Below are 57,671 nucleotides of genomic sequence, written 5' to 3'. Positions count from 1 at the left end.
TGTGGTGCTGGATAAAGACGGCGTGGTTAAATTCGCCAAAGACGGACAGCTGTCACCGCAGGAAGTAAAGCAGGTGATTACGCTGGTGGATCAGCTGGTCAAAGAGTAGTGGCATAAAAATCCCGGCTTCAACGCCGGGATTGACATTTCTCAGGCAGGATTCAGAACAACGAAACCCGGAATCCCGGATTGAGGAAGGATTCACGCGGCGTATACAGCAGCGTTTGCCCTGTCCAGTCATTTACTTTCGCACCGGCAGCAATGGCTACCGCATGTCCGGCACCGGTATCCCAGATATTGGTCGGCCCGAAGCGCGGATACAGCTGCGCAGCCCCTTCCGCCACCAGGCAGAATTTCAGCGAAGAGCCGACGGACACCGTCTGATGCTCGCCCAGCTGCGCCAGATAATCTTTCAGTTCCTGATCGTTGTCGTAATGCGAACGGCTCACCACCACCAGCGGCGGATGCGCTTCGCTGACCTGAATCTGTTTGCGCTCGCCCTGCTCTTCTTTCCAGGCTTTGCCTTCCGCCGCGCTGTACATCACTTTGGTCACCGGCACATACACCACACCCAGCACCGGCACGCCATCTTCGATCAGCGCAATATTCACCGTGAATTCGCCATTGCGCTTGAGGAACTCTTTGGTGCCATCCAGCGGATCGACCAGCCAGTAGCGCGTCCACCCCTGACGCTCGCTCCAGCTTTGCGGATCTTCTTCCGACAGCATCGGTGTCTGTGGATCCAGTTTTTGCAGACCGGCTTTGATCACGTCATGCGCGGCAATATCTGCCGCGGTCACCGGTGAATCATCTTTTTTCTGACGGGCGTCGAGCGGCTGTTCGCCGTCGTACACCGCCATAATGGCATCGCCCGCATCACGCGCCAGCTGACAAATTTGCTCTAACATTTTCACCCTCGATGCATTCACTCTCATTGCTCAAGCCTAGTTTTTTTTGCCCGGAATAGCCATCCCGGAATGTTATCAGCCTGTCACTTACGCCGCGTCACGGCGCCATAAAGGTGTTACATCTCACATTTATTTATGACAACTGATTACATTCTCAGCGAATTTTGAGATACATATCCGGTTTTTCTATTCCGGGCATCGCCCTTTCTCTGGAGGCAAGGCAATGAATAAGCGTCATCTGACGTTATCCCTGTTGGCAACGCTGGTCGCATTACCGGCGTACGCGTCACAGGTGGATCTGCGCATCATGGAAACTACGGATCTGCACAGCAACATGATGGACTTCGACTATTACAAAGATAAACCGACCGAGAAGTTTGGACTGGTGCGCACTGCCAGTCTGATCCACGCGGCGCGTAACGAAGTGACTAACTCCGTGCTGGTCGATAATGGCGATATCATTCAGGGCAGTCCGCTTGGCGATTATATGGCGGCGAAAGGACTGAAAAAGGGCGACGTACATCCGGTGTATCTGGCGATGAATACGCTCGATTATGCAGTCGGTAACCTGGGCAACCACGAATTCAACTACGGGCTGGATTATCTGAAGAAAGCACTGGCAGGGGCGAAATTCCCTTATGTGAATGCCAACGTCATTGACGATAAAACCGGTAAACCGTTGTTCACGCCGTTCCTCATCACCGATAACGCCGTAAAAGACCGCGAGGGTAAAACCCATAATCTGCGCATCGGCTATATCGGCTTCGTACCGCCGCAAATCATGGTCTGGGACAAGGCCAATCTGCAAGGCAAAGTGACCGTTGCGGACATCACCGAGACCGCCAAAAAGTGGATCCCGGAAATGCGCAAACAGGGCGCAGACATCATTGTCGCCATTCCGCACTCCGGCCTGTCCGGTGATCCCTATAAAACCATGGCGGAAAACTCAGTCTATTACCTGAGCGAAGTCAAAGGTATCGACGCCATCATGTTCGGCCATGCCCATGCGGTCTTCCCGAGCGAAGAATTTGCCGGCATCAAAGGTGCGGACATCAAACAGGGCACGCTGAACGGCATTCCTGCCGTGATGCCGGGCATGTGGGGCGATCATCTGGGCGAGGTCGATATGGTGCTGAACAATGACAACGGCAGTTGGAAAGTTGAAACGGCCAAAGCCGAAGCGCGGCCTATTTACGACAAAGAACAGAAGAAATCGCTGGCACCGGAAGACCAGGATCTGGTGAAAGTACTCGCGCCGTCCCATGACGCCACGCGCGAATTCGTCAGTAAACCGATCGGAAAATCGACCGATAACATGTACAGCTATCTGGCGCTGGTGCAGGACGATCCTACGGTGCAGATCGTTAACAATGCGCAGAAAGCCTATACCGAACACTTCATACAGGGCGATCCGGATCTCGCGGGTCTGCCGGTGTTGTCGGCCGCGGCACCCTTTAAGGTCGGCGGACGTAAAAACGATCCGGCCAGTTTTGTCGAAGTGGAAAAAGGCGATCTGACGTTCCGTAACGCGGCGGATTTATATCTTTATCCGAACACGCTGGTGGTAATGAAGGTCACCGGTCAGGAAGTGAAGGACTGGCTGGAATGCTCTGCAGGTCAGTTCAATCAGATCGATGTAAACAGCACCAAACCACAGTCGCTGATCAACTGGGATGGTTTCCGCACCTATAACTTCGATGTGATCGACGGCGTGAATTATCAGATTGATGTCAGCCAGCCGGCGAAGTACGACGGGGAATGTACGCTCATCAACAAAGATGCCGAACGTATTAAAAACCTGACCTACAACGGTAAGCCGATTGATCTGAAAGCCACCTTCCTGGTCGCAACCAATAACTACCGCGCGTACGGTGGGAAGTTCGCTGGTACCGGCGACAAGCACATTGCGTTTGCGTCGCCGGATGAAAACCGCTCCGTGGTCGCGGCGTATATCAGCGCCGAAACTAAAAAGCACGGCGCAGTGACGCCAACCGCCGATAATAACTGGAAGCTTGCGCCTGTTAAGGCTTCGCAACCGCTGGATATTCGCTTCGAAACTTCACCGGGTGACAAAGCGGCGACCTTTATTAAATCTCACGCTCAGTATCCGCTAACGGCTAAAGGAACGGATGCCATCGGCTTTGAAATTTATCAGGTCGATTTGCAGAAATAAGCCCCTTCTCCACGCCCCGTCCGGGGCGTTTTTTTCTCCTGTACTTCCTTTGAGCTATAGCGCCGCCTTAAACATGTATTTATAATGCATGTTATAAGGTTTCTTCATTTAACGAGGCTTCATCATGGACTATCGCGACCAACCCCTTGGTGCTCTGGCTGTTGCCATTCCCCGCGCCACCCGTTTATTCCGTCAATACGATCTGGATTTCTGCTGCGGTGGCAAACAAACCTTGCTGCGCGCCGTTACCAAAAAGGATCTGGATATCGATCTTATCGAGCAACAACTGGCGGAAATCGCTCAGCAACCAGATACCTCAGTCGACTGGAAAGCGGCACCGCTGGCTCAAATCATCGATTTCATCATCCCGCGTTATCACGACAGGCACCGTCAGGATCTGCCTGAACTGGTTCTGATGGCAGAAAAAGTCGAACGCGTTCACGGCGACAAAACGCCCTGTCCGCATGGTCTGGCGCTCCAGTTGCAAATGATCCTCGACGAACTGACCAGCCATATGATGAAAGAAGAGCAGATCCTCTTCCCGATGATCCGTGGTGGTATGGGACGTCAGGCGGCCGGTCCGATATCTGTCATGGAGCGTGAGCACGATGATGCGGGGGAGATCCTCGAAGAGATCAAGCGTTTGACCGATAACGTGACACCACCGGAAGGTGCCTGTGTGACGTGGCGTGCGTTGTATGCCGGGATCAACGAATTCATCACCGACCTGATGGAGCATATCCATCTTGAAAATAACCTGCTATTCCCGCGAGCTTTGCGCGGCGAATAACAGGCATTGCCATAAATTCCGGACGTAAAAAAGGGCGCATCAGCGCCCTTTTCATTTCTGTGTTCCGTAGGGAATTACAGAATTTCCAGCAGCTCAACTTCGAAGATCAGCGCGCTGTAAGGAGGAATGGACGCACCCGCGCCACGCTCGCCATAAGCGAGGTTATGAGGGATGTACAGCTCCCACTTGGAACCGACCGGCATCAGGGTCAGGGCTTCGATCCAGCCTGCGATCACGCCGTTGACCGGGAATTCAGCCGGTTCGCCGCGCTGCACGGAGCTGTCGAACACGGTACCGTCGATCAGTTTACCGGTGTAATGAACGCGTACGCGGTCCTGACGGCCTGGGATGGTGCCTTCGCCCTGAGTAATCACAGAGAATTGCAGACCGGACTCGGTGCTGCTCACGCCTTCGCGCTGTGCGTTCTGAGCCAGGAATTCCTGCCCCTGAACGGCCAGTGCTTCCTGACGTTCACGACGGACAGAGTCAGCACGTTCGTGGACTTCGCGCAGAGCACGGTGAACCACGTCTACAGGAACGGCTGGCGTGTTCCCTTCCAGCGCGTCACGTAAGCCTGCCAGCAGTGCGTCAGGCTCTAAGCCCTGCAAACCTGATTCCTGCAACTGTTGACCGACCTGCAGGCCGATACCGTAACTTGCCTGCGCTTCTACGCTGTCAAATGAAGGGGTAGTCATGAATTTTCCTTAGCTCTTAAAAATGTCGAACGCGCAGCATAGCAGCGCAGAGCTTTTGGGTAAAATCCTCTCTGAGGCAACATGACGGCGGACGCAGTTCATTCCACTTTTCGATAAATTTTTCGCATTTGTCGCCATTGACGCCATCGTTTGAATGATATTTATGCTTTGTCCCTTTCCGCATCAAGCAGTTAAACGGCTATACTAGGCAGCAACAGACAGTCGAAAATGCGACAGTTAACAAGAGAGGTCGTCATGGGCAGAATCCCGCCCAGGAGAAGGAAAGCCATCCGTATTTATCAACCCATGTTGAGATCCTGGATTGCCATTATGAAAAGGCCAATGCGAGACACGACAGCGCAGAGTGAAAGCGAAAGCGAAGAAACAATCGGGCAACCCGAGACAAATCCTTCTGCTGCCTCCAAAAGCAAAACGCTGTTCAGCAAAATCTGGCACCTGAGCGACGGCTTCCACTGGATGTCGCCCCTGCCTTACGCCCATCGTCGCGGCATTATCTTCAGCGTGCTGGTGATCCTTATTGCCCTGCTGTGGCCGTATACGCCGGAAAATACTTACGCCCCTTCGCAACCGCAACAGCCGACCAGTATTCCGATGCAGGCCGATTTGCGTAACGATCAGGGCCGTACCACACAGATGGCACAGCCTGAACCTGTTCAGCCACAGACGAACGACAACAGCGCCACATGGCGCAGTTATCAGGTGCAGTCAGGTCAGACGCTGGCGCAGCTTTTCCGCGATAACAACATGGCCGTTAACGATGTGTTTTCGATGGCGCGGGTAGAAGGCGCGGAGAAACCGCTGAGTACGTTGAAAACCGGACAGGAAGTGAAGATTCAGCGCGATGCGCAAGGTGTGGTGAAAGCGTTACAGGTCACGACCGAACAGAACGTTACCGTAACGTTTGTCCGTCAGTCCGACGGTAGCTTCCAGCGCGAAAACTGAGACGCCTGACAAAACCCACTCTTCAATAAAACATTTTACCTGACGCAGAAATGCAAAACGCCGGCACAAGGCCGGCGTTTCAGGGTTACCTTCAGCGTTATTACGCTTCTGGAACCACAACGACATTCAGTTTAGCGAATACGTCGCTGTGTACCTGGAACTCAACTTCGTGTTCACCAGTGGTACGCAGAACGCCATTCGGCAAACGAACTTCGCTTTTAGCAACTTCAACGCCAGCTGCAGTCACTGCGTCAGCAATATCGCGAGTACCGATAGAGCCGAACAGTTTGCCTTCGTCGCCTGATTTAGACGCGATGGTGACTGAACCCAGTTCGTTGATTTTAGTTGCACGAGCTTCAGCAGCGTTCAGAACGTCAGCCAGTTTGGCTTCCAGTTCTGCACGACGTGCTTCGAAGAACTCAACGTTTTTCTTGGTAGCAGGAACAGCTTTGCCCTGTGGTACCAGGAAGTTACGAGCGTAGCCCGCTTTAACGTTAACTTGATCACCCAGGCTGCCCAGGTTTGCTACTTTATCAAGCAGAATAACTTGCATTACCTTAACCTCTCAAAGTCGTTTATGGACAGTGGCCTATTACTGATGACGATCAGTATATGGCAACAAAGAAAGGTAGCGAGCGCGCTTGATACAACGAGCGAGCTGACGCTGGTATTTTGCACGAGTACCGGTAATACGGCTCGGGACAATTTTACCGCTTTCGGTAACGTAGTTTTTCAGCGTAGCGATATCTTTGTAATCAATCTCTACAACGCCTTCCGCGGTGAAACGGCAGAACTTGCGACGACGGAAATAACGTGCCATTAGGCTAGTCTCCAGAATCTATCAATTCAATCTGCTCGGCATGTAACACCACTTTGTTCAGTCCATTGCGCCCTTGATGGCAACTAATGAAACCAGAAACAGTGAGTTGCGTGCCGACCGTTATACTGTGAGTTAATGCTTGTGACGCTTGTCCACTGACAACCACAGGCATTCTGCACCATGTTTGTCGGTTAAATCCGGCCTCCTGCTGCTGCGAGCGATGCTCTAGCACGAACTGACAGTGAGGAATGCCCGAAGGACTGACTTTACGAATGGGGGTCTTGCACACTGTGCCGGACAACACCAGACGATTCGCCGTCACGGCAATTACTCTTCAGAATCCCCAGCTTCAGCATCATCATTAGCTTCGGCGAAATCTTCACGACGATCACGACGTTCGTCTTTCGCTTTAACCATTGGAGATGCTTCAGTTACCGCGTGTTTAGTACGCATAACCATGCTACGGATAACGGCGTCGTTGAAGCGGAAGTTTGTTTCCAGCTCATCGATCGCTTCCTGCGGGGCTTCAACGTTCAGCAGAACGTAGTGAGCTTTGTGCAGTTTGTTGATCGGGTAAGCCAGTTGACGGCGGCCCCAGTCTTCCAGACGGTGAATCTGACCAGCAGCGTTAGTGATTACTGCACTGTAACGCTCGATCATGCCCGGAACCTGTTCGCTTTGGTCAGGGTGTACCATAAATACGATTTCGTAATGACGCATAGAATTGCTCCTTACGGATTATTCAGCCTCCTGTCAGGGTCAACCGCGGCCCATGGAAGCAAGGAACGTGTTATGTGTGCGGTCGAAAAAATGACGGGGAATTATATGTACAGCCCCGGCGAAACTCAAGAAGAAAGACAGATTAATTTCTCTACAGCTTTTGCGCGAAGAAGGCGGTGGCTTCTGTAAGCGCATGCACCGTCACTTTATGCTTCGCTTCGGACTCAGAAATAAAGGTCAGATGGCTGTCAGTGCCACTGCCCGCCAGTTCCTGTTGCAACCGCAGGCTTTCGCCAAACGGCACCACGTCATCCTGCTCGCCGTGCCAGACAAACAGCGGCTTGCCGGCGATTAACGCGGTTTTTCCGGTGACATCAAGACTAAGTAAAGACGCGAATTCACGTTCAAAAACCTCGCGCTGTGCGCTGTCACCGGCGGTGAAGGCCGGGAAAAGATGATGTGATAAACGCGAGAAGTATCCCGAGCCCATCAGATTCGCCGCGATTTTTATCCACGGGAATTTCACCAGCGCAGCCATGGTTGTCATACCCCCCATCGATACGCCGCCGACGCCCAGACGTTCCGGATCCGCCAGACCGCGCCCGACAAACACGTCCTTAAGTACCGCAAGCTCTTCCACGTTGTTTTGCAGAATGCCCCAGAAATGCGCGACACATTTTGCCTCGTCACTTTCAGCGCGGGCACCGTGCATGAGCGCATCCGGCAGGATCACACGAAAACCGGCCTTCGCCAGCGTATAGCCAAAATAGGAGTACATCTCTTTTGAGGATAAAAAGCCGTGGTAGAAAAAAATCGTCGGGAGCTGCTGCTGATATTGTCCGGCAGGCACCGAATGGATGACCTGGATCCCTTCAATATTTTCTTCGTACATCTCAACCATCTGATACCCCTTTTGCGCATGCTGGAAAAGAAAGTCACCTGAGTCTGTTTGTCATTCTACTGGCAGGAAATCGGGCGACCAGACCTTTTTCGTATGATTTATAACCCGTTATACCAACAAGCTGAGTCATACGATTTCCACCTTAATTCAAATTCATAGTTTCATTATTATTTCATTGATTCAGATCAATTTTTATTGAAATGAATGGTTACATTTGATCATTAATCCTTTCCGATTTTACGCCGTTAGTGCGCTATCAGAAGCTAACGGAAAAACCCATGAAAACGGCATCAAAACGCTCATTTCGCCGATGGAGCATAGGCGCAAAACTCGCCAGTATCGCCTCCCTGTTGGTCGGTACCTTATTTATTATTTTTACGTTGTCACTGACCCATTCCGCCGGAAGGCAGGTGAATGAACTAGCCGTCAACGCCATTTCCGAACAGGTAACCGGCGTGGTCGATATGATTGAAATGTACAACGCCAGCCTGAATGCCGAAGTCGACAGTTACACGCGGTTGTTCAGCCATTTCCTGCCAGAAAATTTTGAGCTCGATACTGCCAGTCCGGTCATGGTCGGCGAACAATCTGCGCCGGTCATCAAGGCCGGCGGTAATCCGCTAAATCTTGACAGCAAAATTCCCGATGATTTTCTGGCACGGACCGGCGCGATTTCCACCGTATTCGCCCGGCGTGGCGACGATTTCATCCGCGTCACCACCTCACTTAAGAAACAGGATGGCACCCGCGCCATCGGCACGTTGCTCGACAACACCAGCCCGGCGTATGCCAAAATCATGGCCGGTGACTCTTTCAGTGGGCTGGCCACGCTGTTCGGCAAAAAATACATTACCAAATATCAGCCGGTGCGCGACGCGCAGGGCAGCGTGATCGGCATTCTGTTTGTCGGTGTCGATATCACTGCAGAATACGCCGATATGCGGGCAAAAATCCTCTCGAAGCGTATCGGTGAGCAGGGATATTTCTTCGTGCTCAACAGCTCACCGGGCAAGGAGCTGGGAAAATATCTGGTTCACGCCACTGATGAAGGTAAAACGCCTGCATGGCCGGAAGGCGTGCTGGAACAGGTGATGTCGCAGTCGCGCGGCGAACGTGAATACACCGATGCCACCAGCCAGCATCAGCAATTTATTGTGTATGCCAATGTGCCCGCCTGGCATTGGGTGGTGGTGGGCAGCACGGACAAAAACAGCCTGATGGAACAGGTGACCCACACGCGCAATCAGTTCCTGATAATAAGCCTGCTGGCGCTGGCGTGCTTTGCGGCACTGTTTATCTGGTTGACGCGCAGATTGGTCAGCCGCCCGCTCAGCGACGTAGTTCATATCGCCCAGCAGTATGCCAGCGGCGATTTGCGCGCACGTGCCGAAACGCAGCGGGTTGATGAGATTGGCGCACTGATGCACGCCATTGACGGTATCGGTCACGGGCTGGAGAAAATTGTCGGCGAAGTGCGGCTGGTCTCTTCTGAAATCATGCACAACACGCAGGCGCTCTCCTCAGACAGCGATCGGATCAATCAGCAGATTGGCACGCAGGCCAGCAGTCTGGAAGAAACGTCGGCCAGCATGGAGCAGATCACTGCCACGGTCCAGAACACGGCGGATAACGCCACGCAGGCCACACAGCTGGTGCAGCAGACGGACACGGCGGCAACGATCGGCTCCGATGCGGTCGATCAATCCGTTGAAAGCATGGAAGCCATCAAACACGCCTCAACGCGCATTGCGGACATCACGACGGTTATCGAGGGCATCGCCTTCCAGACCAATATCCTGGCGCTCAACGCTGCCGTAGAGGCTGCCCGCGCCGGTGAGCATGGCCGTGGCTTCGCCGTGGTCGCCGCTGAAGTTCGCGCACTGGCGCAGCGCAGTTCGAATGCCGTGAAAGAGATCGAAAACCTGGTGGCAGATTCCCTGAGCAAAGTGGAAGACGGCCATAAAAGCGCCGCCAAAACACAGGCGAACATGACCAATATTCTCCAGGGGATCCGTCAGGTGAAAGTGCTGATGAGCGATATTGATATCGCCTCGCATGAGCAGTCAGCGGGTATTTCGCAGGTGAACATCGCCATTATGCAGATCGGTAAAGCGACGCAGGAGAATGCCACGCTGGTGGAAAACTCACAGCAAACGGCAGCCGCGCTGAGCGAACAGGGGCGCCATCTTTCGCAACTGGTCAGCGTGTTTAAGATTTCCGAACGTTAAGACGTGAGTCGCGCGGCAATAAATGCCGCGCAGACTCGCCAGCACGCCGGGGAAAGGGCTACACTCTGTGTATTGCTCTCTACCGGATATCACGATGAAATCCCTCCGAATCCCTGTTGCGCTGCTGCTACTGGCGGCACTGAGCGGTTGCAGTAATCTGATGCAAACCACCCCCGTTGCGCCGCCCGCGCCGACGGCCAAAGCGCAGGAAATCACCCGCGCTCAGACCTCTACGCTGACCAAAATCGGCAGCATCACTGCGGATGTGATTGGCAGCCCGATGGACGTCGAAGCGGAAATCCAGCGCAAAGCCGATGTGGCCGGTGCGCGGTATTACGTAATCATGTTTAACAGCGAAACCATTGTGCCAGGGCGATGGTATTCACAGGCGACCCTGTACCGCTAAACATTACTCTGCGCCGATGGCGCGGTTGATCAGCAGCTGACACAACCGTTCGGGCAGCTGCGTTTCACCCCGCGGGTCGAGCACCATCCGGCACCATGCATCCGCCATCGGCGGCGAGGCGAACTCCAGCATTTGCGTCGCCGCCAGCAAATTAAACAATTGCCCGGTCAGCCAGCGCCCCTGTGCTTCTTCCGGCGTACGCAGGCGTTGCAGAAACTGACGGGCGGCGCGATCAAACACCCGGTTCTGGCCGCGCGCCTGATGCAGTGCCTGCTGTAAGAGCTCTCCGCTGGCTGGCAGCTTCCTGAGCGTTCGCAGCACATCGAGACACATAATATTGCCTGAACCCTCCCAGATACTGTTGACGGGCATTTCACGGTACAAACGCGGCAGCTCGCTGTCTTCGCAATAACCAACCCCGCCCAGCACTTCCATCGCCTCCGCCACAAACGGCATACCCTGACGGCACACTTCAAACTTGGCAGCAGGCGTCAGCAACCGGCACAGCAGCTGCTCCGTCGGGTTAGCCTGCGCACCCGATGCTGCCGCGAGATGCATCAACAGCATCGTCTGCCCTTCCAGATGCAGTGCCATTCGGCTCAGCGTCTGACGCATCAGTGGTTGTTCAATCAACGGCTTGCCAAATACCTGACGCTGAAACGCGTGGTACAACGCCACCGAGAGCGCGCGGCGCATCATCGCGTGGCTGCCCAGCGCACAGTCAAAACGCGTATGTCCGCCCATCTTCAGGATATGGCGGATGCCCTCGCCTTCTTCACCCAGCAACCACCCGGTGGCGTTCTGGAATTCCACTTCGCTGCTGGCGTTGGATCGGTTTCCCAGCTTGTCTTTAAGCCGTTCGATGCGGACGGCATTACGTTCGCCGTCTGGCAATACTCGCGGCAGAAAGAAGCACGACAGCCCGCCCTCAGCCTGCGCCAGTACCAGATGTGCGTCACTTTGTGGCACCGAGAAAAACCATTTATGGCCGACCAGATGATAGGGTTTGCCGCTGCCGTGCCCTTCCAGCGCGGTCGCCCGCGTGGTGTTGCTCAGCACATCCGAACCGCCCTGCTTCTCGGTCATCCCCATGCCAATCAGCACGCCTTTTTTCTGATCGCCTGACTGTAGGTGAGGGTCATAGCGGTCGGACATCAGCGGTTTCAGCCAGCCGCTGAACTCTGCGGGAAGGTATTTTTGCAGCAGCGGGATTGCACCGAAGGTCATGGTCACCGGACATAGCGTCCCGGCTTCTACCTGCGCGTGGAGAATAAACCGCACGGCGCGCGCGACTGCCGATCCGATACGGGCATCTTCCTGCCACGGCAGATTATGTACACGGTTGGCGATCAGTCCCTGCATCAGCAGATGCCACGCAGGATGAAAACGCACGTCGTCGAGGCGCTCTCCCGTACTGTCATAACGCAGAAGGTCTGGAGGATTCGCGTTGGCCAGTCGGCCAAGCTCAAGAGACTCGGCGGAACCTAACTGCTGCCCCAGCGAGGCCAGCACGTCGGCGTCCCATCCGGCCTGGTGCCGCGACAATGCCTCGCGCAGCGGGGTATCAGAGAGGAATAAATTGCTGTTACTCAGCGGTTTGGGTTGATTGAAAACCCGATGTGTTTCCCAGTTCATCGCCAGCTCCCTTAGAAAAGGACATGGCATCAGTATGGTAAAAATGGGGGAATTAACAGGCGGACAGATCACAAAGACAGGAATGCAAACGGGAGCCCTGAGGCTCCCGTTTTAGACAATGGTGAAGCAAACTGAAATCAGCTCTTCTTCAGACCGCGCTGGCGTACGGCTTCGAAAAGGCAAACGCCGGTCGCGACGGAGACGTTCAGTGAAGACACGCTGCCGGCCATCGGAATGCTGATCAGTTCGTCGCAATGCTCACGGGTCAGACGGCGCATACCTTCGCCTTCCGCGCCCATCACCAACGCCATCGGGCCGGTCATTTTGCTCTGATAAAGATTGTGATCGGCTTCGCCCGCCGTCCCGACGATCCAGACATTGTGCTCCTGCAACACACGTAACGTGCGCGCCAGATTGGTGACGTTGATCAACGGCACGTTTTCCGCTGCGCCGCTGGCGACTTTTTTGGCGGTCGCGTTCAGTTTGGCAGAGCGGTCACGCGGAACAATCACCGCATGCACACCGGCCGCATCGGCAGTACGCAGGCAGGCACCCAGGTTATGCGGGTCAGTCACGCCGTCAAGCACCAGCAGGAACGGGGACTCGAGGCTTTCCAGCAGCGCAGGCAAATCGTTCTCCTGATACTGACGGCCTTCGCGCACACGGGCAATGATGCCCTGATGCACGGCACCTTCGGATTTCTCATCCAGCCACTGGCGGTTGGCCACCTGGATCACAATGCCGCTGGCTTCCAGCTCGTCGATCAACGGCTTCAGACGTTTGTCGTCACGGCCTTTCAGAATAAAGACTTCCAGAAAGCGCTGCGGATCGTTGTCGAGTAAGGCTTTAACGGAATGAATACCGTAGATAATTTCGCTCATGATGCTCTTTAAAATAGACTTGCGGACAGCATGCTGTCCGCAATTTAACGAAGGATTGCGGGCGATTCTATCATAGAAGAATCGCCCGTCAGGCTTAGCTTTCTACTGACTTTTTCTTAGCGCGTTTGGATCGGGTCGCCGCAGCAATTTTCGCCGTTTTATCGGAAGGCTTTTTGGCTTTCTTCGGCTTACCGTCTTTACCCACTGCGCTCACCGCTTTTTCTTTCTTCGGCCTGGCAGGCTTTGCGTCGTCTTTGCGGAATGCGCTGTCCGGTTCGAAGTTAGCGCCTTTTTTGCCGGTACGGCGACGTCCTGCATTCGCAGGCGCGGTGGAACGCATAGTGCGCTCACCGCCTTTCTTCTCGCGATCGCGCGCTGTTTTGCCTTCACCGCGTGCTTTACGGGTGCTGGAAACCAGAGCGAAGTCGATTTTACGCTCGTCCATGTGAACGGCTTCAACGCTGATTTCCACCGTATCACCCAGGCGGTAAACCGCACCGGATGATTCACCCACCAGACGTTGTCCGATGTTGTCATAACGGTAGTAATCGTTGTCCAGCGAGGAAACGTGGACCAGACCGTCGATGAACAGATCGTTCAGGCGCACAAAGAAACCGAATCCGGTTACGCTGGCGATAGTACCGGTAAAGACTTCACCGACGTGATCCTGCATAAAGTCGCATTTCAGCCAGTCAGCCACGTTACGGGTAGCTTCATCCGCACGGCGTTCTGCCATCGAACAATGCTCGCCCAGTTGCAACATGTCTTCATAATCACTGTGCCAGCCGCCGGTCGGCGTCCAGCGATCTTTCAGCGTACCGTGCTCTTTCGCCAGCAGATACTTGATCGCGCGGTGCAGTGCCAGATCCGGGTAACGACGAATCGGTGACGTAAAGTGCCCGTAGGACGGCAGCGCCAGACCGAAGTGACCGCGGTTTTCCGGGTCATAAATCGCCTGTTTCATCGAACGCAGCAACATGGTTTGCAGCATTTCGCGGTCAGGACGCCCCGCCAGTTCATCCATAATCTGAGCGTAATCTTTCGGATCAGGTTTCAGGCCACCGCCCATCACCAGACCTAACTCGCCCAGTACGCTTCGCAGCGCGGAGATATGGTCATCGCTTGGACGGTCATGCACGCGGAACAGCGCAGGTTCGTTATGTTTTTCAACAAAACGGGCCGCTGCAATGTTCGCGAGGATCATGCACTCTTCAATCAGTTTGTGTGCGTCGTTACGAACGGTCGGTTCGACACGTTCGATACGGCGTTCAGCGTTGAAGATGAACTTCGCTTCTTCCGTTTCAAAGGCGATACCGCCACGCTCTGCACGTGCGTGATCGAGCATTTTGTACATGGTGTGCAATTCTTGCAGATGCTTAACCAGCGGCGAATATTGCTCACGCAACTCTTCGTCGCCATCAATGATGCGCCAGACTTTGTTGTAGGTCAGACGGGCGTGAGAACTCATCACCGCTTCGTAGAATTTGGAACTGGTCAGCTTGCCCTGCGCTGAAATAGTCATCTCGCAGACCATACACAGGCGGTCTACTTGCGGATTCAGGGAGCACAGGCCGTTGGACAGCACTTCAGGCAGCATCGGAACAACCTGCGACGGGAAGTACACTGACGTGGCGCGACTGCGTGCTTCGTCATCCAGCGCGGTGCCATGACGCACGTAATAGCTGACGTCGGCGATAGCCACCCACAGGCGCCATCCGCCACCGCGTTTTTTCTCGCAGTATACGGCGTCATCGAAGTCACGCGCGTCTTCACCATCAATGGTGACCAGCGGGAGACTGCGTAAATCCACGCGGCCTTTTTTGGCTTCTTCCGGCACCTGTTCGCTCAGGTCTTCAACCTGCTTGAGCACCTGCGGTGGCCAGACGTGCGGAATTTCATGAGTGCGCAGTGCGATATCAACCGCCATGCTGGTACCCATTTTATCGCCCAGCACTTCGACGATTTTACCGACCGCTTTGGTACGGCGGGTCGGACGCTGAGTTAGCTCAACCACGACCATATAACCCATGCGTGCGCCGTTAATGGCATCGGCCGGGATCAGGATGTCGAAGCTCAGGCGGCTGTCATCGGGTACCACAAAACCGGCGCCGGCGTCAGTAAAGTACCGGCCTACGATCTGGCTCATCTTCGGCACCAGAACACGCACGATGCGCGCTTCACGGCGGCCTTTACGATCGGTGCCGACCGGCTGTGCTAATACCACGTCGCCGTGGATGCACATTTTCATTTGTTCAGCAGAGAGATAAACGTCGTCTTTCTTCACGCCTTCAAGGCGCAGGAAGCCGTAACCGTCGCGATGACCAATCACCGTCCCTTTGAGTAAATCCAGGCGTTCCGGCAGCGCGTAGCACTGACGGCGGGTGAAAACCAGTTGACCATCACGTTCCATCGCACGCAGACGACGGCGCAGGGCTTCCAGCGCTTCTTCGCCGGACAGGTTCAGTTCGTTACCGATTTCTTCACGGCTGGCAGGTGTTTCACGTTTCGCGAGGTGTTCGAGAATAAATTCACGACTGGGAATAGGTGATTCGTATTTTTCTGCTTCTCGTTCCAGGAATGGATCTTTTGACATAGCGGTTCCTCCGTTGCCATCAGCAGTTTGTTGAAAGTCTTTCATTCAACAAGCAATAATTTGTAGAGCGGCGAGTTATCTTTGACCATATCGGCCAGAGTGTACTGATTCAGCTCATCAAGAAAATGTTCTACAGCAGTGTGCAGGACGTGTTTTAGCCGGCATGCGGGCGTGATATGACAAAAGTCACTGTCACAGTTGACCAGTGAAAGCGGCTCGAGTTCGCGAACCACGTCGCCAATGCGGATTGTCTGTGCCGGTTTACCCAGCTTTATGCCACCATTTTTTCCGCGAACGGCGGTCACCAGACCTGCACGACTTAACTGATTTATGATTTTCACCATGTGGTTACGCGACACACCGTAAACCTCGGTGACCTGCGAAATGTTGGTCATCTGATCGTCAGGCAAAGACGCCATATAAATCAACGCTCTCAAACCATAATCAGTGAAACTCGTTAACTGCACACAGACCTCTGGGTAGTTTTTACCCGTTCTTTCCACATCAATGAAGACAAAGGGAAAAATTGATTTTTTTAAGAAAACACAATGATGATAAACCAGCCGGCAAGTTTGCGGCTAATCATTTAAATAGTGGATGCTTTATGGGAAGTAAACAAGCGCAGACAGGCAGAAAAAAATAAACCGGGCATATTTGCCCGGTTATGACGTTTTTACGCAATCAGCTCAGACTGTTATGCGTCAAACGGGTCACGCAGAATCATGGTTTCGCTACGGTCAGGGCCCGTTGAGATGATATCAACCGGTACTTCGGTCAACTCTTCGATGCGCTTGATGTAGTTCAGTGCTGCCTGTGGCAGTTTATCGACCTGTTTCACACCAAAGGTGGTTTCGGTCCAGCCTGGCATGATTTCGTAGATTGGCTCGATACCTTCCCAGCCTTCTGCAGCCAGCGGTGTCGTGGTCATTTCGCGGCCATCAGGCATGCGATAACCAATACACAGCTTCACTTCTTTCAGACCGTCCAGCACGTCCAGTTTGGTCAGACAGAAACCAGACAGGGAGTTGATCTGCACAGAACGACGCACAGCTACGATGTCCAGCCAGCCGCAACGACGGCTACGACCGGTAGTCGCGCCGAACTCGTTACCTTGCTTACGCAGGAACTCGCCAGTTTCGTCGAACAGTTCTGTTGGGAAAGGACCTGCACCCACACGGGTGGAATAGGCTTTTACGATGCCCAGTACATAATCGACGTAACGTGGACCAATACCAGAACCGGTAGCGACGCCACCTGCGGTGGTGTTGGAAGATGTCACATACGGATAAGTACCGTGATCGATGTCCAGAAGCGTGCCTTGCGCGCCTTCGAACATGATCAGATCGCCACGCTTACGCGCGCCATCCAGCAGCTCAGACACATCAACAACCATTGCAGTCAGAATGTCGGCGATAGCCATGACATCATCCAACGTTTTCTGGAAATCAACGGCTTCTACTTTGTAGTAGTTGACCAGCTGGAAGTTATGATAATCGATGATTTCTTTCAGCTTGATAGCGAAAGTTTCTTTGTTGAAGAGATCGCCAACGCGCAGACCGCGACGGGCAACTTTATCTTCATAAGCCGGGCCGATGCCACGACCGGTGGTGCCGATAGCTTTATCGCCACGCGCTTTTTCACGCGCCATGTCTAAGGCGACATGGTAAGGCAGGATCAGCGGGCAGGCTTCAGAGAGTAACAGACGTTCGCGTACAGGGATGCCACGAGCTTCAAGTTCGCCCATTTCTTTCATTAAGGCGTCAGGCGCCAGAACAACACCGTTACCGATGATGCTGGTGACATTTTCACGCAGAATGCCAGAAGGAATTAAATGAAGAACGGTTTTTTCACCGTTGATAACCAGAGTGTGACCGGCGTTGTGACCGCCCTGATAGCGCACAACATATTTAGCCCGTTCAGTAAGCAGGTCTACGACCTTGCCTTTCCCTTCATCACCCCATTGAGTGCCGAGTACGACGACGTTCTTACCCATCTCAAGAATCACCAGGTTGCTTAAAAAAGGATTCTAACATCTCATTCTGTGCTTTCCAGTACTTTTAGCACACGTTTGCGGGAAAAATTTCAATTGCGTGCTACCGGTCTCGGGCGGACGTGACACCTGGCATGTAACAAAACCTCAACCACCGAGACGCGTACGCAACATGTAGTAAATTACGAAGCCTGCAACCACAAGTGCCCCGCCAAAACGGCGTAAAACGGCGTCCGGAAGATTTGCTAAAGCCATGATCATTTTTCTCCATGATTTTGGATAAAGCATCGGCCCCAGGCCCTCAAGAACCAAAACTAATGCCAAGGCCAGCAAAATTGTCGAATTCATGGTCAGTGTTTCTCTGTGCTTCCCTTGAGAAAAAACAGAAGGGTTTTAGAAAAGACAAAAGGCCCCTCAGGGCCTTTTGGAAATTGCAGAAGCAATTATTTATTTTTTTCAGGTGACTTCATGAAGCGGAAGAAATCGCTGTCAGGGCTTAACACCATGACGTCGTTACCGCTCTTGAAGCTCGCCTCGTAAGCACGCAGACTACGAATGAATGCATAGAAGTCAGGATCCTGGCTGAATGCATCAGCAAACAGTTTCGCCGCTTCAGCATCGCCTTCACCACGGGTGATACGTGCAGTACGCTCTGCTTCAGCTACGGTACGGGTTCTTTCGTAATCGGCTGCAGCCTGAATCTTGGTCGCCTCTTCTTTACCCTGAGAAATGTGACGCAATGCCACCGCATTACGCTCAGCGCGCATACGATCGTAAATGGCGCTGGACACTTCTTCCGGCAAGTTGATTTGTTTCAGACGCACATCGACGACTTCGATACCGAGCGCTGCCATGCTATTCGGGTTCACCGCAGGCTGTTTGCCTTTGGTTTCCTGCTCAACACGTTTGGCTGCAGAGGCAATCGCATCATCCGCTTCAGTAGTGGCTTCTGGCTCATCACCTACGCTACCGGTATTAAGCGCATCACGCACATCCATCGTCAGACGACCACGGGAATCGGTTACGATGTCTTTCACATCCAGACGACCAATTTCAGAACGCAGACGGTCACTGAATTTACGTTTGAGCAGAATCTCTGCCTGAGAGACATCACCGCCGCCCGTTGCCAGATAGTAACGGCTAAAATCACTGATACGCCATTTCAGGTAAGAATCGACGATTAAGTCTTTCTTCTCGCTGGTCACGAAACGATCGGCCTGGTTGTCCATGGTCTGAATACGTGCGTCGAGCATTTTAATGGATTCCACGAAAGGAACTTTAAAATGCAGACCCGGCGCGTACACCAGAGGTTTGTTATCGTTATCGCGCAGAACTTTGCCGAAACGTAGCACGATACCGCGCTGACCTTCCTGAACGACAAACAGTGAGGCATAAAGCGCCACCAGCACCACAACGACGATAAGTAAAATCGACTTACGCATTGTTATTCTCTCCCTACGCGAAGTGTATCGTCACGTTGTGCATTCACACGACGCTGATCCATGACACTGCCAGACGAACGGGAACTGCTGCTATCGGCACTGCTTTTGCCATTATTGCCAGTTAAACCCGGAACGGAAGGCAACAAACCTGTTTCATCACTTTTGGTATCGCTGGCCGCAGCGTTATTGCCACGCAGCATTTGATCCAGAGGTAACACCATCAGGTTGTTCCCTTTGTCACTCACCAGAACTTTACGGGTGTGACTGAGGACTTTTTCCATTGTCTCGATATACAGACGCTCGCGGGTAATTTCCGGCGCGGCTTTATATTCAGGCAACAGTTTGGAGAAGCGGGCGACTTCACCCTGCGCTTCCAGTACGGTACGATCTTTGTAAGCTTTAGCATCTTCAAGCAGGCGCTGCGCTTCACCATTGGCCAGAGGCTGGATTTGGTTAGCGTAAGCTTCTGCTTCACGAATCGACTGTTGTTCCCGTTCACGGGCAGCGATCGCGTTATCGAAGGAAGCTTTTACTTCTTCAGGCGGACGTGCCGTCTGGAAGTTGACGTCCTGAATGGTGATACCCATTTTGTATGGACGAATCGTTTCTTCCAGTACACGTTGGGTATCGCTACGCACAGTGGTACGGCCTTCAGTCAGGATTTTATCCATCGTGTATTTGCCGATAACGCCACGTAATGCGCTGTCAGTCGCCTGGCTCAGACTGTCGTCAGGGTTGGCGACGCTGAACAAATAGGCCTCAGGATCGGTCACGCGGTACTGTACGTTCATCTCAACACGCACCACGTTCTCATCAGAGGTCAACATCACACCCGATGCGGCCAGTTCACGTACAGATTCTACGTTCACTGCGCGTACCTGATCGATGAAGGTCGGTTTCCAGTTCAGGCCCGGCTCAACCAGATGGCTGAACTTACCAAAACGGGTGACCACACCACGCTCGGCTTCTTTAATGGTATAGAAGCCCGTCGCAGCCCAGATAACGACCACCGCGGCAACCGCGATGCCAGCCATCCGGCTGCCACTCATTCCGTGACCGGAACCTGATGGCGTACCGTTGTTGTTATTGTTGTTGCCTGAACCTTTTCCACCGAAACCGCCCAGCTTTTTGCTGAGTTTACGGAAGATATCATCCAGGTCAGGTGGCCCCTGATTGCGGCCGCCTTTGTTGTCATTATTTCCACCAGAATTTCCACCAGAGTTGCCGCTATTATTATTGCTGCTGCCCCAGGGGTCGCGGTCCTGTCCGTTATTACCGGGCTGATTCCACGCCATGTTATAGCTCCATTATTCTATGATTGGTGTTCTTCAGGACAAATGAGACAGACTCTGGTTGCGGACATAGCTGGCCAGTTCCTGCTCTTGTTTGCAGAGGCGGTGCCAGTCAATAATGGGCATTCGCACCATCAGACCAATACTACCATCCTCTTCAATCCATTCTTTTTCTATCGCCTGAAGCTGGTAAAAACGGCTACGAAGGCGGCCTGCTTCCGGCGGCAAACACAATTCATGCTGCGCGATTTCGCCAGAGAGTCGCTCCGTTAATGCCTGAAAGAGCAACGGAATACCTTCACCGGTCACGGCTGAAAGCCAGACCCTGATCGGTAAATTCTCCTCGTTGCGATCGATACGCGGAACAAAATCATCCAGCATATCTATTTTGTTCATCACTAACAGCGCAGGTATTTCATCTGCTTCGATCTCTGCCAGCACCGTATTTACCGCGTCGATATTTTCTTCAACCCGGATATCCGCTGCATCAATAACATGTAATAACAGAGATGCCTGTTGGGTTTCCTGCAATGTTGCTTTAAAAGCGGCAACTAAATCATGGGGCAGGTGACGAATAAACCCTACGGTGTCCGCCAAAACCGTCTCCCCGACATCCGCAACCATAATGCGTCGCAGCGTAGGATCCAGCGTAGCAAACAACTGATTGGCCACGTAAACATCGGCCTGAGTGATACGGTTAAAAAGTGTGGATTTCCCGGCATTGGTATAACCGACCAAAGACACCGTTGGAATATCCGCACGGACGCGCGAACGACGACCTGTTTCACGCTGCTTAGCCACTTTTTCAAGACGGCTGAGGATCAGGGTAATTCTATCGCGCAGTAAACGACGGTCAGTTTCGAGCTGGGTTTCACCCGGCCCACGTGCACCGATACCGCCCCCCTGACGTTCAAGGTGTGTCCAGCCGCGAACCAGTCGGGTAGCGATGTGGCGTAATTGCGCCAATTCTACTTGTAGCTTACCTTCGTGTGTTCGTGCCCGCTGGGCAAAGATATCTAGTATTAATCCGGTGCGATCGACAACGCGACATTCGCATAATGCTTCCAGGTTTCGTTCCTGGGCAGGAGAAAGCGAGTGATCAAATAGGATGACAGAAGCGCCCGTTGCTTTGACTGCGTCTGCAATTTCCTGGGCTTTCCCTTCGCCGACAAAGTATTTAGGGTGCGGTGCCTTACGGCTCCCGGTGACGACTTGCAGCGCCTCTACACCTGCAGAAGAAACCAGCGATTCAAATTCGCTCAGGTCTTCCGTGTCTTTGTCTCTTGAGAAATAAATATGAACCAGAACGGCCTGTTCGCCGCCTTCATAACGGTCAAACAAGCTTGCGACCTCTCATCTGGATAAAATTCGACAGCCGGGGGTGCATAAGCAGAGTGGAAATACTTATGAACCCCTTCGTGGTTGACCAACGTTGCGCTTTATTCAGCGTCATCGTTTTCCTGCTGCGGCTGTTGCTGCGCAGACGGAGTACTGCCTTGATGATAGTTGTTGGTGCTGCCCGTACCTGGATTATTGCTATGATGAGATACCGGGCGGGACGGCACTACGGTGGAGATAGCGTGTTTATACACCATCTGGCTAACCGTATTTTTTAACAGAATGACAAACTGGTCAAAAGACTCAATTTGGCCTTGCAGCTTAATACCATTCACCAAGTAAATAGAAACCGGAACACGTTCGCGACGCAATGCGTTCAGGAACGGATCTTGCAAAGATTGCCCCTTAGCCATTCTATCTTTTCCTTATTAGTTTGTTGTTTGTCACTTTGAGCCTATCGGCTCGAAAATAAATCACATAAAAAATTCGCGCGTTGAGTACTCATCAATTGTACACAATCACCCAACCTATGCACTAACAACCTGAATTACACGGCTTAAGGCGTCGTCCGGCTTCTCTGAATCCAGCCATTCAACCTCTTCCCAACCTCGTAACCAGGTCATCTGGCGTTTGGCCAGCTGTCGTGTCGCGCAAACACCACGATAAACCATTTCATCGTAATCGAATTCACCAGATAAATATGACCACATCTGGCGGTAGCCGACACAGCGAATGGAAGGCAAATCCGTATGCAAATCGCCCCGAGCTAACAGCGTTCTGACTTCGTCTTCAAAACCATTGGACAACATCTGACTAAAACGTTCCTCAATCCGCTGATGTATGACTTCACGGCGGATTGGGGCAATCGCGAATTGATGGACGCGATAAGGCAGCGTTTCACCCGCAACTTTTGTCAGATCCGTTAAAGTTTTACCTGAAATATAAAAAACTTCCAGTGCTCTGGACAGTCTCTGCGGATCATTCGGATGAATTCGCATAGCGGCGACCGGATCAATCTCACGTAATTGATCGTGTAACGCGTTCCATCCCTGCGCTGCCGCCTGTTTTTCAATGCGCTCACGTACTGTGGCATCGGCCTGAGGCAAAGGCGACAATCCTTCCAGCAACGCCTTGAAATAAAGCATAGTCCCACCCACCAATAACGGGATCTTATTGCGTGAGGTTATTTCTGCCATTTCGCGCAAGGCGTCGGCCCGAAAATCGGCCGCCGAGTAGGCCTGAGTTGGGTCAAGGATATCAATCAGACGATGCGGGGCTTCCGCCAGCTCCTGCGCCGTGGGCTTGGCAGTGCCGATATCCATCCCGCGGTAGATGAGTGCGGAGTCCACACTGATCAGTTCAACGGGAAGATGCTTCATCAGCGACATCGCCAGCGCGGTTTTACCGGATGCGGTCGGCCCCATAATAAAGATCGCCGGGGGAGCGGAATGTTTTTCAGAATCAGTCATGCTTAAAAGCCGCCAGCGCGGGCTGTAAATCAAGAGGTTGCAGAAGTCCGGACGGTGGCGATTTCACCAACTGCGGGCATAGACGCTCAACATCCGTGAGTAATTGTATAGCCTGGGAAATTGTCCAGACCTCGTGCTCGCAGCCACAGTGGCGGGCAAACCACATGGCTACCGCATCAGAAGTCACCTCCTGCTGAACAGCAAGGTAATCTAACAGGTCAGGTATCAACTTTTGTAAATTTTGTTGGCGTAATGGTAAAGGTACTGCGCGGACCGTCACACGCTGTGACTCGCTGAGCATTTCTAAACCAAAATGCTGTAATAACTGCTGATTTTTCGCCAGCACTGCTGTCTCGCCTTTGTTGACTGTCAGCTTCAACGGGATCAGTAACGGCTGTGGACGCAATCCTTCTTCCGGCGGTGTCAGCTGCGCCCATTTAAGCCAGCGGTCCGCGACCGGCAGCGAAAGCATCACCAGCTGTTTGCCTCGCTCAAGCAGCGCATATTCAGCGGCGCAGACCGTCAGCACGCGTCCGAAACTCTGGCTGTGCGATTCCAGCGCGGGTTCATTGAGTGTACGGGCCGGGGATGCCACAGGCTTAGCGGCCTGTGCCACAGCAGGCGCAGGCTCCTGAAGGGAAAATGTTTCGGAAGAGGGCTGTAACAAACGCTGATAAACATTGCCTTCCGCGCGATTGTAAGCGGGTTCATTGCTATGCGTCGCGGGCTCACGCGGATGGCTGGCCCGTGACGTCGCCGGGAATACATTTTCACGCGATGCCGGTTTATCACGCTGAGCATGCGCTGATTTTTCTGCCGGTTGCGAAAAATGATTGCCGCCCGCTGCCGGACGATTTTCCGGTTGCCATCGCGGCGTATCTTCTTCCGCCTGCGGTTCTGCCAGAACCGGATTTCCCGCCTGCTGCAACACCGACATCACGGCCTGATAGATAAAATCGTGTACCAGCCGCGACTGATGAAACCGCACTTCGTGTTTCGCCGGGTGTACGTTGACATCCACCTGATGCGGATCGACATCCAGATACAGCACGTATGCCGGTTGCTGATCGTCTTTGAGCTGATCCTGATACGCCTGGCGGATCGCGTGATTAATCAGGCGATCTTTCATCATGCGGTTATTCACATAGCAATATTGCATGTCTGTCAGGCTGCGCGATCCGGCAGGATCGGCGACCCAGCCGCGGATCCCCAAATCACCGTGCGTCCACTCAACCTCCAGCGCGTGCTCGACAAAGGTCGGGCTGCAAATGCTTGCCAGACGGCGGGAGGACTGGGAGGGATCTTTCACCGCGCGGTACTGGCGTATCAGCTTGCCGTTGTGACTTAGATTGACGGAAACGTCGAAACGCGCCAGCGCAATGCGGCGTACAACTTCATCAATATGGGTAAATTCAGTTTTCTCAGTACGCATGAATTTGCGACGTGCTGGCGTGTTGTAAAACAGATCGAGCACTTCGACAGTAGAACCCTGCGGATGCGCGGCCGGTTTCACCGTCACCGCCATATCGCGTCCTTCCGCGTAGGCCTGCCAGGCTTCGCTTTGATCTGCCGTGCGCGAAGTCAGCATCAGGCGGGACACCGAACTGATACTCGCCAGCGCTTCGCCGCGAAATCCGAGGCTCAGAATCGCTTCCAGATCGTCCAGACAGGTGATTTTGCTGGTGGCGTGACGCGCCAGCGCCAGCGCCAGATCGTCTTTACCTATGCCGCAGCCGTTATCACGTATACGGATAAGCTTGGCGCCCCCGCGATCAATATCAATATCAATCCGGGTTGCGCCGGCATCAAGACTGTTTTCTACCAGCTCTTTCACCACGGAAGCCGGCCTTTCGACAACTTCACCCGCGGCAATCTGGTTAGCCAGTTGCGGGGGCAGTACCTTGATCGGCATAGCGGCTCCTGTGAAAGACGGTCAGTCAGACCGCCTTTACGACTGTGGAATAGTCAGGGTTTGGCCGAGCTGCACCTCGCCGGACTTCATGTGGTTGGCGGTTTTAATGTCCGTCATGCTGACGCCATATTTGCTGGCAATCGCTGACAGCGTATCGCCGCGCTGAACCTTATGCTTTGACGGTTTTTTTGCCACTTTCGCGACTTTTGCCGTTGAAGCCGACGCCCCCGTTGCAGCTGATGTGCGGGTCCCCGCTGGCACTTTCAATCTCTGCCCGACCCAAACGCCGTCTTTTTTCAGTTTATTGAGATCGCGCAACGCCGCGTTGGTCGTACCATAGCTGTTGGCAATCCCCGTCAGCGTTTCGCCACGCGTCACTTTATGGATTTGCGTGGCGCCTGCAGCACCGGCGGTCACTTCAATCGGGCCAGGTTGATTTACAGCAGTGTTGCCTGCCGGGCTATTGTCTCCCGCCGCTGCTGCTGATGAGGCCAGCAGCGGACGGTTTTCGACCTTTGGGCCGTTTTGTATCGGATGCGACTGGAAATAATTACGCAGGCCAATATGAATGGCTCGCGCAATTTTATCCTGGTACGCACTGCTGCCAAGCAGCCGCTCCTCGGTTCCGTTACTGATAAAGCCGGTTTCCACCAGCAGGGAAGGAATATCTGGTGAGCGCAATACGCCCAGACTGGCGTGCTCGGGTTTGGCTTTGTGCAATGAGCCTACGGTGCGCAGTTCGCGCAATACGCGGGTCGCCACGTCATATCCCACACGCTGTGAATGGCCAAATTGTAAGTCTAAAACCGCCTGACTCAGATAAGGGTCAGATGCGGTATTGGCCAGCACATCCCCTGCGCCGCCGAGCAATTCGGACTGTTTCTCGTGTTGCTCCAGCCAGTTACCCATTTCACTGTTCGCACGACGGTTCGACAATACCCATACCGAGGCGCCGCGTGCGCTGCGGCTTGGCGCGGCATCGGCGTGAATCGACACCAGAACATTGGCGTTTTTCTTACGTGCGACGTCGGAACGCCCCATCACCGAAATAAAGTAATCGCCATCGCGGGTGAGTACCGGCTGGAACATCGGATCCGCATTGAGGATCGTCTGCAATTTACGGGCAATCGCGATAGTGACGTTTTTCTCTTTGAGGCCACCCGCGCCGATAGCACCCGGATCCTGCCCGCCGTGTCCGGCATCAATGGCAACGATGATTTTGCTGTCGCTGGTTGTAATAGTGGAAGAACGCGAGTTGTCTGGCGCAACGGCCGTCGAGGCAACGGTGGTCTTGTCATTGGTAAACGGATTGGATTTCGTCGATGTAGCCGGCGTTCTGTTGGCATTCGGCGATGGCGTATTCGTCACCGTAGAAACTGGTGCAGTATTGCGCGGTGCGGCGGCAGCATTCATGGTCAGCACCACGGTGTACTGGCTGCCGTCTTTCTGTTTGGTCGCGTTGGTCCTGACCTTCTGATTAAGTTCAAAAACCAGACGCTGGCTTTGCGCATTCGGCGGCGTACTCGCCCGTACGCGCGTCACAAGATTCTGCCCGTTGAAGGTCAGCGGCAGGCCTTTCATCACGCCGTCCTGACGAATGTCCATCACCACACGTTCAGGGTTATGCAGCGGGAAAAAAGAATAATCTGGCGAACCGTCGAAGGTAATAGTAACGGTCGATTGCGATGCACCGTTGGACACATTGATATTTTTCATGCCAGCCGCAAAGGCGGAAGCAGGTGCCAGCACGGCACAGAGCATCAGCGTCGATAAGAACATCGCCGCCGATGAAAAAAGAGAAGTGATACGTGAATTCATCGCGTAATCATCCTTGCTGTTGAACACGATGCAGCAAATTCATGCCAGATTCAGAAACCGCGACAAGCGTCACCGTTCGTCCCTGAGGCTGATAATCCAGCGTCAGCTCGATGTCCGGTTCAGGCAAAACGCCCTCGCCTTTTTGTGGCCACTCGACCAGACAAATAGCGTCCTGTGCGAAATAATCGCGGATGCCCATAAATTCAAGCTCTTCCGGGTCAGCCAGACGGTATAAATCAAAATGATATACCGCAATGCTTTCCAGCTGATAAGGCTCTACCAGCGTGTACGTCGGGCTTTTCACATTGCCCTGGTGCCCTAATGCCTGAAGAAATCCCCGGCTAAAGGTTGTTTTACCGGCTCCCAGATCGCCATACAGATGGATAACCGTTGAGCCTTCGCAGGCTTTCGCCAGTGAAGCACCTAGTTGCAGCGTTGCCGCTTCGTCGGGTAATGAGAGAGTAAGTTGATTCATTCAGTGATATCTATTTCTTCAGGTCTGGATTAACTAACGGAGCAATAACCGCTAAAAGATCGGTCGCCAGCATACCGCGCGTTCCCTGCCGCCGGGCGATTTCGTCTGCGGCGGCGCCGTGAATCACTGTTCCCGCGCAGGCCGCATCATACATATTCAGTTTTTGAGCGAGCAAGCCGCCAATAATACCAGAAAGCACGTCACCCATGCCGCCTGATGCCATACCGGCATTTCCAACGTCCGCTACAGCCAGCTCACCCTGGTCGCTGGCGATTAACGTGCCTGCGCCTTTGAGTACCACCACGCCGCCATACTGCTCAGCGAGTTTCCTGACAGAAAGTAAGCGGTCACTCTCAATGTCCTTCACGGTACAGCCGAGTAAACGGGCTGCCTCGCCGGGGTGGGGCGTCAGTACGCGATTTTGCCGTTTCTCAGGTGCGATTGCCAGCAGGTTCAGCGCATCCGCGTCCCATAAAGCCGGTTTATCACATTTCGCCACCCGTTCCAGCGCCTGTTTGCCCCAGGTTTTCTGGCCTAAGCCGGGGCCGATGACAATCACATCAGCCCATTCCAGTGCCTCGTGGAGAGATTCTGCCGTCAGTTCCTGCATCATCAACTCGGGTCTGGCGGTGAGTAACGGCCCGGCGTGTTCTTTGTGAGTGAGTACTCGCACTAATCCTGCACCAGTGCGCAATGCGGCTTCCGACGCCATACGGATAGCCCCTGCAAAGCCGATATCGCCGCCGATCACCACTAACCGCCCATGCTCGCCTTTGTTGGAACAAGGCCGACGCGGATGCAACCACTGGCCAATTTGCGTGGCATCCAGACGTTGCAACAACGGCGAATGGCCTCTGAGCCAGCTTTCCAGCCCCAACGCATCGTAATGCAGGCTGCCGACGTAATCGCGCGCCTGCCCGGTCAGTAAACCCGGTTTGAGTGCGATAAAGCTGATGGTGTGATTGGCGTGAACTGCCCTGCCGGCAGCCTGCCCGGTTTGGGCGTTCAGGCCGGAGGGAATATCCAGAGAAATGACCGGCGCGGAAGCAGCGTTAATGGCGTCGATAAGAGTATTGTACGGCGCGCGCGGGGCGGACGATAACCCGGTACCCAGCAGTCCGTCGATAATCACGTCAGCATCTTCCGGCCATTGCGCATCAGAAGGGCCGACCATACCGCCGCACGCCAGCCAGCCCTGCCGCGCCTGTTGCGCTTCTTCAGGAAGAACTTTGTCGTTTACGACAGCCAGCAGAGTCACGCGAAGACCGGCGTTTTTTGCCAGTCGCGCCAGTTCATAGCCATCCCCGCCATTGTTACCGTGGCCGCACAAAATTAACCAGTGGCGGGCATCAGGATAGGTGCGCTGCGTCAGTGAAAAAGCCGCCGCAGCCGCGCGCTGCATCAGCGTGAACAGAGAAATCCCCGTTTCCTGCGCGGCCTGACCTTCAACCTTACGCAGCCATTCAGCAGAAAATACGGAATGTGGTAAACTCGCCTCGTTTCGTTTTTCACGTTGGTTCGTCATGACACTCCCTCTCGATCTCGTTCAACTGGCTCAACATATCAAGCAATGGGGCCAATCGCTAGGCTTCCAGCAGGTTGGCATCTGCGATACAGACTTATCTGCAGAAGAACCTAAACTGCAGGACTGGCTTGATAAACAATATCATGGCGAGATGGAATGGATGGCGCGCCACGGCATGTTGCGTGCGCGTCCTCATGAGTTGCTGCCCGGTACGCTGCGGGTGATCAGCGTGCGAATGAACTATTTGCCCGCCAAAGCCGCCTTTGCCAAAACACTGAACAACCCGCAACTCGGGTATGTCAGCCGTTATGCGCTGGGGCGCGACTATCACAAAGTGCTTCGCCAGCGGCTAAAAAAGCTCGGCGACATGATTCAGGCTTACTGCACCGAACAACAATCTGACCATGCGGTGACGTTCCGTCCGTTTGTCGATTCCGCCCCTATTATGGAACGTCCTCTGGCGGCCAAAGCCGGGCTCGGCTGGGTTGGTAAGCATTCACTTATTCTTAACCGTGAATCTGGCTCCTGGTTCTTTCTTGGCGAACTGCTGATTGATTTACCGTTGCCGGTCGATGCGCCACAGGAAGAAAAGTGTGGGAAGTGCGTCGCCTGTATTACCACCTGCCCGACCGGGGCGATTGTCGCCCCCTACACTGTCGATGCCCGCCGCTGCATTTCCTATCTGACCATTGAGCTGGAGGGTCCGATCCCGGAAGAATTCCGCCCGATGATGGGGAACCGGATTTACGGCTGCGACGACTGTCAGCTGATTTGCCCGTGGAACCGTTATTCACAACTGACGGACGAAGAGGATTTCAGCCCACGCGCCGCGCTGCATGCCCCGGAGCTGATTGCTTTGTTTGGCTGGACTGAAGAGAAGTTTCTACGCATTACCGAAGGTTCCCCTATCCGCCGCATCGGCCATTTACGCTGGCTGCGCAATATTTCGGTAGCATTGGGCAATGCGCCCTACTCGGAAGAGGTCTTGACGGCGTTGCAATCACGGACAGGTGAAAATGCGCTACTGGATGAACATATCGAATGGGCAATCCGGCAACAGGTAGAAAGAAGAAGTGAACATCGTGTTGAAGTGCAAACTTCGCAGCAGAAACGGCTGATCCGCGCAGTGGAAAAAGGCTTACCACGAGATGCATAACCATTCCCATAGCAATTAATTCGCAATGCCAGATTTTCTGTGCATAAAAATAAAAATGCTTTGCCAATCAAGTGCAAAAAAAGAAGCAAGTGATCACCATAACGTTTCGCTATAAATATATTGTGTTTTAAAACAAGTAATTATGAATTGGCAATACGGGGAGTGCAAAAAACAGACAGTTTAAAAAAACAGCTAAACCTGTGGATAAGTCTGTTTAAAACATTACTACAAATCGTGTAAGTATCGGATCAATCATGCACAAATTACGCATGAGTTTGGCGATAAGAAATGGTTTTGTATTGAAGAAGAAAATTGGAGCGGGAAACGAGACTCGAACTCGCGACCCCGACCTTGGCAAGGTCGTGCTCTACCAACTGAGCTATTCCCGCTTAGAGATGCTTGGTGCATCTGCTGTAAACTTACAGCATTTGAAATTTTTGGAGCGGGAAACGAGACTCGAACTCGCGACCCCGACCTTGGCAAGGTCGTGCTCTACCAACTGAGCTATTCCCGCGTCGCATGGCACTGCTTTTGTTTTACGTATCAAATAATACAGATAAAACGTTGAATCTAAAACATTTAAAAATTTGGAGCGGGAAACGAGACTCGAACTCGCGACCCCGACCTTGGCAAGGTCGTGCTCTACCAACTGAGCTATTCCCGCTCTGCGCACTCAACGAAATTCTTCATCGGTACGGGGTGCGCATTATACGAGAAATCCTTTTAGCCGCAACCCCCTGAAAGCAAAAAAATGATATTTTCGTTCAAGTGCCGATTAAACCATCAAAGCGATGATTTAAGCGGCGAAACACGGTGATTTTGTATCCTGAACGCTTCATAAGGATTTTTAAAATAAATATCCAAAATCATTCGGGTTGCAGGAAGGCGGCAAACTCACTAATTCCGATGAGTTGAGATCGGGGTGAGAGAGTGCAGCCAACGCATTTGCGGCTTGAAGGATTGCAGATATTACAACTGGATGAAATGCTCGCGGTAGTACGCCAGTTCAGCCACGGATTCACGGATATCGTCCAGCGCCTGATGGGTATTCTGTTTCTTAAAGCCGCTGAGTACTTCTGGTTTCCAGCGACGCGCCAGCTCTTTCAGGGTACTGACGTCCAGATAACGATAGTGGAAATAGGTTTCCAGCTCCGGCATGTACTTAAACAGGAAGCGGCGATCCTGCCCGACGCTGTTACCGCAGATTGGCGATTTGCCTTCAGGCACCCACTCACGCAGGAACTCGATGGTTTTTTGCTCCGCCGCATTATCGTCGAACGGGCTGGCTTTTACGCGCTCAACCAGCCCGCTGCCGGTATGGGTACGCACATTCCAGTCATCCATCAGCGCCAGCTGTGCGTCAGACTGATGTACCGCCATGACCGGGCCTTCGGCCAGAATATTCAGGTGCGCGTCGGTTACCAGCGTGGCGATCTCAATGATGCGGTCACGTTCAGGATCAAGCCCCGTCATTTCCAGGTCGATCCAAATTAAATTCGAGTCATTTGCAGCCATGATGTGTCCTATTACAAAGAAAGAGATATAGCTGGTATCATAGACGTTTTGGTCGCACCGAGCGATTAAAGCCAGTCAAGTGAGGCGCAGTGACTAAGTCAAAACTGTCTAAAGGGCAACAACGTCGCGTTCAGACCAACCACCAGCGTCGTCTGACACAGACCGACAAACGGAAAGAGCTGGACGATTCTCTGCATGGCGAACCGCAGGACGGCATCGTCATCAGCCGTTTCGGAATGCATGCGGACGTTGAAGCGGCCGACGGCAGCCAGCACCGTTGCAATATCCGCCGTACCATCCGTTCTCTGGTCACCGGTGACCGCGTTGTATGGCGCGCCGGCGAGAACGCCAGCGTAAAAGGTATCGTTGAAGCGGTACACGAACGCACCTCCGTCCTGACGCGCCCTGATTTCTATGACGGCGTGAAACCTATCGCCGCCAACATTGACCAGATCGTCATTGTCTCCGCAATCTTGCCAGAGCTGTCGCTGAACATTATCGACCGCTATCTGGTGGCCTGCGAAACCGTTGAAGTTGAGCCACTGATTGTGCTCAACAAGATTGACCTGCTCGACGACGAAGGCCGCAAATTCGTCGACGGTATGATGTCTATCTACCGCCGCATCAATTATCGCGTGCTGGAAGTCTCCAGCCAGACCGGCGAAGGCATGCCCGCGTTTGAAACTGCATTGACGGATCGCATCAGTATTTTCGCCGGACAGTCAGGCGTGGGCAAATCCAGCCTGTTGAACGCATTGTTGCCGCCCGAAGAAAAACAGATCGTGGTCAATGAAGTCTCTGACAACTCGGGTTTGGGCCAGCACACCACCACGGCAGCGCGTCTTTACCACTTCCAGCGCGGCGGCGACGTCATCGACTCCCCTGGCGTCCGTGAATTTGGTCTGTGGCATCTCGCACCAGAACAAATTACTCAAGGCTTTGTCGAATTCCGTCCTTTCCTCGGGTACTGCAAATTCCGCGACTGCAAACATGGCAGCGATCCGGGTTGTGCTATCCGTGATGCGGTAGACCGTGGCGACATCGCCGAAGAGCGTTTCGACAACTACCATCGTATTCTCGAAAGTATGGAAGACGTAAAAACGCGTAAAAACTTCGACGCACTTTGATGTTAACTCATTGAGCTAACAGGTTAATGATAAACGGGAGAGGTGAACGGGCGTTGAACCGTTGATTTCTCACCGTTACAATCAGCGCCAGTTAAAAACGCTCCTCCGCCATAACACGATGTGTGACCGTCCAGATGATTGACGGTCTCCTGCAGAAATGGCCGGTCATGCCGGTCATTCATACCATCCAAGAGGTTTTCCCCGTGCTGGACAGTATCAAAATCAAACTTCAATACTTACTTCCTAAACAAGGTCTGACCCGTCTGGCAGGCTGGGGCGCGGATAAACGTGCCGCCACGCTGACGCATTGGGTGATCAAAGCCTTTGCACGCTTTTACAGCGTGGATATGAAAGAAGCACAAAACCCGGATATCAAGTCTTACGCCACATTCAATGAATTCTTCGTTCGCCCGCTGCGCGATGGCGCACGTCCTGTCGTCAGCGGTCTGGACATGCTTTGCCTGCCCGCCGATGGCGCAGTCAGCCAGTTAGGGGCTATTACCGACGGCAAACTGTTCCAGGCAAAAGGTCATTTCTACAGCCTCGAAGCGCTGCTGGCAGGGAACTATCAGCTGGCGGAGCAGTTCAAAGACGGCCAGTTCGCCACTATTTATCTGGCACCGCGCGACTATCACCGCGTGCATATGCCGTGCGACGGCGTACTGCGTGAAATGATTTATGTGCCGGGCGATTTGTTCTCGGTAAACCCGCTGACCGCTGCCAACGTGCCGAACCTTTTCGCCCGTAATGAGCGCGTCATCAGCGTGTTTGATACTGAATTTGGCCCGATGGTGCAGATTCTGGTCGGCGCGACGATTGTCGGCAGCATCGAAACTGTGTGGGCTGGCTGCGTTACGCCACCGCGTGAAGGCATCATTAAGCGCTGGACCTATCCTGCCGCCGGTGAAGAAGGCGCTATCGCGCTGGAAAAAGGCCAGGAGATGGGTCGTTTCAAACTCGGTTCAACGGTGATTAACCTGTTTGCTGCAGGTCAGGTTCGCTTTATGCCGCAGTTGAGCAACGGCATGGTCACCCGTATGGGCGAACCTTTTGCCGAAGCCCTGCGTGCGCCGCAAGTTGTACCGCAAGCACCTGAAGACGTCTGATTTCGTCTGAACTGACAGTCAAAAAGAATTGAAAAAAGGAAGTGACGAGTGCGCCTGATCCCCGCCTTGCTGATGAGTTTACTGCTGTCTTTGCCGCTCATGGCAGGCGCAGCTCCGACTGAAGATCAGCTTAAACAGGAGCTGAAACAGGCGGAAGCCAATAAAGAAATGGCCAATCAGGCACAGGTGGTTGAGGCGCTGCAAAGTGCCCTCAACTGGCTGAACGAGGCCAAAGTCTCTGCCGGGCGCACGGCGGAATACCAAAAGGTCATTGATGACTTCCCGAAACTGACGCAGTCCCTGCGTCAGGAACTGCAAAATCAGCCCGAAAAGCCGCCTGCTGTCAGTACCGATTTATCCAGCGCCGAACTCGATCAGCAGATTTTGCAAATCAGCAGTCAGCAGCTGGAGGAAACCCGCCAGCTGCGTCAGGAACAAGATCGTTCTCGCGATATCAGTGATTCCCTCAGTCAGATCCCGCAGCAGCAATCCGAAGCCCGCAATGCGCTTGGCGATATCGATCAGCGCATTCAGGCGGCCACGGCAGCAGCTTCGTCTTCTATTCTGGCGCAGGCGCAGCTCAGCGCCCTGCAGGCCGAATCCGCCGCGCGTAAAGCAAAGGTGGATGAGCTTGAACTGGCTCAGCTCTCGTCGAATAACCGGCAGGAACTGTCGCGGATGCGCGCCGATCTTTACAAGAAACGCGCGGATTATCTGGATCAGCAACTACAGGCCTTGCGCAATACGCTGAACAATCAGCGCCAGCGCGAAGCCGAACAGGCGCTGGAAAAAACCGAGTTACTGGCAGAACAGAGTGGCGAACTGCCCCACTCCATCAGCCAGCAATTGCAGTCCAACCGCGAACTTTCACTGGCGCTGAATCAGCAGGCGCAGCGGATGGATCTGATCTCCTCTCAGCAACGTCAGGCAGCCGCGCAAACGCAGCAGGTCCGTCAGGCAATCAATACCATTCGTGAACAGGCACAGTGGCTCGGGGCGTCCAATCTGCTGGGCGAAACGCTGCGGGCGCAGGTTTCACGCCTGCCGGATATGCCGAAACCGCAACAACTCGACCGCGATATGGGGCAGCTGCGCGTTCAGCGTTTGCATTATGAAGATTTACTCGATAAGCAGGCGGTTTATCGTCAAGGGCGTCAGGACGATGGCAAACCGCTGACCGCCGCGCAGCAAAAAATTCTCGACGCACAGTTGCGCACACAGCGTGATTTGCTCAATTCGCTGCTCTCCGGCTGTGACACGCAAATTCTTGAACTCACCAAACTGAAAGTGGCCAACAGCCAGCTGGTGGAAGCGCTGAATGACGTTCATGAAGCCGCGCACCGTTATCTGTTCTGGGTCGCCGACGTCAGCCCGGTAAGCCTTTCTTATCCGATGATGCTGGCCCATGACCTGAAACGCCTGGTATCTCTTGATTCCCTGAGCCAGCTGGGCGGCGCGGGAATGATGATGATCACCAGTAAAGAAACGCTGCTGCCGCTGTTTGGCGCACTGATTCTGGTGATTATCAGCATCAGTTCCCGCAAGCACTATTACGCTTTTCTGGCGCGCTCCAGCAGCAAAGTCGGCAAAGTCACGCAGGATCATTTCTCCCTGACGATGCGCACCGTGTTCTGGTCGATTCTGGTAGCGATGCCGCTGCCGGTACTGTGGGCCGCACTGGGCTTCGGCCTGCAAAGCGCGTGGCCGTATCCGATTGCCGTGGCGATTGGCGACGGTGTGACTGCAACGTTGCCTATTCTGTGGGCGTTTATGGTCAGCGCCGCGCTGGCGCATCCGCAAGGGTTGTTTGTCACTCACTTCGGCTGGCCGCAGCGCGCCGTGTCCCGCGCGTTGCGCTATTACGCGCTCTCCATCTGGGTGATTGTGCCGCTGATTATGGCGCTGATTACCTTCGATAACCTGAACGACCGTGAATTCTCCAATACCCTCGGCCGCCTGTGCTTTGTGATTTTGTGTCTGGTGGTGGCGCTGGTCACCCACAGCCTGAAACGTGCGGGCATTCCGCTGTACCTCGATAAGAAAGGTAACAGCGAGAACATGCTCAATAACGCGCTGTGGTGGATGCTGCTCGGCGCACCGATTGTCGCGGCGCTGGCTTCGCTGATGGGCTTCCTTGCCACGTCGCAGGCCCTGCTTGCACGTCTGGAGACTTCGGTTGCCATCTGGTTTGTGCTGCTGGTGATTTACCACATTATCCGCCGCTGGATGCTTATCCAGCGACGCCGTATCGCGTTCGAGCGCGCCAAACAGCGTCGTGCTGAAATGCTCAACCAGCGCGCACGCGGCGAAGACGAAGGACATCATGCCAATACCAGCAACGAAGGCACGGTAGAAATCGAAGAACCGGTGGTCGATCTGGATGCGATCTCCGCGCAATCACTGCGGCTGGTGCGATCGCTGCTGACGCTGATCGCGCTGATTTCGGTGATCTTCCTGTGGTCTGAGATCCATTCGGCATTCTCATTCCTGGAGAATATTCATCTCTGGCAGGTGGCCTCCACCGTTCAGGGCGTCGAAAGTATGCAGCCGATCACGCTGGGATCGGTGCTGATCGCCATTCTGGTACTGATAATCACCACCCAGCTGGTGCGCAATTTACCGGCCCTGCTGGAGCTGGCGCTGCTGCAACATCTGGATCTGACGCCGGGCACCGGTTACGCGGTGCTGACCATCACCAAATACGTGTTGTTGCTGATTGGCGGCCTGGTGGGCTTCTCACTAATTGGGATCGAATGGGCGAAGCTGCAATGGCTGGTCGCCGCGCTGGGTGTCGGGCTCGGATTTGGTTTGCAGGAGATCTTCGCCAACTTTATTTCCGGCCTGATCATTTTGTTTGAGAAACCGATCCGCATCGGCGATACCGTGACGATCCGCAATCTGACCGGCAGCATCACCAAGATCAACACCCGTGCGACCACGATCGCCGACTGGGATCGCAAAGAGATCATCGTGCCGAATAAGGCCTTTATCACCGAGCAGTTCATCAACTGGTCCCTGTCCGATTCCGTGACCCGTGTGGTGCTAACGGTGCCTGCACCGTCGGAAGCCAACAGCGAAGAAGTGACCGAAATACTGCTCAACGCCGCTCACCGCTGTTCGCTGGTGCTAGACACGCCAGCGCCGGAAGCTTATCTGGTGGATTTGCAGCAGGGTATTCAGATTTTCGAACTGCGTATGCACGCCGCTGAAATGGCGCACCGTATGCCACTGCGCCACGAAATCCATCAGCTGATTCTGGCCGGATTCCGCGAGCACGGCATCACCCTGCCGTTCCCGCCGTTCCAGGTGCGGATGGAAACGTTGCATCGTGCCCAGAATGGCAATAACGCGACCTTTACCAGCAGCAGTGGCGGTGGTCGCAGCGGTAACAGCTCACGTTCGCCAGGCGATTTATAAGAGGGATCCAGGGGGCAGATTGCTCTGCCCCCTGAGCATTACAGATCGGCGATGAGCGCCGCCGCCGCTTTACGGTGCTGAGAAATCAACGATTTGATATCCATATCCACAATCTGTCCGTCAATCACCCGCCACTTTCCGCCGACCATTACCCTGTCCGCCCGTTCCGCCCCGCACAACAGCAGCGCAGAAATCGGATCATGGCTGCCGCTAAAGCGCAGCTCATCCAGCCGGAAAAGCGCCAGATCGGCCTGTTTACCCACCGCAATTTGCCCGATATCGTCACGTCCAATCAGCTTTGCAGATCCGCGCGTTGCCCAGCCTAAAACCCGTTCCGGCGTCACATATTCCGCACCGTAGCGCAACCGCTGTAAATACAGCGCCTGCCGCGCTTCGTACATCAGATTCGACGCATCGTTGGAGGCGGAACCGTCCACGCCTAAGCCAATGGGTACGCCCGCCGCTTCCAGATCGCGCGTCGGACACATGCCGGACGCCAGCCGCATATTCGATACCGGACAATGGCAAATGCCGGTGCCCGCTGCGCCCAGGCGCTGAATTTCATCGGCGTTGAAATGAATGCCGTGCGCCAGCCATGTGCGGTCATTCAGCCAGCCGACGCTGTCGAGATAATCCACCGTACGCAGGCCAAACATTTTCAGGCAGAACGCCTCTTCATCCAGCGTTTCGGCTAAATGCGTATGCAACCGGACATCTTCCCGCTGCGCCAGCATCGCGCTTTCACGCATAATTTCGGTGGTAACGGAGAACGGTGAACAAGGTGCCAGAGCTATCTGCATCCACGCGCCTTCGCCGCGCTGATGATAGCGATCAATCAACCGCTGGCTGTCGCGCAGGATAGTTTCACCGGACTGCACCGTCTGTTTCGGCGGCAGACCGCCCTGCTCCTCGCCAAGGCTCATTGAACCGCGTGTCAGTAAAGCGCGCATGCCCAATTCCAGTACCACTTCGACTTGCACATCGATCGCCTCTTCCATCCCCTGCGGGAACAGATAATGGTGATCCGTGGTGGTGGTACAACCTGAAAGCAGCAGTTCGGCCATCGCCACGCGGCTGGCCAGCCCGAGCGCTTCCGGCTGCAAACGCGCCCAGACCGGATACAACTTTTTCAACCACGGGAACAAGGGGACATTGACCACGGGCGCCCAGGCCCGGGTCAGCGTCTGATAGAAATGATGATGGGTGTTAATGAGGCCGGGCATCAGCACACAGTCTGTGGCATCAAAAATTTGTTCAACCGGTCGTGAAGGGCTTTGGCCGACGGCCAGCACCTCGGCGATCTTGGCGCCTTCGATGACGATGCCACCGCGGGCATCCAGCTCATTTGCGGTGAAAACAGCCAGCGGATTCTGGATCCACATACGTTGTGTTGACATAACTGACATCCTTTTTTGGTCGGAATAGAATTCAAAAAGTGAGTCAGCTCAGTTATGCCCTGTCTGCTGATCCAGGGGCGCATGTGCGAAAAATCAGTGAACCTTAATCTCCTCTGCCACTACGCTGACGCGCTCGGCGGGCATCAGCAGGTTCAGCAAAATGGCGACCACACCGCCGCTGGTCACAGCATGTCCGAAGATATTCCCGACGATTTGCGGGAACTGCCCCAGTGCTTCCGGCACCGCTTCGATGCCCAGCCCAATACCGAAGGAGATGGCGATGATCAGCATTTCGCGGCGACCTACCGGCGACTGCGTCATGATACGGATACCTGCTGCTACCACACTGCCGAACATCACCAGCGTCGCCCCGCCCAGCACCGGCGCGGGAATTTGCTGCAATATGCCGCCGATAAACGGGAACAGCCCGAGTACCACCAGCACGCCGCCGATATACATGCCGACAAAACGGCTGGCGACGCCGGTCATCTGAATCACACCGTTGTTCTGCGCGAAGGTGGTGTTCGGGAAGGAGGAGAACATAGCCGCAACCATGCAGCTGATGCCGTCGGCCAGAATTCCGCCCTTCAGCCGTTTGCGGAAACTCTCCCCTTCAATCGGTTGCTGCGAAAGCATGCAGTTCGCGGTCAGATCACCGACGGCTTCCAGAATGCTGATGAACGAAACCAGCGCGATAGGTACAAAGATAATCCAGTCAAATTTGAAGCCGAAGCGGAACAACTGCGGCAGCGCAAACCAGTCGCCCTGCACGGGTTTTAGCGGCAGATGGCCGCTCAATGCAGCGGCGATGCAACCAACAATAATCCCCAATACTATGGAGGCCAGACGCACCCAGCGCACGTTGATCCGGTTGCAGGCAACGATCACCAGCAGCGTCAGCGCGCCCAGCCCGAGATTAGCCGGCGCACCGAAATTCACCGCGCCGTGTCCGCCCGCCCAGTCGGTGATGCTGACTTTAATCAGGCTGATACCGATCAGCGCAATCACCGTTCCACTCACCAGCGGCGTGAATACCCGGCGCATCTGCCCGATAAAGCGGCTGACCAGCAGCGGGATAAACGCGGCGACAAAGTTCACGCCGAAAATCATCGCCATAATGTCTTCGGGCGAACCGCCACGGCTTTTCACCAACATCCCTCCGGAGAGGATGACGCCAAGAAATGCAAAGCTGGTGCCCTGCAGGCAAATCATTCCCGCGCCCACCGACATAAACCGGCGCGCCTGAATAAATGTCCCGATGCCGGAAGCCAGGAGTGACATGCTGATGAGATACGGCAGATAGGCGTTAAGCCCGAGGACAGAACCGATGATAAGCGGCGGCGTAATAATCCCGACCACGCTGGCCAGCACGTGCTGCACCGCTGTGAAGAAAGCCGGTACCGGCGCAATACGCTCTTCCAGTCCATAAAGCAGTTCTTTTTCGTTGGATTCTGACATAACGGGTTTCCGGGAGAATGAGTGATAACCCTGTTATGCATAAAGCAGGCCAGCGGCGAAATAATTTGCCTTAAACACCGCGCAGTGCCTGATTTGAGCGGATTGCTGAAAATCGCGATCACTGAAACTTTAAAATCAGCGATGCGTCATTTGGGTACTTTTGTTTCATGGCGTGCGCCTTTTTAGTGTTTTTGCACAATAAAAGGGCAGAAAGAGGGAAAGAAAGGGAAAGTCAGAAAAAGCCCCGACCGTCGATCGGGGCTAAAGGGAAAGCGTTGTGAATGTCAGGCGCGCGTGACCGGGAAGGCCAGTACGTCGCTCAGACTGTTTGCGTTCAGCGCAATCATAATCAGGCGATCAACGCCCAGCGCCACACCGGAACATTCCGGCATTCCGTGTTCCAGCGCCGCCAGCAGATTATTGTCGATCGGATGTTGCTGCAGACCGCGTGCCGCACGTTTGCGGTTGTCCTGCTCGAAACGTTGGCGCTGCTCGCGGCTGTCTGTCAGCTCGCGGAAACCATTCGCCAGTTCGATACCTTTGTAATACACCTCGAAACGCTCAGCCACACGATGGTCTTCGGTGCTGATCTCCGCCAGAGAGGCCTGCGACGCAGGGAAGTGGTAAACGAATGCCGGTTTATCGCGGCCAATATGCGGCTCAACGCCCATAGTGAACAGCAGCTGTAACAGCGTGTCGCGGTCTTCTTCGGTATCGGCAATATTGGACAGATCCAGCTTCGCCGCCGCTTCGCGCAGTTCGGCCTTATCAGCAGAGAGCGGATCGATATTCAGATGACGAGTAAACGCCTGCTGATATGAGAGCTTTTCGCCGCTGGCACAATCAAGAACCTGTTGCAGTAAATCATCCACTTCATTCATCAGGCGGTACATGTCATAACGCGGACGGTACCATTCGAGCATGGTGAATTCAGGATTGTGATGAATACCGGCTTCTTCATTTCGGAAACTGCGCCCCATCTGATAGATAGGGCCGCTGCCCGCTGCCAGCAGGCGTTTCATGTGGTATTCCGGGCTGGTCATCAGATACAGCGTCATACCATCGGCGGCGCCCGGCCCGACAAAACGGGTTTCGAAGGGCACCAGATGAATATCGGTCACCGTGGCCTGGCTCATGGCTGGCGTTTCAACTTCCAGCACGCCGCGATCGCCAAAGAAGCGTCGGATTTCCGTAAGAATGGCCGCGCGTTTTAGCAGATTGGCGACTGAAGCGCTGGGTTGCCAGCTGGCTGTTTCGCTCATGGTGATTTACTCCGAATTCAGAAAAGTCATGCAGTCTACCTGCATCACTGCGGGCAAACAAATATCTCATTTTGCGAACCCTGACGCAGAGAAAGCCGAAATGCGCGTTCACATCAAATTACCACTTCTACCACTTAGGTATAATAATTCCCTTACAAACAATAAGAATATTACCCTCTGGGACAGCGCCTGTATGTCATCAGGGTTCACTAAACCTTCGATTCCGAAGGCGTTTCGCGGGTGTATCAAACCCGATTTCATGATGATAGTGGAGGAATGCAGTGCAAACCTTTAACGCCGATATAGCAATTATAGGTGCAGGTGGGGCGGGTTTACGCGCAGCAATAGCCGCAGCGGAAGCCAATCCTGACCTGAACATCGCATTGATTTCGAAAGTGTACCCAATGCGCAGCCATACTGTGGCAGCCGAAGGCGGTTCTGCCGCCGTAACGCAGGATCACGACAGCTTTGATTTTCACTTCCAGGATACCGTTTCCGGAGGCGACTGGCTGTGTGAACAAGACGTGGTGGATCATTTCGTTCATCAGTGTCCGACTGAAATGGCTCAGCTGGAAATCTGGGGCTGCCCGTGGAGCCGCAAAGAGGACGGTTCGGTCAACGTCCGCCGCTTTGGCGGGATGAAGATCGAACGCACCTGGTTTGCCGCCGACAAAACCGGTTTCCATATGCTGCACACGCTGTACCAGACCTCTCTGAAATACCCACAAATCAAACGCTTCGACGAGCATTTCGTCCTCGATATTCTGGTCGATGACGGTCAGGTTCGCGGCGTGGTCGCCATCAATATGATGGAAGGCACCCGCGTGCAGATCCGCGCCAACGCCGTCGTGATGGCGACCGGTGGTGCCGGCCGTGTTTACCGCTATAACACCAATGGTGGCATCGTGACTGGCGACGGGATGGGCATGGCGTTCCGTCACGGCGTTCCGCTACGTGATATGGAATTCGTGCAATATCATCCGACCGGCCTGCCGGGTTCCGGCATCCTGATGACCGAGGGTTGTCGTGGTGAAGGCGGCATTCTGGTGAACAAAGACGGCTACCGTTATCTGCAAGACTACGGCATGGGTCCGGAAACGCCGCTCGGTGAACCGAAAAATAAATACATGGAACTCGGCCCGCGCGACAAAGTGTCGCAGGCGTTCTGGCATGAATGGCGCGCCGGACGCACCGTCGAAACCCCACGCGGCGACGTGGTTTATCTGGATCTGCGCCATCTCGGCGAGAAAAAACTACGCGAACGTCTGCCGTTTATCTGCGAACTGGCGAAAGCCTACGTCGGCGTGGATCCGATCACCGATCCGATCCCGGTACGTCCTACCGCGCACTACACGATGGGCGGTATCGAAACTGATGCGCAGTGCGAAACCCGCATCAAAGGGCTGTTTGCCGTTGGCGAATGTTCGTCAGTCGGCTTGCACGGTGCTAACCGCCTGGGTTCCAACTCGCTGGCTGAGCTGGTGGTCTTCGGACGCATGGCCGGTGAACAGGCGGCACTGCGCGCGGCACAGGCGACAGATTTTGGCAATACTGCCGCGCTGGACGCTCAGGTGCAGGACATTGAAAACCGTCTGTCGGCGCTGATGCAGCAGGAAGGCAATGAAAGCTGGGCGGCGATCCGCGACGAAATGGGCCTGGCGATGGAAGAAGGCTGCGGGATTTACCGCACCACCGAGCTGATGCAGAAAACTATCGACAAGCTGGCAGAGCTTAAAGAGCGCTTTAAACACGTGAAAATCAACGATACCTCCAGCGTGTTCAACACCGATCTGCTTTACACCATCGAACTGGGTCACGGTCTGGAAGTGGCTGAATGCATGGCGCATTCCGCGCTCAACCGTCGTGAATCACGCGGTGCCCATCAGCGTCTGGATGAAGGCTGCACTGAACGCGATGACGTCAATTTCCTTAAGCACACGCTGGCATTTTATCAGCCTGATTCCGCGCCGCGACTGGAATACGGCGACGTGAAAATCACCACGCTGCCGCCGGCTAAACGCGTTTACGGTAGTGCAGGTGAAACTCAGGATAAAAAAGATAAGGAGCAATCCCGTGGCTAAAATGCACAGCCTGAAGGTCGAAATCATGCGTTATAACCCGGAGACGGACAATGCGCCGCACCCGGTGGTATATGACGTCCCGTTTGATGAGACAACCTCCGTTCTCGATGCCCTGGGTTATATCAAGGATCATCTGGCGCCAGATCTTTCTTACCGCTGGTCGTGCCGTATGGCGATTTGTGGATCCTGCGGCATGATGATCAACCGCGTGCCGAAGCTGGCCTGCAAAACGTTCCTGCGTGAGTATCCGCAAGGCATGCAGATCGAAGCGCTCGGTAACTTCCCGGTAGAACGTGACCTGGTGGTCGATATGACACACTTTATCGAAAGCCTGGAAGCCATTAAGCCTTACATCATTGGTAATCAACGTACCGTCGATCAGGGGCCGGGCATTCAGACCCCCGCAAAGATGGAGAAATACCATCAGTTCTCCGGCTGTATCAACTGCGGCCTGTGCTACGCCGCCTGCCCGCAGTTCGGACTGAATCCGGAATTCATCGGCCCTGCCGCCATCACGCTGGCGCATCGTTACAACCTCGACAACCGTGACCACGGTAAAGCGCAGCGTATGCCGCAGCTTAACGGTCAGAACGGTGTCTGGAGCTGTACGTTCGTCGGCTATTGCTCAGAAGTCTGCCCTAAGCACGTCGACCCGGCCGCTGCTATCCAGCAGGGCAAAGTCGAAAGTTCAAAAGACTTCATGATAGCGAGGCTGAGACCGCAATGAGGGAGGAAAATATGACCACTCAAAATCAGCGCACAGTCAGCAAACGCAAGCCCTACGTGCGTGAAATGAAGGCAAGCTGGTGGCAGCGCTTACCTTTCTACCGTTTCTATATGCTGCGCGAAGGGACGTCGGTGCCCGCTGTCTGGTTCAGCCTGTTATTACTGGCGGGCCTGTTCTCACTGCGGCGCGGACCGGAAAGCTGGGAGGGTTTTGTGCATTTCCTGCAAAATCCGATCGTGATGCTAATCAATCTGATTGCCCTGCTTGCCGCCTTGTTGCACACCAAAACCTGGTTCGAGCTGGCGCCGAAAGCCTCCATCATCATTGTGAAAGACAGGAAGATGGGACCGGAGCCGATCATTGCCGGCTTTTGGGGCGTGACCGTGGTTGTGACGCTGGTGATCCTTGCCATCGCACTGTTTCTTTGAGGAGGCGAAATGAAAAATACTCTGCCTAAACGTTCAGATGAACCGGTGTTCTGGGGGCTGTTTGGTGCCGGTGGTATGTGGAGCGCAATTTTCGCGCCGGTAATGATTTTGCTGGTGTGCTTTCTGCTCCCGCTGGGATTCTTCCCCAGTGATGCACTGAGTTATCCACGCGGGTTGGCTTTTGCGCAAAGCTGGATCGGCCGTCTGTTCCTGCTGCTGATGATCGTCCTGCCGCTGTGGTGCGGTTTGCACCGGATCCATCACGCCATGCACGACCTGAAGATCCACATCCCGGCCGGTAAATGGGTGTTCTACGGTCTGGCGACGATCTTAAGCATCATTACGATTATCGTATTGATCCGCCTCTGATCTCGTGCGATCTTCCCTTTCAGCGGCCTGCTTTCGGGTCGCTGATATTTTCCCCCTCTCTCTTTTCTTTTTTCCCAATTGTTACCTACACTTAGGTGATTACCTAAGGAAGGAATAACTATGCGTATCTGGTCAAAACTCGGTGTCATCGTCACGGCGCTGTTATCCGTCGCTTGCAGCGTGACACCGCCGAAAGACGTCAAAGTCGTCAATAATTTCGAACTCAACCGTTATCTCGGCACCTGGTATGAAGTCGCCAGACTCGATCACAGCTTTGAAAGCGGGCTTGAGCGCGTAACGGCAAATTACAGCCTGCGCGACGATGGTGGCGTAAAAGTGATTAATCGCGGATTTAATCCGAAGAAAAACAAATGGCAGGAAAGTGAAGGTAAGGGTTACTTCACCGGTTCAACGGCGCGAGCGGCGCTCAAAGTCTCCTTCTTCGGCCCGTTCTATGGCGGCTATAACGTCATCGAGCTGGATAAAGACTATCGCTATGCGCTGGTGTGTGGCCCGGATAAAAGCTATCTGTGGATCCTTTCACGTACGCCTACGCTGGACGACGGTGTGAAACAGAAGTTGCTGCAAACCGCGCAGCAGTATGGTTTCGATACCAGCAAACTCATCTGGGTTAAACAGCCTTAAGTTTTTTCCACCCTCCAGAAACAACACTGCCTGCATCAATGTGCAGGCAGACTTCAATTTACTTCTTGTCATTCATAACGTTCACGCCAGATTATTGGGCGCTTTTCTGAATGGCCTGGCCACCGGCAGAAACGTCTTCACCGACGCCGCGCGTGGTATTGCAGGCGGTTAACGCAGAAGACAAAACAAGAACAGATAAGATGGCGAGGATACTTTTCTTCAGCATATGAATTTCCTTCCTATAGGAGAATGTAAAGTACAACACATTAAGTGTAGTTAACTTTTCAGGAATGTAGGAAATCAGGAAGGTTTTTAGGAAAATTGGAAACGGGAAAAGCAGGGACAATAAGGCTGAAGGGATCAGCCCGCGCGTGAAATCGCCCCACCCAGATGCTGGATGTCTTCACCAAAACCGTGAACCGTATTGCAGCCGGATAACGAAGTCAGCACCATCATTGAAACCACCATAAGCATGATCTTTTTCAACATGAAAAACAAAATCCCATTCAACAGGTTGAGGCCGTAAAGCTGCGACAGGCTTTCACCTGAGGCAGCTTTCATCCAGCGCAATAAGTGACGAAAACTTATTTAACGCGGGAAACGTATTCGCCAGAACGGGTGTCACAACGGACGATTTCGCCGATCTGTACGAATAATGGAACTTTAACCACAGCGCCGGTGCTCAGAGTCGCTGGCTTGCCGCCGGTACCCGCAGTATCACCTTTCAGGCCTGGATCGGTTTCTACCACTTCTGCTTCAATGAAGTTCGGTGGCTGTACAGCGATAGGACGACCGTCCCACAGTGTCACGATACATTCCGCATTGTCTTGCAGCCATTTGGACGCTTCGGACACGGTTTTTGCTTCAACGCCGTGCTGCTCGAAAGTCTCAGGGTGCATGAAATGGTAGAACTCGCCATCGTTGTACAGGTAAGTCATATTGGTATCTACAACGTCCGCGCCTTCGCAGGAGTCAGTAGATTTGAACGTTTTTTCTACACGTGTGCCGGTCAGCAGACGACGCATTTTCACACGTGCGAATGCCTGACCTTTGCCCGGTTTTACGAACACACTGTCTTCGATCGCGTAAGGCTCGCTTTCGAACATGATTTTAAGACCCGGACGGAAATCGTTGCTAGAATAAGTCGCCATGATGGCCCTCTAATTTTAAACTGGTATTAGCCAAAAAATGGCAAACATTGTAACCCTAAAAACGCCATTTAGAGAAGATTGGTTGTATCAACTCGGCGATGTTATCACTGACCCCGATGAACTGCTTACTCTTCTGGCACTTAACGACAATGCAGAATTGCAAAGTGGGCGTGAGGCCCGTCGTTTGTTCCCGCTTCGCGTGCCCCGCGCCTTTGTGGCACGTATGCAGCCGGGCGATCCGCAGGATCCTTTATTGCTTCAGGTATTAACCGCGCGCGAAGAATTCATTGCCTCGCCGGGTTTTACCACTGACCCGCTTGATGAACAACGCAGCGTCGTTCCGGGTCTGTTGCACAAATATAACAATCGTGCCCTGTTACTGGTGAAAGGCGGCTGTGCGGTGAACTGCCGCTACTGTTTCCGTCGTCATTTTCCGTATCAGGACAACCAGGGAAATAAGGCCAACTGGGTTCAGGCGCTGGATTATATCCGTACACGCCCCGAACTCGATGAAATTATTTTCTCCGGCGGCGATCCGCTGATGGCCAAAGATCACGAGCTCGACTGGCTCATCGGTGAACTGGAAGGTATCGCACATATTAAGCGTCTGCGCATCCATACCCGTTTACCGGTGGTGATCCCTGCCCGCATCACGGATGTTCTCTGCCAACGCCTTGAGCAGTCGCGTTTGCAGGTGCTGATGGTGACGCACATCAATCACGCCAATGAGATTGATGACGCACTACGCGACAGTATGGCAAAGCTGAAAAAACACGGTGTGACGTTGCTCAATCAAAGCGTATTACTGCGCAATGTGAATGACTCCGCCGATGTGCTGGCAACGCTCAGTAATGCGCTGTTCGACGCCGGAATTCTGCCTTACTACATTCACGTGCTGGATAAAGTGCAGGGCGCGGCACATTTCATGGTGAGCGACGATGAAGCGCGCGTCATTATGAAAGCGCTGATGAGCAAAGTGTCGGGCTATATGGTGCCGAAACTGACCCGCGAAATTGGCGGCGAACCGAGTAAAACGGTTCTGGATTTACGACTGAAGCAATCGTAAAGGTGCAGAGCGCAGATGCAAAAAGGGATGCCATTGGCATCCCTTTATCATTTCTACACGGTTAAACCGCGCGGGGCCCGATTATGGGCACTTATAAACCTGGCCGACCATTTTGCTGTCAACCGGTGCAAAGCTGGACAGGAAGTTTTGAGACGGGCTGTTGGCACCATAAATGGTGTTGCCGCCCATCGCTGCCGCTTTGTTACGCAGGTCGTTGGCAGCACCACGCATGGAGCTGCCGTCGCCGCCGGTGCCGGAGAACCAGTTGCTTTGGGCACCGGTGACCTGGCCGAGCAGCTGACATTCAGCGGCTGGCTTGTCGTCGGTGAATTTCACCTGCTGGCCCGCTGCATCCAGTTGATGAGTGGTACTGCACCCGGCAAGCAGCGCGATAGCTGACAGGCCCAGTAACATTTTAATCCGCATCACTTTCCCCATTTGTTTTTGTAATCACATAAAGCCTATCAGAAAACACCTGGCTCTCTTAGGCATCCGTTGCCACGTATACCCAAGGTTCCGCGCTATCGGTAAAAATCCGAAACTCACGCAGAAATGAGTCTACACGTTAAAGGTGGAAGACATTGAGACTTATCTTACTGAATGCGATAAAAAATGGTCAAATAAAAAAACCCGGCCTTTTCAGACCGGGTTTTTTCAGCACGCTCATCAGTAAACAAAATGCCTGCTGATTTCACGTACCTGCGGATGAACGCAGGGGGATGATGATTACATCATGCCGCCCATACCGCCCATTCCACCCATACCGCCAGCGCCGCCCATATCGCCTTTATCATCTTTTGGCAGGTCGGTGATCATGCACTCAGTAGTGATCATCAGGCCAGCAACAGAAGAAGCGTATTGCAGAGCAGAACGGGTCACCTTAGTTGGATCCAGGATACCCATTGCGATCATGTCGCCGTATTCTTCGGTATAAGCGTTGTAGCCGAAGCTGCCTTCGCCCGCTTTGACTTTGTTCGCGATAACGGAGGCTTCTTCACCGGCGTTAACCACGATCTGACGCAGTGGAGATTCCATCGCGCGCAGAGCAACACGGATACCAACGTTCTGGTCTTCGTTGTCGCCTTTCAGGCCAGCCAGAGTATGAGCAACGCGGATCAGCGCAACACCACCACCGGCGACCACGCCTTCTTCCACGGCAGCACGGGTTGCGTGCAGCGCATCTTCGACGCGGGCTTTCTTCTCTTTCATTTCAACTTCAGTTGCTGCACCAACTTTCAGAACAGCTACGCCGCCTGCCAGTTTAGCCACACGCTCTTGCAGTTTTTCGCGATCGTAATCAGAGGTCGCTTCTTCGATCTGCTGACGGATCTGAGAAACACGGCCCTGAATAGTCGCTTCTTCGCCAACACCGTCGATGATGATGGTGGTGTCTTTGTTGATAACAACACGCTTAGCCTGGCCCATGTCTTCCAGAGTGGCTTTTTCCAGTTCCAGACCGATCTCTTCAGAGATAACAGTACCGCCAGTCAGGGTAGCGATATCCTGCAACATCGCTTTACGACGGTCGCCGAAACCAGGTGCTTTAACCGCAGCCACTTTCACGATGCCACGCATGGTGTTCACAACCAGAGTCGCCAGGGCTTCGCCTTCAACGTCTTCAGCAATGATCAGCAGTGGTTTGCCAGCTTTCGCAACGGCTTCCAGTACTGGCAGCATTTCGCGGATGTTAGAAATCTTTTTGTCAGCCAGCAGAATGAACGGGCTTTCCAGTTCGATTGAACCGGTTTCTGGTTTGTTGATGAAGTACGGAGACAGGTAACCGCGGTCGAACTGCATACCTTCTACAACGTCCAGTTCGTCTTGCAGGCCGGTGCCTTCTTCAACAGTGATGACGCCTTCTTTGCCGACTTTTTCCATCGCTTCTGCGATCAGTTTACCGACGGTTTCATCGGAGTTAGCAGAGATGGTACCTACCTGTGCAATTGCTTTAGAGTCAGAGCAAGGGACAGACAGTTTTTTCAGTTCTTCAACCGCGTGGATCACAGCTTTGTCGATTCCGCGTTTCAGATCCATTGGGTTCATGCCAGCGGCAACGGCTTTCAGACCCTCGGTGATGATCGCTTGTGCCAGAACGGTTGCGGTAGTAGTACCGTCACCCGCTGCATCGTTCGCTTTGGACGCAACTTCTTTCACCATCTGTGCGCCCATGTTTTCGAACTTATCTTCCAGTTCGATTTCACGTGCAACGGACACACCATCTTTAGTGATAGTTGGAGCGCCGAAAGATTTGTCCAAAACCACGTTGCGGCCTTTAGGGCCCAGGGTCACTTTTACTGCATCAGCAAGGATGTTTACGCCACGCAGCATTTTCACACGGGCGTCATTACCGAATTTAACTTCTTTAGCTGCCATTGTTAATTTCCCTTCAATTCGTTCAGTTCAGAAAAAAGTGGGTCGGAGGAGGATCAGGCTTCTACGATTGCCAGGATGTCGCTCTCGGACATAATCAACACTTCTTCATTGTCGATTTTCTCAGCTTTCACGCCGTAGCCGTCGTTGAAAATGACGATGTCGCCAACTTTCACGTCCAGCGCTTTCACTTCACCGTTTTCCAGAATGCGACCATGGCCGACAGCCAGGATTTCACCACGGGTAGATTTACCTGCAGCTGAGCCAGTCAAAACGATGCCGCCAGCGGATTTAGATTCTACTTCTTTACGCTTGACGATAACGCGGTCATGCAATGGACGAATTTTCATTGATAACTCTCCTGTGAGCGGATCCATATCTATTTTTAGGGTTGAATGCCTGACAGTATGCTGCCCGGCCTCGTGGTTTGTTTAATGGGGGCGATACATCGCCCTTCAAGGGGAAGCACAGAAAAAATTTTCGTTTTTTCCTTCACATTTACGCCTTTCCAACTGGCGCAAAACGGTCTTCCCAACAATTTTTTAACAATCAAGGGCACAGAGATTAGCGATCGCGGTGCTCTGTGTCGTCATCTTTTTTCAGAGAAACCAGACGTTCCTGGGTTTCATCGGTGCGCTTGAACTCGCCGTCAAAGGTATTGCCGGTCGGTGCGCTGTTACCCCAGTTGCCGCCGGAGCGGACGATATTGAGGTGAGGCATCAGTTTGAGCGTCAGGCGTTTCTGAACTGGCGGCAGCAAAAGCAGCAATCCGAGGAAATCGGTAAAGAAGCCCGGCACCAGAAGCAGGAAACCGGCCATCACCAGTGAAACGCTTTTCACCATTTCCGCCGCAGGGCTCTCACCCAGCGCCAGTTTTTCTTGTAACTGCATAAAGGTCTTCATGCCCTGATTTTTCACCAAAGACACGCCGACGCAGGAAGTGAACACGACCAGCAACAATGTTGTCGCAACGCCAACCATTGCCGCCACCTTGATAAATAAGGTGATTTCAATGTAGGCCAGTAAAAATAACAGTAATAACGGTAACCAGCGCACCGTATTCTCCTTGTAATAAGGTTTCGGAAATCCAGTCTGAGGAAATTCCGCCACCATGAATGAGGGCCCGCTCAAGATCTCTGCCATCAAAGGCACGCAGGCTGACTACAATGAGATGGTGCTACATCCCAATGATTTCAACCACCCGTCCTGATTTAATTGAGCAGATAAATGATTTGTGAGAATTCTCACAGATACCAAAATACATGCACAACAATAGGGCAGGATAGTGATCTTAATACGTGCAATTCGTTGCAAGCAGCATATGATCGCCTTCGTTGTCCAAACGATGGTTGATCGTTTTAAATTTACCACGGTAAGTAACATAATTTTAAACATCGCATAACGCGTTTAGTACCGAAGAGAAGGTTCTCATGTCAAACACCATTCGTATCGAGGAAGACCTGCTGGGCACGCGCGAAGTACCAGCAGACGCTTATTACGGCATTCATACCCTGCGGGCGATTGAAAACTTCTATATCAGCAACACCAAGATCAGCGATGTTCCTGAATTTGTCCGTGGCATGGTGATGGTGAAAAAAGCGGCGGCTTTGGCCAACAAAGAGCTGCGCACAATCCCACGCCATATTGCTGACATTATCATTCAGGCGTGTGACGAAGTGCTTGATAAAGGTAAGTGCATGGACCAGTTCCCTATCGACGTCTATCAGGGCGGCGCGGGAACCTCGGTAAATATGAACACGAATGAAGTGCTGGCGAACATCGGTCTCGAACTGATGGGACACCAGAAAGGCGATTATCAGTTCCTCAATCCAAACGATCACCTCAATAAATGCCAGTCAACCAATGACGCCTATCCGACCGGTTTTCGTATCGCCGTGTACGCCTCACTGCTGAAACTGGTCGATGCCATTTCCCAGTTGGGCGACGGCTTCGAGCGTAAAGCCAAAGAATTCGAGAACATCATTAAGATGGGCCGTACGCAGTTGCAGGATGCGGTTCCGATGACCCTCGGTCAGGAATTCCACGCGTTCAACGTGCTGCTCAAGGAAGAAACCCGTAACCTGATCCGCACCGGCGAACTGCTGCTGGAAGTGAACCTCGGCGCGACGGCGATCGGTACCCGTCTGAATACGCCGGAAGGTTATCAGCAACTGGCGGTTGAAAAGCTGGCGGAAGTCAGTAATCTGCCGTGCGTTCCGGCCGAAGATCTGATCGAAGCGACCTCTGACTGTGGCGCTTACGTTATGGTTCATAGTTCGCTGAAACGTCTGGCGGTGAAGCTTTCCAAAATTTGTAACGACCTGCGCCTGCTCTCTTCCGGCCCGCGCGCTGGCCTGAATGAAATCAACCTGCCAGAGTTGCAGGCCGGTTCTTCAATCATGCCCGCCAAGGTCAATCCGGTCATCCCGGAAGTAGTGAATCAGGTATGCTTCAAAGTAATTGGTAACGATGTGTGCGTGACGATGGCGGCAGAAGCCGGTCAGCTTCAGCTGAACGTGATGGAGCCGGTGATCGGCCAGGCGATGTTCGAGTCAGTTCATATCCTGACAAACGCCTGTTACAATCTGTTGGAAAAATGCATCAACGGCATTACCGCTAATAAAGAAGTGTGTGAATTTTACGTATTCAACTCTATCGGTATCGTCACCTATCTCAATCCGTTTATCGGCCATCACAATGGCGATATCGTCGGTAAGATTTGTGCTGAAACCGGCAAGAGTGTCAGGGAAGTGGTGCTCGAGCGTGGCCTGCTGACAGAAGCAGAGCTCGACGATATTTTCTCTATCGAGAATCTTAAACACCCGGCCTATAAAGCAAAACGCTACACGGATGAAAATGAACAGTAACAGACTCCATTACTGACCTTTTAAAGGCTCGTTGTTCTGCGGAACAGCGGGCCTTTTTACTTTGCACGACACAACAATTACATAACAAATAATTATCAATTCCTTAAGGAGTACTGGGAAATGGACAGACAACCATGTTAATCATCGAACTTATTATCGTATTGTTAGCGATCTTTCTCGGCGCGCGCTTAGGCGGTATCGGGATTGGCTTCGCAGGGGGATTGGGTGTACTGGTGCTCGCCATAATCGGCGTGAAACCGGGGTCGATTCCTTTCGACGTCATCTCTATCATTATGGCTGTGATCGCCGCGATCTCGACCATGCAGGTCGCCGGCGGGATGGATTATCTGGTCCAGCAAACCGAAAAACTGCTGCGGCGTAATCCGAAGCACATCACTATTCTCGCGCCCATAGTGACTTACTTCCTGACTATCCTCGCAGGTACGGGCAACATTTCATTGTCGGCACTACCGGTGATTTCTGAAGTCGCCAAGGAACAAGGCATCAAGCCCTGCCGTCCGTTATCAACCGCCGTGGTCGCAGCGCAAATTGCTATTACGGCGTCGCCGATTTCGGCAGCAGTGGTGTATATGTCATCGGTAATGGAAGATCACGGCGTCAGCTATCTGCATCTGCTGATGGTGATGATCCCTTCCACATTGGCAGCCGTTATTGTGATGTCACTGATGGTGACCTGGTGCTTTGATTCCAAACTCTCTAACGATCCGGTCTATCTGAAACGTTACGAAGAAGGTCTGGTGACGCTGCGTGGCGATACCGTTATCGACATCAAACCGCGCGCAAAACTCTCCGTGCTCTTATTCCTGCTCGGCGTGTTATCGGTGGTCGGGTATGCGGTGATCAACAGTCCTAGCCTCGGGCTGGTGGCTACGCCGCTGATGACGACCACCAGTGCGATCCTCATTATCATGCTCAGCGTGGCGACGTTAATTACCCTGCTTTGCCGCGTTGATACGGATTCAATTCTGACTTCCGGTACGTTCAAAGCGGGCATGAGCGCCTGTATTTGTATCCTCGGCGTGGCGTGGTTAGGCGATACCTTCGTGCAAGCCAATATCGGCTGGATTAAAGAAACAGCGGGCAGCATTATTCAGTCGCACCCGTGGTTGCTGGCAGTGATTTTCTTCTTCAGTTCCGCACTGCTGTATTCCCAGGCGGCGACGACTAAAGCCCTGTTGCCGATGGCGCTGGCGCTGAGCGTTTCTCCGCTGACTGCCGTGGGTTCATTTGCCGCCGTCTCAGGCCTATTCATTCTGCCGACCTACCCGACGCTGGTCGCCGCGGTTCAGATGGATGATACCGGTACGACCCGCATCGGGCGATTCGTGTTCAACCATCCGTTCTTTATTCCCGGCACCGTCGGCGTTTTCCTGTCAGTTCTGTTTGCCTTCGGTCTGGGCAGTTTCATTCTCTGACATTTTTACGGGGGCTGCGGCCCCCGTGATATCAGCCTTCTCCTTTAATGACTTTTGTAAAAGTCCCGCAAGACTTTCTGTGCAACGATTACGCAGGGTATACTCTCCATTCCTTAACGCGTTACAGCATGAAGCCGTGCGCATCTTCTGTCGAATCATTCAGCGGCCGTCTGCCTTCGCCGCGACAAAGAGAAGTAAACTCTGCATGGATCACCGAATTCTTCGTATTTTCTTCCTGCTGTTCAGCTTGTGCCTGTTGCCGCTGCAAACTCAGGCATCGCTCTTTAGCCAACCCGCTGCGCCGCAGTTTGTCCCTGTCGATCAGGCGTTCAGCTTTGATTTCCAGCAGCAGGGACATGATCTCAAACTGAACTGGCAGATCCGCGAAGGCTATTATCTTTATCGCAGCAAAATCGAGCTCGACCCTAAGAACGCTGAACTGGCGGCATTCTTCCTGCCAAAAGGCCGCGAACATCACGATGAGTTCTTCGGCGACAGCGAAGTCTACGAAAATTCCCTGCGTATCACTGTTCCTTTACGTCAGGCAAGCCAGGATGCCACGGTCCGCGTCACCTATCAGGGCTGCGCCGCCGCCGGATTCTGTTATCCACCGGAAACCCGCGAAGTGCCACTCTCTGCGGTAACAGATGCGCAACCGGCCAGTCCGCCGGTAGCCGATCCTGCGCATTTACAGGTTGCTCCTGTCGAAGCCACACCCGCACCGCAGACTACACGGTTGCCCTTTTCACCGCTGTGGGCCTTACTGATCGGTATCGGCATTGCGTTTACCCCCTGCGTGTTGCCAATGTACCCACTGATTTCCGGCATCATTCTTGGACGTCAGCGACCGCACAGCATGAGGAGAATTTTCCTGCTGTCGCTGGTGTACGTGCAGGGAATGGCGCTGACCTACACTATTCTCGGTATGATCGTGGCGGCCGCCGGTTTGCAATTTCAGGCAGCGCTACAAAGCCCCTGGGTGCTGATCGTGCTGTCGGTGATGTTCTTCGCTCTGGCGCTGTCGATGTTTGGCGCCTTCAGCCTGCAGCTCCCCTCCTCCGTTCAGACCCGTCTGGCATTATGGAGTAATGAACAAAAAGGCGGATCGCTCCCGGGCGTCTTTATTATGGGCGCGCTGGCCGGGCTGATTTGTTCGCCCTGCACCACGGCGCCGCTGAGCGCCATCCTGCTTTACATTGCCCAGAGCGGTAACCTGCTGGCCGGTGCCGGAACGCTGTATCTGTATGCGCTGGGTATGGGTATTCCGCTGATTATCGTGACGATGTTCGGCAACAAGCTGCTGCCGCGCAGCGGTCCGTGGATGAACTACGTCAAAGAAGGGTTTGGCTTTGTCATCCTGGCGTTGCCCGTGTTCCTGCTGGAGCGCGTCACTGGCGATGTCTGGGGACTGCGTTTGTGGAGTCTGCTGGGGATCGCGTTCTTCGGCTGGGCTTTGTTGCTAAGCCTGAAAAGTCAGCACGGTGTGATCCGCATTTTACAGCTGATTCTCTTCGCGGCGGCGCTGGTCGTCAGCCGTCCGTTGCAGGACTGGGCATTTGCGCCAACAAACAGCACCACCGCTGCAAAGCATGCACTCAGCTTTCAGAAAATTCACAACGTCGAAGACCTGAACGTCGCACTTGCAGGCGCTCAGGGCAAACGCGTCATGCTGGATCTTTACGCCGACTGGTGCGTGGCCTGTAAAGAGTTCGAGAAATACACCTTCTCTGCGCCAGAGGTGCAAAATGAGCTGGCCAATACACTGCTGCTTCAGGCGGATGTCACCAAAAATTCGCCGGAGCAAAAGGCGTTGTTAAAGCGCCTTGAAGTCCTGGGTTTGCCGACGATTATCTTCTTCGGCCCTGATGGCAGTGAATTACCACAGTCGCGGGTGACCGGATTTATGGATGCAGCCGAATTCAACGCGCATTTGCAGAAAGCCCGTCATTAAACGACACTGGTTTTTGAGTTATGCGAATTGTGAGGAGACAAACGTGCTACGTGAACAAGTTCTTGATCAAACCTTAAATATCCTGGAACAACGTGGCCTTGCAACCATGTCACTGGAATACGTCGCCGAACGCGTTGATGTTCCGCTGAATGAGTTGCGGCGTTTCTGGCCGGATGCGGAAGCGCTGCTGTATGACAGTCTGCGTTATCACGGCGAACAAATTGATGTCTGGCGTCGTCAGCTGATGCTGGATGACTCCCTGAGCGCACCGCAGAAATTGCTGGCACGCTATAAGGTGCTGGATGAGCAGGTTCGTCAGCAACGCTATCCGGGCTGCCTGTTTATCGCAGCCTGCACGTTTTTCCCAGACCCTGATATGCCAATCCATCAGTTGGCACAACAGCAAAAACTGGCATCATTTGAGTACACGCTGGCACTCCTGCAAGAGATGGGTTCTGATGACGCCGAGATGGTGGCACAGCAAATGGAGCTGATCCTTGAAGGTTGCCTGAGCAGACTACTGGTCAAACGCCAACTGAACGACGTAGAAGTTGCACGCCGGCTGGCCGAAGACGTTTTGAATGTTGCACGCTGTCGTGAACACGGCGCGCTTTCCTGACTTTCTGAACCGTCGGACAGGAAATTTGATCGTTTTTGAATGAAAAGCCAGCAAACAAACGTGTTTTATGTGTTTTAAGTGACAAAGCCGTTGACGGCTTAGGCCCAATACGGTTTAATGCGCCCCGTTGCCCGGATAGCTCAGTCGGTAGAGCAAGGGATTGAAAATCCCTGTGTCCTTGGTTCGATTCCGAGTCCGGGCACCATATTTAAAGAAACCAGCCTAAGGGCTGGTTTTTTGCTTTCTGTGGTACGGACTCTCCATCGAACTCCGTTCGATGACTCGCCTTAGCAGGCTCGCCCTGCGGGCCAACGGCAAAGCCGTTGTTCAAACGCCTGCGGCGTTAGTCCGAGTCCGGGCACCCTATTTAGAGAAACCAGCCTAAGGGCTGGTTTTTTGCTTTCTGTGGTACGGACTCTCCATCGAACTCCGTTCGATGACTCGCCTTAGCAGGCTCGCCCTCCGGGCCAACGGCAAAGCCGTTGTTCAAACGCCTGCGGCGTTAGTCCGAGTCCGGGCACCCTATTTAGAGAAACCAGCCTAAGGGCT

General features: G+C 53.6%; 53 protein-coding genes and 4 tRNA genes (1 of these 57 running past the window's edge). 21 read left to right on the top strand and 36 right to left on the bottom strand.

The features are described 5' to 3' along the window. Window positions 1-109, top strand: the end of a protein-coding gene (locus ACMHLI_RS15595) for a YtfJ family protein (protein WP_413530259.1). 449 nt of this gene lie to the left of the window's left edge; only the last 109 of its 558 coding nucleotides appear in the window; its start codon lies beyond the left edge, outside the window; the stop codon is at window positions 107-109. A 52-nt stretch (window positions 110-161) separates the two neighbouring features. Here ACMHLI_RS15595 and cysQ read toward each other — a convergent pair whose 3' ends face one another. Further along, window positions 162-908 (bottom strand): 3'(2'),5'-bisphosphate nucleotidase CysQ, encoded by a 747-nt coding sequence (gene cysQ, locus ACMHLI_RS15590; protein ID WP_413530258.1) that lies wholly within the window; start codon window positions 906-908, stop codon window positions 162-164. Between the two features lie 223 nt (window positions 909-1,131). Between cysQ and ACMHLI_RS15585 the strand changes: the two genes are divergently transcribed. Continuing rightward, the gene (locus ACMHLI_RS15585; RefSeq protein ID WP_413530257.1) at window positions 1,132-3,081 is read left to right on the top strand and encodes a bifunctional 2',3'-cyclic-nucleotide 2'-phosphodiesterase/3'-nucleotidase; all 1,950 of its coding nucleotides are present in this window, start codon (window positions 1,132-1,134) and stop codon (window positions 3,079-3,081) included. A gap of 124 nt (window positions 3,082-3,205) precedes the next feature. After that, entirely contained in the window at window positions 3,206-3,871 is a 666-nt protein-coding gene (gene ytfE, locus ACMHLI_RS15580; RefSeq protein WP_413530256.1) for an iron-sulfur cluster repair protein YtfE, read from the top strand. Between the two features lie 74 nt (window positions 3,872-3,945). On the opposite strand, the gene fklB is transcribed toward ytfE, so the two are convergent. Further along, a complete protein-coding gene (fklB, locus tag ACMHLI_RS15575) occupies window positions 3,946-4,566 on the bottom strand; it encodes an FKBP-type peptidyl-prolyl cis-trans isomerase (protein WP_112168321.1) in 621 nt (206 codons plus the stop codon). A gap of 255 nt (window positions 4,567-4,821) precedes the next feature. Here fklB and ACMHLI_RS15570 point away from each other — a divergent pair, with 255 nt between their 5' ends. Then, window positions 4,822-5,529 carry an OapA family protein gene (locus tag ACMHLI_RS15570; protein WP_413530255.1) on the top strand — a complete coding sequence of 236 codons (708 nt, stop codon included), beginning with the start codon at window positions 4,822-4,824 and terminating at the stop codon, window positions 5,527-5,529. A gap of 100 nt (window positions 5,530-5,629) precedes the next feature. Here the strand turns inward: ACMHLI_RS15570 and rplI are convergent, their stop codons facing one another. From rplI to yjfP, 5 genes are all read right to left on the bottom strand, one after another. Further along, window positions 5,630-6,082 (bottom strand): 50S ribosomal protein L9, encoded by a 453-nt coding sequence (gene rplI, locus ACMHLI_RS15565; protein ID WP_112168323.1) that lies wholly within the window; start codon window positions 6,080-6,082, stop codon window positions 5,630-5,632. Between the two features lie 39 nt (window positions 6,083-6,121). Continuing rightward, window positions 6,122-6,349 carry a 30S ribosomal protein S18 gene (gene rpsR, locus ACMHLI_RS15560; RefSeq protein WP_004392491.1) on the bottom strand — a complete coding sequence of 76 codons (228 nt, stop codon included), beginning with the start codon at window positions 6,347-6,349 and terminating at the stop codon, window positions 6,122-6,124. 4 nt (window positions 6,350-6,353) lie between these two features. Continuing rightward, window positions 6,354-6,671: a primosomal replication protein N gene (priB, locus tag ACMHLI_RS15555; protein ID WP_072158217.1), complete on the bottom strand. Its 318-nt coding sequence runs from the start codon at window positions 6,669-6,671 to the stop codon at window positions 6,354-6,356. A 5-nt stretch (window positions 6,672-6,676) separates the two neighbouring features. After that, window positions 6,677-7,069 (bottom strand): 30S ribosomal protein S6, encoded by a 393-nt coding sequence (rpsF, locus tag ACMHLI_RS15550; RefSeq protein ID WP_013573776.1) that lies wholly within the window; start codon window positions 7,067-7,069, stop codon window positions 6,677-6,679. A 151-nt stretch (window positions 7,070-7,220) separates the two neighbouring features. Further along, a complete protein-coding gene (yjfP, locus tag ACMHLI_RS15545; RefSeq protein WP_413530254.1) occupies window positions 7,221-7,970 on the bottom strand; it encodes an esterase in 750 nt (249 codons plus the stop codon). Window positions 7,971-8,248: 278 nt separating this feature from the next. Here yjfP and ACMHLI_RS15540 point away from each other — a divergent pair, with 278 nt between their 5' ends. Both ACMHLI_RS15540 and bsmA read left to right on the top strand, forming a co-directional pair. Beyond that, on the top strand, window positions 8,249-10,198 hold the full coding sequence (locus tag ACMHLI_RS15540) for a methyl-accepting chemotaxis protein (protein WP_413530253.1): 1,950 nt from the start codon (window positions 8,249-8,251) through the stop codon (window positions 10,196-10,198). 94 nt (window positions 10,199-10,292) lie between these two features. Continuing rightward, entirely contained in the window at window positions 10,293-10,604 is a 312-nt protein-coding gene (gene bsmA, locus ACMHLI_RS15535) for a biofilm peroxide resistance protein BsmA (RefSeq protein WP_413530252.1), read from the top strand. A gap of 3 nt (window positions 10,605-10,607) precedes the next feature. Here bsmA and ACMHLI_RS15530 read toward each other — a convergent pair whose 3' ends face one another. From ACMHLI_RS15530 to nnr, 15 genes are all read right to left on the bottom strand, one after another. Then, window positions 10,608-12,239 carry an isovaleryl-CoA dehydrogenase gene (locus ACMHLI_RS15530; RefSeq protein WP_413530251.1) on the bottom strand — a complete coding sequence of 544 codons (1,632 nt, stop codon included), beginning with the start codon at window positions 12,237-12,239 and terminating at the stop codon, window positions 10,608-10,610. 137 nt (window positions 12,240-12,376) lie between these two features. Next, window positions 12,377-13,120, bottom strand: coding sequence for a 23S rRNA (guanosine(2251)-2'-O)-methyltransferase RlmB (rlmB, locus tag ACMHLI_RS15525; protein ID WP_112168327.1), 744 nt, complete (start codon window positions 13,118-13,120; stop codon window positions 12,377-12,379). Window positions 13,121-13,214: 94 nt separating this feature from the next. After that, window positions 13,215-15,713 carry a ribonuclease R gene (rnr, locus tag ACMHLI_RS15520; protein WP_413530250.1) on the bottom strand — a complete coding sequence of 833 codons (2,499 nt, stop codon included), beginning with the start codon at window positions 15,711-15,713 and terminating at the stop codon, window positions 13,215-13,217. A 41-nt stretch (window positions 15,714-15,754) separates the two neighbouring features. After that, on the bottom strand, window positions 15,755-16,180 hold the full coding sequence (gene nsrR, locus ACMHLI_RS15515) for a nitric oxide-sensing transcriptional repressor NsrR (protein ID WP_112168329.1): 426 nt from the start codon (window positions 16,178-16,180) through the stop codon (window positions 15,755-15,757). A gap of 227 nt (window positions 16,181-16,407) precedes the next feature. Continuing rightward, window positions 16,408-17,706 carry an adenylosuccinate synthase gene (locus ACMHLI_RS15510; protein WP_056782479.1) on the bottom strand — a complete coding sequence of 433 codons (1,299 nt, stop codon included), beginning with the start codon at window positions 17,704-17,706 and terminating at the stop codon, window positions 16,408-16,410. A gap of 144 nt (window positions 17,707-17,850) precedes the next feature. Further along, a complete protein-coding gene (locus ACMHLI_RS15505) occupies window positions 17,851-18,051 on the bottom strand; it encodes a DUF2065 domain-containing protein (RefSeq protein WP_413530249.1) in 201 nt (66 codons plus the stop codon). 95 nt (window positions 18,052-18,146) lie between these two features. Then, window positions 18,147-19,145 carry a protease modulator HflC gene (gene hflC / locus ACMHLI_RS15500; protein ID WP_056782481.1) on the bottom strand — a complete coding sequence of 333 codons (999 nt, stop codon included), beginning with the start codon at window positions 19,143-19,145 and terminating at the stop codon, window positions 18,147-18,149. Between the two features lie 2 nt (window positions 19,146-19,147). After that, on the bottom strand, window positions 19,148-20,440 hold the full coding sequence (gene hflK, locus ACMHLI_RS15495) for an FtsH protease activity modulator HflK (RefSeq protein ID WP_112168333.1): 1,293 nt from the start codon (window positions 20,438-20,440) through the stop codon (window positions 19,148-19,150). Between the two features lie 33 nt (window positions 20,441-20,473). Then, window positions 20,474-21,778, bottom strand: coding sequence for a ribosome rescue GTPase HflX (gene hflX, locus ACMHLI_RS15490; RefSeq protein WP_413530248.1), 1,305 nt, complete (start codon window positions 21,776-21,778; stop codon window positions 20,474-20,476). 98 nt (window positions 21,779-21,876) lie between these two features. Next, window positions 21,877-22,188, bottom strand: a complete 312-nt coding sequence (gene hfq / locus ACMHLI_RS15485; protein WP_056782484.1) for an RNA chaperone Hfq — start codon at window positions 22,186-22,188, stop codon at window positions 21,877-21,879. 114 nt (window positions 22,189-22,302) lie between these two features. After that, on the bottom strand, window positions 22,303-23,244 hold the full coding sequence (gene miaA / locus ACMHLI_RS15480; protein ID WP_413530247.1) for a tRNA (adenosine(37)-N6)-dimethylallyltransferase MiaA: 942 nt from the start codon (window positions 23,242-23,244) through the stop codon (window positions 22,303-22,305). Continuing rightward, window positions 23,237-25,156 carry a DNA mismatch repair endonuclease MutL gene (gene mutL / locus ACMHLI_RS15475; RefSeq protein WP_413530246.1) on the bottom strand — a complete coding sequence of 640 codons (1,920 nt, stop codon included), beginning with the start codon at window positions 25,154-25,156 and terminating at the stop codon, window positions 23,237-23,239. Before mutL ends, miaA begins: the two co-directional genes overlap by 8 nt. 36 nt (window positions 25,157-25,192) lie before the next feature. Next, a complete protein-coding gene (gene amiB / locus ACMHLI_RS15470) occupies window positions 25,193-26,974 on the bottom strand; it encodes an N-acetylmuramoyl-L-alanine amidase AmiB (RefSeq protein WP_413530245.1) in 1,782 nt (593 codons plus the stop codon). 7 nt (window positions 26,975-26,981) lie between these two features. Beyond that, on the bottom strand, window positions 26,982-27,449 hold the full coding sequence (gene tsaE / locus ACMHLI_RS15465; protein ID WP_413530244.1) for a tRNA (adenosine(37)-N6)-threonylcarbamoyltransferase complex ATPase subunit type 1 TsaE: 468 nt from the start codon (window positions 27,447-27,449) through the stop codon (window positions 26,982-26,984). A gap of 10 nt (window positions 27,450-27,459) precedes the next feature. Then, window positions 27,460-28,974, bottom strand: coding sequence for a bifunctional ADP-dependent NAD(P)H-hydrate dehydratase/NAD(P)H-hydrate epimerase (nnr, locus tag ACMHLI_RS15460; protein ID WP_413530243.1), 1,515 nt, complete (start codon window positions 28,972-28,974; stop codon window positions 27,460-27,462). Between nnr and queG the strand changes: the two genes are divergently transcribed. After that, window positions 28,973-30,130 (top strand): tRNA epoxyqueuosine(34) reductase QueG, encoded by a 1,158-nt coding sequence (queG, locus tag ACMHLI_RS15455; RefSeq protein ID WP_413530242.1) that lies wholly within the window; start codon window positions 28,973-28,975, stop codon window positions 30,128-30,130. The genes nnr and queG overlap by 2 nt on opposite strands. Before the next feature lie 313 nt (window positions 30,131-30,443). On the opposite strand, the gene ACMHLI_RS15450 is transcribed toward queG, so the two are convergent. The 4 genes from ACMHLI_RS15450 to orn all read right to left on the bottom strand — a co-directional run bounded on the left by ACMHLI_RS15450 (window position 30,444) and on the right by orn (window position 31,645). Beyond that, window positions 30,444-30,519 (bottom strand) — tRNA-Gly (locus tag ACMHLI_RS15450). A gap of 49 nt (window positions 30,520-30,568) precedes the next feature. Continuing rightward, window positions 30,569-30,644 (bottom strand) — tRNA-Gly (locus ACMHLI_RS15445). 74 nt (window positions 30,645-30,718) lie between these two features. After that, window positions 30,719-30,794 (bottom strand) — tRNA-Gly (locus ACMHLI_RS15440). Window positions 30,795-31,099: 305 nt separating this feature from the next. Further along, a complete protein-coding gene (gene orn / locus ACMHLI_RS15435) occupies window positions 31,100-31,645 on the bottom strand; it encodes an oligoribonuclease (RefSeq protein WP_413530241.1) in 546 nt (181 codons plus the stop codon). Between the two features lie 89 nt (window positions 31,646-31,734). On the opposite strand from orn, the gene rsgA reads away from it, so the two are divergent. The 3 genes from rsgA (at window position 31,735) to mscM (ending at window position 37,295) form a co-directional block, all read left to right on the top strand. Continuing rightward, on the top strand, window positions 31,735-32,772 hold the full coding sequence (gene rsgA / locus ACMHLI_RS15430) for a small ribosomal subunit biogenesis GTPase RsgA (protein WP_413530240.1): 1,038 nt from the start codon (window positions 31,735-31,737) through the stop codon (window positions 32,770-32,772). 203 nt (window positions 32,773-32,975) lie between these two features. Next, window positions 32,976-33,878 carry an archaetidylserine decarboxylase gene (gene asd / locus ACMHLI_RS15425; RefSeq protein ID WP_413530239.1) on the top strand — a complete coding sequence of 301 codons (903 nt, stop codon included), beginning with the start codon at window positions 32,976-32,978 and terminating at the stop codon, window positions 33,876-33,878. A gap of 48 nt (window positions 33,879-33,926) precedes the next feature. Further along, window positions 33,927-37,295, top strand: a complete 3,369-nt coding sequence (gene mscM / locus ACMHLI_RS15420; RefSeq protein WP_413530238.1) for a miniconductance mechanosensitive channel MscM — start codon at window positions 33,927-33,929, stop codon at window positions 37,293-37,295. Between the two features lie 38 nt (window positions 37,296-37,333). Here mscM and ACMHLI_RS15415 read toward each other — a convergent pair whose 3' ends face one another. The 3 genes from ACMHLI_RS15415 to epmA form a co-directional block, all read right to left on the bottom strand. Next, entirely contained in the window at window positions 37,334-38,692 is a 1,359-nt protein-coding gene (locus tag ACMHLI_RS15415; RefSeq protein WP_413530237.1) for an 8-oxoguanine deaminase, read from the bottom strand. Window positions 38,693-38,785: 93 nt separating this feature from the next. Next, the gene (locus ACMHLI_RS15410; protein ID WP_413530236.1) at window positions 38,786-40,150 is read right to left on the bottom strand and encodes a nucleobase:cation symporter-2 family protein; all 1,365 of its coding nucleotides are present in this window, start codon (window positions 40,148-40,150) and stop codon (window positions 38,786-38,788) included. A 284-nt stretch (window positions 40,151-40,434) separates the two neighbouring features. After that, on the bottom strand, window positions 40,435-41,412 hold the full coding sequence (gene epmA, locus ACMHLI_RS15405; RefSeq protein ID WP_413530235.1) for an elongation factor P--(R)-beta-lysine ligase: 978 nt from the start codon (window positions 41,410-41,412) through the stop codon (window positions 40,435-40,437). Between the two features lie 281 nt (window positions 41,413-41,693). On the opposite strand from epmA, the gene frdA reads away from it, so the two are divergent. The 5 genes from frdA to ACMHLI_RS15380 all read left to right on the top strand — a co-directional run bounded on the left by frdA (window position 41,694) and on the right by ACMHLI_RS15380 (window position 45,662). Continuing rightward, a complete protein-coding gene (gene frdA / locus ACMHLI_RS15400) occupies window positions 41,694-43,493 on the top strand; it encodes a fumarate reductase (quinol) flavoprotein subunit (RefSeq protein ID WP_413530234.1) in 1,800 nt (599 codons plus the stop codon). After that, window positions 43,486-44,220, top strand: coding sequence for a succinate dehydrogenase/fumarate reductase iron-sulfur subunit (locus ACMHLI_RS15395; RefSeq protein ID WP_413530233.1), 735 nt, complete (start codon window positions 43,486-43,488; stop codon window positions 44,218-44,220). The genes frdA and ACMHLI_RS15395 overlap by 8 nt, the downstream gene beginning before the upstream one ends. 11 nt (window positions 44,221-44,231) lie before the next feature. Then, window positions 44,232-44,648, top strand: a complete 417-nt coding sequence (frdC, locus tag ACMHLI_RS15390; RefSeq protein ID WP_413530232.1) for a fumarate reductase subunit FrdC — start codon at window positions 44,232-44,234, stop codon at window positions 44,646-44,648. Between the two features lie 9 nt (window positions 44,649-44,657). Beyond that, a complete protein-coding gene (gene frdD / locus ACMHLI_RS15385) occupies window positions 44,658-45,017 on the top strand; it encodes a fumarate reductase subunit FrdD (protein ID WP_413530231.1) in 360 nt (119 codons plus the stop codon). 120 nt (window positions 45,018-45,137) lie between these two features. Beyond that, on the top strand, window positions 45,138-45,662 hold the full coding sequence (locus ACMHLI_RS15380) for a lipocalin family protein (protein WP_413530230.1): 525 nt from the start codon (window positions 45,138-45,140) through the stop codon (window positions 45,660-45,662). A 91-nt stretch (window positions 45,663-45,753) separates the two neighbouring features. On the opposite strand, the gene ACMHLI_RS15375 is transcribed toward ACMHLI_RS15380, so the two are convergent. The 3 genes from ACMHLI_RS15375 to efp form a co-directional block, all read right to left on the bottom strand. Continuing rightward, window positions 45,754-45,888, bottom strand: a complete 135-nt coding sequence (locus tag ACMHLI_RS15375) for an entericidin A/B family lipoprotein (protein ID WP_014333643.1) — start codon at window positions 45,886-45,888, stop codon at window positions 45,754-45,756. A gap of 134 nt (window positions 45,889-46,022) precedes the next feature. Next, on the bottom strand, window positions 46,023-46,151 hold the full coding sequence (locus ACMHLI_RS15370) for an entericidin A/B family lipoprotein (RefSeq protein WP_413530229.1): 129 nt from the start codon (window positions 46,149-46,151) through the stop codon (window positions 46,023-46,025). Window positions 46,152-46,246: 95 nt separating this feature from the next. Further along, window positions 46,247-46,813, bottom strand: coding sequence for an elongation factor P (efp, locus tag ACMHLI_RS15365; protein ID WP_112167960.1), 567 nt, complete (start codon window positions 46,811-46,813; stop codon window positions 46,247-46,249). Between the two features lie 37 nt (window positions 46,814-46,850). Between efp and epmB the strand changes: the two genes are divergently transcribed. Continuing rightward, window positions 46,851-47,879 carry an EF-P beta-lysylation protein EpmB gene (gene epmB, locus ACMHLI_RS15360; RefSeq protein WP_413530228.1) on the top strand — a complete coding sequence of 343 codons (1,029 nt, stop codon included), beginning with the start codon at window positions 46,851-46,853 and terminating at the stop codon, window positions 47,877-47,879. A gap of 81 nt (window positions 47,880-47,960) precedes the next feature. Here epmB and ACMHLI_RS15355 read toward each other — a convergent pair whose 3' ends face one another. The 4 genes from ACMHLI_RS15355 to ACMHLI_RS15340 form a co-directional block, all read right to left on the bottom strand. After that, entirely contained in the window at window positions 47,961-48,305 is a 345-nt protein-coding gene (locus ACMHLI_RS15355; RefSeq protein ID WP_112167975.1) for a DUF4156 domain-containing protein, read from the bottom strand. Between the two features lie 300 nt (window positions 48,306-48,605). After that, window positions 48,606-50,252, bottom strand: a complete 1,647-nt coding sequence (groL, locus tag ACMHLI_RS15350) for a chaperonin GroEL (RefSeq protein ID WP_104923553.1) — start codon at window positions 50,250-50,252, stop codon at window positions 48,606-48,608. A 53-nt stretch (window positions 50,253-50,305) separates the two neighbouring features. Beyond that, a complete protein-coding gene (locus ACMHLI_RS15345; RefSeq protein WP_009636718.1) occupies window positions 50,306-50,599 on the bottom strand; it encodes a co-chaperone GroES in 294 nt (97 codons plus the stop codon). 214 nt (window positions 50,600-50,813) lie between these two features. Further along, the gene (locus ACMHLI_RS15340; protein ID WP_413530227.1) at window positions 50,814-51,305 is read right to left on the bottom strand and encodes an FxsA family protein; all 492 of its coding nucleotides are present in this window, start codon (window positions 51,303-51,305) and stop codon (window positions 50,814-50,816) included. 374 nt (window positions 51,306-51,679) lie between these two features. Here ACMHLI_RS15340 and aspA point away from each other — a divergent pair, with 374 nt between their 5' ends. The 5 genes from aspA to ACMHLI_RS15315 all read left to right on the top strand — a co-directional run bounded on the left by aspA (window position 51,680) and on the right by ACMHLI_RS15315 (window position 57,327). Further along, window positions 51,680-53,116 (top strand): aspartate ammonia-lyase, encoded by a 1,437-nt coding sequence (aspA, locus tag ACMHLI_RS15335; RefSeq protein WP_413530226.1) that lies wholly within the window; start codon window positions 51,680-51,682, stop codon window positions 53,114-53,116. Window positions 53,117-53,250: 134 nt separating this feature from the next. Continuing rightward, window positions 53,251-54,552 carry an anaerobic C4-dicarboxylate transporter gene (locus ACMHLI_RS15330; RefSeq protein ID WP_413530225.1) on the top strand — a complete coding sequence of 434 codons (1,302 nt, stop codon included), beginning with the start codon at window positions 53,251-53,253 and terminating at the stop codon, window positions 54,550-54,552. A 205-nt stretch (window positions 54,553-54,757) separates the two neighbouring features. After that, window positions 54,758-56,503 carry a protein-disulfide reductase DsbD gene (locus ACMHLI_RS15325; protein WP_413530224.1) on the top strand — a complete coding sequence of 582 codons (1,746 nt, stop codon included), beginning with the start codon at window positions 54,758-54,760 and terminating at the stop codon, window positions 56,501-56,503. A 43-nt stretch (window positions 56,504-56,546) separates the two neighbouring features. Continuing rightward, window positions 56,547-57,122, top strand: a complete 576-nt coding sequence (dicD, locus tag ACMHLI_RS15320; RefSeq protein WP_413530223.1) for a division control transcriptional repressor DicD — start codon at window positions 56,547-56,549, stop codon at window positions 57,120-57,122. Between the two features lie 129 nt (window positions 57,123-57,251). Beyond that, window positions 57,252-57,327, top strand: a tRNA-Phe gene (locus ACMHLI_RS15315). The last annotated feature ends 344 nt before the right edge of the window (window positions 57,328-57,671 follow it).

This window comes from Rahnella inusitata, from assembly GCF_965118895.1.
Lineage (GTDB): Bacteria > Pseudomonadota > Gammaproteobacteria > Enterobacterales > Enterobacteriaceae > Rahnella > Rahnella inusitata_A.
Note: the sequence above shows the minus strand (reverse complement) of the source record. Positions and strands in the feature narration are given on the sequence as shown.

Bases quoted from the DNA above. Each gene is read 5' to 3' on its own strand.
- cysQ (WP_413530258.1), bottom strand. From the start codon at position 908: ATGTTAGAGCAAATTTGTCAGCTGGCGCGTGATGCGGGCGATGCCATT.
- ACMHLI_RS15585 (WP_413530257.1), top strand. From the start codon at position 1,132: ATGAATAAGCGTCATCTGACGTTATCCCTGTTGGCAACGCTGGTCGCA.
- ytfE (WP_413530256.1), top strand. From the start codon at position 3,206: ATGGACTATCGCGACCAACCCCTTGGTGCTCTGGCTGTTGCCATTCCC.
- fklB (WP_112168321.1), bottom strand. From the start codon at position 4,566: ATGACTACCCCTTCATTTGACAGCGTAGAAGCGCAGGCAAGTTACGGT.
- ACMHLI_RS15570 (WP_413530255.1), top strand. From the start codon at position 4,822: ATGGGCAGAATCCCGCCCAGGAGAAGGAAAGCCATCCGTATTTATCAA.
- rplI (WP_112168323.1), bottom strand. From the start codon at position 6,082: ATGCAAGTTATTCTGCTTGATAAAGTAGCAAACCTGGGCAGCCTGGGT.
- rpsR (WP_004392491.1), bottom strand. From the start codon at position 6,349: ATGGCACGTTATTTCCGTCGTCGCAAGTTCTGCCGTTTCACCGCGGAA.
- rpsF (WP_013573776.1), bottom strand. From the start codon at position 7,069: ATGCGTCATTACGAAATCGTATTTATGGTACACCCTGACCAAAGCGAA.
- yjfP (WP_413530254.1), bottom strand. From the start codon at position 7,970: ATGGTTGAGATGTACGAAGAAAATATTGAAGGGATCCAGGTCATCCAT.
- ACMHLI_RS15540 (WP_413530253.1), top strand. From the start codon at position 8,249: ATGAAAACGGCATCAAAACGCTCATTTCGCCGATGGAGCATAGGCGCA.
- bsmA (WP_413530252.1), top strand. From the start codon at position 10,293: ATGAAATCCCTCCGAATCCCTGTTGCGCTGCTGCTACTGGCGGCACTG.
- ACMHLI_RS15530 (WP_413530251.1), bottom strand. From the start codon at position 12,239: ATGAACTGGGAAACACATCGGGTTTTCAATCAACCCAAACCGCTGAGT.
- rlmB (WP_112168327.1), bottom strand. From the start codon at position 13,120: ATGAGCGAAATTATCTACGGTATTCATTCCGTTAAAGCCTTACTCGAC.
- rnr (WP_413530250.1), bottom strand. From the start codon at position 15,713: ATGTCAAAAGATCCATTCCTGGAACGAGAAGCAGAAAAATACGAATCA.
- ACMHLI_RS15510 (WP_056782479.1), bottom strand. From the start codon at position 17,706: ATGGGTAAGAACGTCGTCGTACTCGGCACTCAATGGGGTGATGAAGGG.
- ACMHLI_RS15505 (WP_413530249.1), bottom strand. From the start codon at position 18,051: ATGAATTCGACAATTTTGCTGGCCTTGGCATTAGTTTTGGTTCTTGAG.
- hflC (WP_056782481.1), bottom strand. From the start codon at position 19,145: ATGCGTAAGTCGATTTTACTTATCGTCGTTGTGGTGCTGGTGGCGCTT.
- hflK (WP_112168333.1), bottom strand. From the start codon at position 20,440: ATGGCGTGGAATCAGCCCGGTAATAACGGACAGGACCGCGACCCCTGG.
- hfq (WP_056782484.1), bottom strand. From the start codon at position 22,188: ATGGCTAAGGGGCAATCTTTGCAAGATCCGTTCCTGAACGCATTGCGT.
- miaA (WP_413530247.1), bottom strand. From the start codon at position 23,244: ATGACTGATTCTGAAAAACATTCCGCTCCCCCGGCGATCTTTATTATG.
- mutL (WP_413530246.1), bottom strand. From the start codon at position 25,156: ATGCCGATCAAGGTACTGCCCCCGCAACTGGCTAACCAGATTGCCGCG.
- amiB (WP_413530245.1), bottom strand. From the start codon at position 26,974: ATGAATTCACGTATCACTTCTCTTTTTTCATCGGCGGCGATGTTCTTA.
- tsaE (WP_413530244.1), bottom strand. From the start codon at position 27,449: ATGAATCAACTTACTCTCTCATTACCCGACGAAGCGGCAACGCTGCAA.
- queG (WP_413530242.1), top strand. From the start codon at position 28,973: ATGACACTCCCTCTCGATCTCGTTCAACTGGCTCAACATATCAAGCAA.
- nnr (WP_413530243.1), bottom strand. From the start codon at position 28,974: ATGACGAACCAACGTGAAAAACGAAACGAGGCGAGTTTACCACATTCC.
- orn (WP_413530241.1), bottom strand. From the start codon at position 31,645: ATGGCTGCAAATGACTCGAATTTAATTTGGATCGACCTGGAAATGACG.
- ACMHLI_RS15415 (WP_413530237.1), bottom strand. From the start codon at position 38,692: ATGTCAACACAACGTATGTGGATCCAGAATCCGCTGGCTGTTTTCACC.
- ACMHLI_RS15410 (WP_413530236.1), bottom strand. From the start codon at position 40,150: ATGTCAGAATCCAACGAAAAAGAACTGCTTTATGGACTGGAAGAGCGT.
- epmA (WP_413530235.1), bottom strand. From the start codon at position 41,412: ATGAGCGAAACAGCCAGCTGGCAACCCAGCGCTTCAGTCGCCAATCTG.
- frdC (WP_413530232.1), top strand. From the start codon at position 44,232: ATGACCACTCAAAATCAGCGCACAGTCAGCAAACGCAAGCCCTACGTG.
- frdD (WP_413530231.1), top strand. From the start codon at position 44,658: ATGAAAAATACTCTGCCTAAACGTTCAGATGAACCGGTGTTCTGGGGG.
- ACMHLI_RS15380 (WP_413530230.1), top strand. From the start codon at position 45,138: ATGCGTATCTGGTCAAAACTCGGTGTCATCGTCACGGCGCTGTTATCC.
- ACMHLI_RS15375 (WP_014333643.1), bottom strand. From the start codon at position 45,888: ATGCTGAAGAAAAGTATCCTCGCCATCTTATCTGTTCTTGTTTTGTCT.
- ACMHLI_RS15370 (WP_413530229.1), bottom strand. From the start codon at position 46,151: ATGTTGAAAAAGATCATGCTTATGGTGGTTTCAATGATGGTGCTGACT.
- efp (WP_112167960.1), bottom strand. From the start codon at position 46,813: ATGGCGACTTATTCTAGCAACGATTTCCGTCCGGGTCTTAAAATCATG.
- epmB (WP_413530228.1), top strand. From the start codon at position 46,851: ATGGCAAACATTGTAACCCTAAAAACGCCATTTAGAGAAGATTGGTTG.
- ACMHLI_RS15355 (WP_112167975.1), bottom strand. From the start codon at position 48,305: ATGCGGATTAAAATGTTACTGGGCCTGTCAGCTATCGCGCTGCTTGCC.
- groL (WP_104923553.1), bottom strand. From the start codon at position 50,252: ATGGCAGCTAAAGAAGTTAAATTCGGTAATGACGCCCGTGTGAAAATG.
- ACMHLI_RS15345 (WP_009636718.1), bottom strand. From the start codon at position 50,599: ATGAAAATTCGTCCATTGCATGACCGCGTTATCGTCAAGCGTAAAGAA.
- aspA (WP_413530226.1), top strand. From the start codon at position 51,680: ATGTCAAACACCATTCGTATCGAGGAAGACCTGCTGGGCACGCGCGAA.
- ACMHLI_RS15330 (WP_413530225.1), top strand. From the start codon at position 53,251: ATGTTAATCATCGAACTTATTATCGTATTGTTAGCGATCTTTCTCGGC.
- ACMHLI_RS15325 (WP_413530224.1), top strand. From the start codon at position 54,758: ATGGATCACCGAATTCTTCGTATTTTCTTCCTGCTGTTCAGCTTGTGC.